Source organism: Streptomyces sp. NPDC055506 (genome assembly GCF_053643595.1).
On the sequence record NZ_JBSHKH010000073.1, the window covers coordinates 1 to 40687 of the forward strand.

34 protein-coding genes and 2 pseudogenes are annotated in these 40687 nt (G+C 72.7%); 16 read left to right on the forward strand and 20 right to left on the reverse strand.

All coding sequences use genetic code 11. The annotated features are described in order from the left end of the window. Positions 1–76: 76 nt before the first annotated feature. The 3 genes from ACWIF2_RS25320 to ACWIF2_RS25330 form a co-directional block, all read right to left on the reverse strand. A complete protein-coding gene (locus ACWIF2_RS25320; protein ID WP_454362927.1) occupies positions 77–724 on the reverse strand; it encodes a GntR family transcriptional regulator in 648 nt (215 codons plus the stop codon). Between the two features lie 88 nt (positions 725–812). Further along, on the reverse strand, positions 813–1256 hold the full coding sequence (locus ACWIF2_RS25325) for a PIN domain-containing protein (protein ID WP_454362928.1): 444 nt from the start codon (positions 1254–1256) through the stop codon (positions 813–815). Next, the gene (locus tag ACWIF2_RS25330) at positions 1253–1471 is read right to left on the reverse strand and encodes a hypothetical protein (RefSeq protein WP_454362958.1); all 219 of its coding nucleotides are present in this window, start codon (positions 1469–1471) and stop codon (positions 1253–1255) included. Before ACWIF2_RS25330 ends, ACWIF2_RS25325 begins: the two co-directional genes overlap by 4 nt. Positions 1472–1682: 211 nt before the next feature. On the opposite strand from ACWIF2_RS25330, the gene ACWIF2_RS25335 reads away from it, so the two are divergent. Both ACWIF2_RS25335 and ACWIF2_RS25340 read left to right on the forward strand, forming a co-directional pair. Then, positions 1683–4880 carry an FG-GAP-like repeat-containing protein gene (locus ACWIF2_RS25335; protein ID WP_454362929.1) on the forward strand — a complete coding sequence of 1066 codons (3198 nt, stop codon included), beginning with the start codon at positions 1683–1685 and terminating at the stop codon, positions 4878–4880. A gap of 156 nt (positions 4881–5036) precedes the next feature. After that, complete coding sequence (locus ACWIF2_RS25340; RefSeq protein WP_454362930.1) at positions 5037–5213, forward strand: hypothetical protein; 177 nt, start codon at positions 5037–5039, stop codon at positions 5211–5213. 95 nt (positions 5214–5308) lie between these two features. Here the strand turns inward: ACWIF2_RS25340 and ACWIF2_RS25345 are convergent, their stop codons facing one another. The 4 genes from ACWIF2_RS25345 to ACWIF2_RS25360 form a co-directional block, all read right to left on the reverse strand. Beyond that, positions 5309–5494 (reverse strand): hypothetical protein, encoded by a 186-nt coding sequence (locus ACWIF2_RS25345; RefSeq protein ID WP_382491569.1) that lies wholly within the window; start codon positions 5492–5494, stop codon positions 5309–5311. A gap of 89 nt (positions 5495–5583) precedes the next feature. Further along, positions 5584–6657, reverse strand: coding sequence for a glycosyltransferase (locus ACWIF2_RS25350; protein ID WP_454362931.1), 1074 nt, complete (start codon positions 6655–6657; stop codon positions 5584–5586). A gap of 464 nt (positions 6658–7121) precedes the next feature. Beyond that, positions 7122–7805 carry a DUF4232 domain-containing protein gene (locus ACWIF2_RS25355; protein WP_454362932.1) on the reverse strand — a complete coding sequence of 228 codons (684 nt, stop codon included), beginning with the start codon at positions 7803–7805 and terminating at the stop codon, positions 7122–7124. Between the two features lie 144 nt (positions 7806–7949). After that, on the reverse strand, positions 7950–8864 hold the full coding sequence (locus ACWIF2_RS25360) for a YihY/virulence factor BrkB family protein (RefSeq protein ID WP_454362933.1): 915 nt from the start codon (positions 8862–8864) through the stop codon (positions 7950–7952). Positions 8865–9222: 358 nt separating this feature from the next. Between ACWIF2_RS25360 and ACWIF2_RS25365 the strand changes: the two genes are divergently transcribed. The 5 genes from ACWIF2_RS25365 to ACWIF2_RS25385 are packed head-to-tail and all read left to right on the forward strand — an operon-like array spanning position 9223 to position 14119. Further along, on the forward strand, positions 9223–10512 hold the full coding sequence (locus tag ACWIF2_RS25365; RefSeq protein ID WP_454362934.1) for an NAD(P)/FAD-dependent oxidoreductase: 1290 nt from the start codon (positions 9223–9225) through the stop codon (positions 10510–10512). Beyond that, complete coding sequence (locus ACWIF2_RS25370; protein WP_454362935.1) at positions 10506–11264, forward strand: DUF1365 domain-containing protein; 759 nt, start codon at positions 10506–10508, stop codon at positions 11262–11264. The genes ACWIF2_RS25365 and ACWIF2_RS25370 overlap by 7 nt, the downstream gene beginning before the upstream one ends. Continuing rightward, positions 11261–12559 (forward strand): class I SAM-dependent methyltransferase, encoded by a 1299-nt coding sequence (locus tag ACWIF2_RS25375; protein WP_454362936.1) that lies wholly within the window; start codon positions 11261–11263, stop codon positions 12557–12559. Before ACWIF2_RS25370 ends, ACWIF2_RS25375 begins: the two co-directional genes overlap by 4 nt. Before the next feature lie 25 nt (positions 12560–12584). Next, positions 12585–13382 (forward strand): DUF1295 domain-containing protein, encoded by a 798-nt coding sequence (locus ACWIF2_RS25380; RefSeq protein WP_454362937.1) that lies wholly within the window; start codon positions 12585–12587, stop codon positions 13380–13382. A 35-nt stretch (positions 13383–13417) separates the two neighbouring features. After that, entirely contained in the window at positions 13418–14119 is a 702-nt protein-coding gene (locus ACWIF2_RS25385; protein ID WP_454362938.1) for an alpha/beta fold hydrolase, read from the forward strand. Between the two features lie 22 nt (positions 14120–14141). On the opposite strand, the gene ACWIF2_RS25390 is transcribed toward ACWIF2_RS25385, so the two are convergent. Next, positions 14142–15422: an MFS transporter gene (locus tag ACWIF2_RS25390; protein ID WP_454362939.1), complete on the reverse strand. Its 1281-nt coding sequence runs from the start codon at positions 15420–15422 to the stop codon at positions 14142–14144. 245 nt (positions 15423–15667) lie between these two features. Here ACWIF2_RS25390 and ACWIF2_RS25395 point away from each other — a divergent pair, with 245 nt between their 5' ends. Continuing rightward, entirely contained in the window at positions 15668–17635 is a 1968-nt protein-coding gene (locus ACWIF2_RS25395) for a protein-arginine deiminase domain-containing protein (RefSeq protein ID WP_454362940.1), read from the forward strand. A 66-nt stretch (positions 17636–17701) separates the two neighbouring features. On the opposite strand, the pseudogene ACWIF2_RS25400 reads toward ACWIF2_RS25395, so the two are convergent. Further along, positions 17702–18066, reverse strand: a pseudogene (locus tag ACWIF2_RS25400) (aldo/keto reductase); the annotation flags it as partial. Between the two features lie 27 nt (positions 18067–18093). Beyond that, positions 18094–19515 (reverse strand): MFS transporter, encoded by a 1422-nt coding sequence (locus tag ACWIF2_RS25405; RefSeq protein WP_454362941.1) that lies wholly within the window; start codon positions 19513–19515, stop codon positions 18094–18096. Between the two features lie 657 nt (positions 19516–20172). Here ACWIF2_RS25405 and ACWIF2_RS25410 point away from each other — a divergent pair. Beyond that, entirely contained in the window at positions 20173–21081 is a 909-nt protein-coding gene (locus tag ACWIF2_RS25410; RefSeq protein WP_454362942.1) for a helix-turn-helix transcriptional regulator, read from the forward strand. A gap of 25 nt (positions 21082–21106) precedes the next feature. Here the strand turns inward: ACWIF2_RS25410 and ACWIF2_RS25415 are convergent, their stop codons facing one another. Beyond that, positions 21107–21730 (reverse strand): SRPBCC family protein, encoded by a 624-nt coding sequence (locus tag ACWIF2_RS25415; RefSeq protein ID WP_454362943.1) that lies wholly within the window; start codon positions 21728–21730, stop codon positions 21107–21109. Between the two features lie 115 nt (positions 21731–21845). Here ACWIF2_RS25415 and ACWIF2_RS25420 point away from each other — a divergent pair, with 115 nt between their 5' ends. Further along, the gene (locus tag ACWIF2_RS25420) at positions 21846–22514 is read left to right on the forward strand and encodes a TetR/AcrR family transcriptional regulator (RefSeq protein WP_454362944.1); all 669 of its coding nucleotides are present in this window, start codon (positions 21846–21848) and stop codon (positions 22512–22514) included. Between the two features lie 58 nt (positions 22515–22572). Here ACWIF2_RS25420 and ACWIF2_RS25425 read toward each other — a convergent pair whose 3' ends face one another. Next, positions 22573–23268 carry a type 1 glutamine amidotransferase domain-containing protein gene (locus ACWIF2_RS25425; RefSeq protein WP_454362945.1) on the reverse strand — a complete coding sequence of 232 codons (696 nt, stop codon included), beginning with the start codon at positions 23266–23268 and terminating at the stop codon, positions 22573–22575. Between the two features lie 202 nt (positions 23269–23470). On the opposite strand from ACWIF2_RS25425, the pseudogene ACWIF2_RS25430 reads away from it, so the two are divergent. Beyond that, positions 23471–23677: pseudogene (locus ACWIF2_RS25430) on the forward strand (hypothetical protein); the annotation flags it as partial. 49 nt (positions 23678–23726) lie between these two features. Here ACWIF2_RS25430 and ACWIF2_RS25435 read toward each other — a convergent pair. Continuing rightward, the gene (locus ACWIF2_RS25435; protein ID WP_454362946.1) at positions 23727–24155 is read right to left on the reverse strand and encodes a hypothetical protein; all 429 of its coding nucleotides are present in this window, start codon (positions 24153–24155) and stop codon (positions 23727–23729) included. Positions 24156–24257: 102 nt separating this feature from the next. Then, positions 24258–24848, reverse strand: coding sequence for a TetR/AcrR family transcriptional regulator (locus ACWIF2_RS25440; protein WP_454362947.1), 591 nt, complete (start codon positions 24846–24848; stop codon positions 24258–24260). Between the two features lie 110 nt (positions 24849–24958). Between ACWIF2_RS25440 and ACWIF2_RS25445 the strand changes: the two genes are divergently transcribed. After that, positions 24959–25978, forward strand: coding sequence for an aldo/keto reductase (locus ACWIF2_RS25445; protein ID WP_454362948.1), 1020 nt, complete (start codon positions 24959–24961; stop codon positions 25976–25978). A 15-nt stretch (positions 25979–25993) separates the two neighbouring features. On the opposite strand, the gene ACWIF2_RS25450 is transcribed toward ACWIF2_RS25445, so the two are convergent. The 4 genes from ACWIF2_RS25450 to ACWIF2_RS25465 all read right to left on the reverse strand — a co-directional run bounded on the left by ACWIF2_RS25450 (position 25994) and on the right by ACWIF2_RS25465 (position 31062). Then, positions 25994–26503, reverse strand: a complete 510-nt coding sequence (locus tag ACWIF2_RS25450) for an inclusion body family protein (protein WP_382491643.1) — start codon at positions 26501–26503, stop codon at positions 25994–25996. Positions 26504–26525: 22 nt separating this feature from the next. Continuing rightward, positions 26526–28358, reverse strand: a complete 1833-nt coding sequence (locus ACWIF2_RS25455; RefSeq protein WP_454362949.1) for an alpha-keto acid decarboxylase family protein — start codon at positions 28356–28358, stop codon at positions 26526–26528. After that, positions 28355–30409: a flavin monoamine oxidase family protein gene (locus tag ACWIF2_RS25460; protein WP_454362950.1), complete on the reverse strand. Its 2055-nt coding sequence runs from the start codon at positions 30407–30409 to the stop codon at positions 28355–28357. The genes ACWIF2_RS25455 and ACWIF2_RS25460 overlap by 4 nt, the downstream gene beginning before the upstream one ends. A gap of 287 nt (positions 30410–30696) precedes the next feature. Next, the gene (locus ACWIF2_RS25465) at positions 30697–31062 is read right to left on the reverse strand and encodes a hypothetical protein (protein WP_454362951.1); all 366 of its coding nucleotides are present in this window, start codon (positions 31060–31062) and stop codon (positions 30697–30699) included. 246 nt (positions 31063–31308) lie between these two features. Here ACWIF2_RS25465 and ACWIF2_RS25470 point away from each other — a divergent pair, with 246 nt between their 5' ends. Continuing rightward, complete coding sequence (locus tag ACWIF2_RS25470) at positions 31309–32187, forward strand: hypothetical protein (protein ID WP_454362952.1); 879 nt, start codon at positions 31309–31311, stop codon at positions 32185–32187. A gap of 12 nt (positions 32188–32199) precedes the next feature. Here ACWIF2_RS25470 and ACWIF2_RS25475 read toward each other — a convergent pair whose 3' ends face one another. Continuing rightward, complete coding sequence (locus ACWIF2_RS25475; protein ID WP_454362953.1) at positions 32200–36000, reverse strand: nSTAND1 domain-containing NTPase; 3801 nt, start codon at positions 35998–36000, stop codon at positions 32200–32202. Between the two features lie 247 nt (positions 36001–36247). Between ACWIF2_RS25475 and ACWIF2_RS25480 the strand changes: the two genes are divergently transcribed. Genes ACWIF2_RS25480 through ACWIF2_RS25490 form a run of 3 tightly spaced genes read left to right on the forward strand, consistent with a single transcriptional unit; the run spans position 36248 to position 38936 of the window. Continuing rightward, positions 36248–37072, forward strand: coding sequence for a glycoside hydrolase family 16 protein (locus tag ACWIF2_RS25480; RefSeq protein WP_454362954.1), 825 nt, complete (start codon positions 36248–36250; stop codon positions 37070–37072). Between the two features lie 29 nt (positions 37073–37101). Continuing rightward, positions 37102–37530: a hypothetical protein gene (locus ACWIF2_RS25485; RefSeq protein ID WP_454362955.1), complete on the forward strand. Its 429-nt coding sequence runs from the start codon at positions 37102–37104 to the stop codon at positions 37528–37530. Further along, a complete protein-coding gene (locus tag ACWIF2_RS25490) occupies positions 37527–38936 on the forward strand; it encodes a hypothetical protein (RefSeq protein ID WP_454362956.1) in 1410 nt (469 codons plus the stop codon). The genes ACWIF2_RS25485 and ACWIF2_RS25490 overlap by 4 nt, the downstream gene beginning before the upstream one ends. Before the next feature lie 23 nt (positions 38937–38959). Here ACWIF2_RS25490 and ACWIF2_RS25495 read toward each other — a convergent pair. Continuing rightward, the coding region (locus tag ACWIF2_RS25495; protein WP_454362957.1) for an FtsX-like permease family protein at positions 38960–40687 on the reverse strand (1728 nt) is incomplete at its 5' end.

The window sequence follows — 40687 nt, forward strand, 5'->3', positions numbered from 1 at the left end:
CTGCACGCGCCAAGCCCCGCTCACCGGCGCCGAACAGCACCGTCTCTTTCCTGCGGCCTGATCCAAACGACAGGCCCTAGCCCGCGAGCAGCACCTTGAGCGTCGACTCCAGATGGTGGTCGATGGCGGCCCACGCGGCCTGCGCGTCACCGGCTTCCAGGGCCTCCAGGATGGCCTCGTGCTCCTCCAGCACCGCCTCCTGACGGCCCTGCTGGTTGAAGAGTGCGACCACTCCGGCCCGGACCTGGCGGCTGCGCAGGCCCTCGTAGTGCCGGTCGAGGAGGGCGTTGCCGACGGCGGACACCAGGGCCGCGTGGAAGCGGTGGTCCACGGCGATGAACTCCCGGGCCTGGTCGGCACCGGTGAGTTCGCGCTGCCGTTCCAGCAGGGACCGCAGCTCGGCGACCGGTGCTCCCCCACCGGAGACGAGCTGCTGGGCGGCGTACCGCTCGACGATGCCCCGCAGCTCCATGAGCTCGCGGATCTCCCGCCCCGTCAGCGGCGACACCCGGGCGCCCCGCTTGGGCACCAGCTCGACCAGGTCCTCGGCGGCGAGTTGCAGCAGCGCTTCCCTGATGGGCGTGCGGGAGACGCCGATACGGTCCGCGAGCTCCTGCTCCGACAGAAAGGCGCCCTGCATCCCGGGATCCGTCAGGACCGTGTCCTTGAGATATGCGTACGCCTTCTCCCGACCGGACGTCACGGCAGCCCCCAGCTCTCGCATACACCTTGTATACGGACGCTACCACGGGGCTTCTCCGGCGGTGGGGCGTTCGTGGAGCGGGCGACGCTCGGCCGTGACGGATCCCGTATCAGAGCGGGAGGTCGCCGGGGAGGACGCGGAACGTCTTGTGCCGGCCCAAGGGCCGTACGGCCCGGAAGTCAGGGCGGTCGAGGGTGAGGATCGCGTCGGTGTCGTAGTCGGCGGCGAGAGCCACGTTCACCGCGTCGGCGAGATCCAGGTCGAGCGCTCCGTAGCGGACTCGAACCCATTGGGCGGCGCCCAGGTGATCCTCCGTGATCTCGGGGAGGACGACGCGGCCCCGGCTCATCCAGCGTCGGAGATCGTCGACAGCGCTGACGGCGGCCTGCCTGCCGAGCTCGCGCGTGGCCACGTGGTCGAGTTCCGCCAGCAGGAGGGGGGACATGACCAGAAGACCGGCCGACATGATCGCCTCGTTCGCCGCCCCGTGCTCGGGGTGCGTCGAGTCGAGTGCGGCCAGGAGCCCGGAGGTGCCCGCGATGACGATGATCACGTGGCGGTTCCGGAGTCCGTCTCACGGCGGACCGCGTCGGCGACCGCGTCACGGACCTCGGTCCTGGACGGTGTACGCCCCGAGCCCTCGAAGGTGCGCGAGAACAGCGGCTCGTCCCAGACACGGTTCGCCATGGCCGCGAGATGGATGCCCTCACGGATGATCTCGGCCTCGCTTATGCCCCGCCGCTTGGCCGCCTCCTTGGTGATCGCCAGGTCATGGACATGCTGTTAGGCTCCCGCCACGCGCGTGGGGGGAGCGGCCGGGGGGCCGGGGGAATGCCAGAGCGTTGCCGTAGGTCCCGCCATGCCTTCTTCTTGCCTTCCAGGAGGAACGGTGGCCCGACCCGGCCGGCACAGTCACAGACCGGTTCTTGGTTCACGCTCAGCACGCCACGGCCGGCCGGCGGCACGTACCGCGGCCGCCTTGGCGACGGCCCTGACTCTCAGCATCCCGCTGGCCGCCGCGCCGTATTCGGCGGCAGCCGCACCGCAGCCGGCCGACGCCGGCGAGTTCGTGCTGCCCGCCGCTCCACGTGCCGTCCCGAGGGCCACGCAGATCCTCAACGCCGGGACCAGCGGCTTCCTCTGGGCCCAGGAGGGCGACGACCGGCTCCTGTGGACGGAGTACGCCACCGGCACCACGACCGCGCTTGAGCAGCGGCTGGACGTCCCGGTGCAGTACGACATCGACAGCGGCTTCTTCCGTGAGGCCGCGTCCTTCGAACCCGGCCACTACGGGGACGGTTCCGACACGGTCGCCCTCTACTCGGAGGAGGACCGGCAGGTCACCCTCCTCCAGGGCGCGGGCACCTCGGGCGGCACCGCCGTGGTGCCGGTGCCGGAGGGCCACACCTACCGGGGCACCTTCGGCGGCACCGTCCTCACCAGCACCAGCGGCGTCAGCGGAAACCCGAACGCCTACCAGCTGTGGCGCGTCCAGGACGGGGGCAAGGCCGTACCGACTCCTGTGACCGGGCTGCCGGACGACGCGTCCGACGTGGTGGTCGAGGACGGCGACGCGCGGTCCGTCATCCTGCGCTACAGAACCGGTGACAGCGAGGGGAGCTGGGGCCGCTGGGGCATCGTCGACCTCGCCACCGGCACGCTCGGCGCGCTGCCCGACCGGGTCGGTCCGGAGAACGACTGGGAGGTGACCGGCTTCCGGCTGGGCGCCGACTCGGTGCTGCGGCTGCGCAGCGGGCGCGCCAAAGCCGACCTGTACGACCGGGACGACCTGTCCGCCGAGCCCCGTGCCTTCGACACGGGCGCCCTGAGCTACGACGCCGCGTACGGGGTCGTCGGCGACAAGCTGCTCGGCCTCCAACGGGTGTCGCCGGGCGACAACAAGTACCGGGGCCAGCCGCTGTGGGCCCTCGCCGCGGACGGCACGGACACGTCCCTGACCGAGGTCATGAGCCCGGCCGCCCACGGACTCGTCCAGGCACCGGACGGCTCGGTCCTCGTGGCGGGTGCCGCGCGGTACGTCGAGCAGGGCGACCTCGACTGGGGCGTGTACCGGATCGCCCGGGCCGGCGACGGAACCCTCACGCGCGAACGCGTGACCGCCGTGCGGCCGATGCCGGCACAGGTCAACGGCCTCTCGCTCGGCAGCGGCATCCTCACCACGGCCTCCAACAGCACGCTGTACGAGCCCGGCACGATCATCGGCGCCTATCGCAGCACCTGGCTCACGACGAGCGGCACCCCGGGCGTCGCCAAGGAGACCGTGGCCGGGCTGGTCGGCGGGCGGGAAGGCGACTGCGACGCCGGCAACACCCGCTGTCTGCCGATGCTCGCCGACGGCACAGGCCACCACGGCCGCCGCAACGCCACCGAGTCCGGACTGACCATGCTGCGCGCCAACGGCGCCACGAACTGGGGCCCGACCCTCGACACGGGCGACTCCACCCCGCAGCTCAAGGACCTCTCCGGGCGGTACGCGGTCATCGACGGCGCCTCCTCCGGCACCCAGTACATCGGCGAGTTCGCCGAGGGTTCGGCCGGCAAGGTGCTGCTGAAGCGGGACCGGGTCGCCGCGGCCGTCCGGGGCAACACGCTGTGGAGCGGCGCCGCGACGGGAGGAAAGGTCACGGCCACCCGGCTTCCGTCCGGCACCGCCGTGGAGTCCTTCACCACCCGCAACGGCTGCACTCCCTCCGACCTCCAGGCCGTGGGCCGCTGGGTGTACTGGACCTGTGTGGACCCGTGGGGCGACGTACAGGGCTCGGGCGTCTACGACCGTACGGCCAAGCGCACCGCCACCGCCCCGGCGGGCCGGGTCCTCCTCGGCGACGGCTACCTCGTCGAGCGGGTCGGCGGCACCCAGTCGGGCAGCGGGCTGAAGCTCTTCGATCTGCACAACGGGCTGCCGGCCGACGGCGATCACACGAAGCTGCCGAGCCGCAAGCTGGCCGACTGGACCGACATCGGCCAGGACAGCCTCAGGGCAGGCCTGAACTGGACGGTGGACCGCTTCGGCGGCGGGGTCGCGTACACCGACCGCGAGGAGCGCGTCCACCTCGTACCGTCCGGCGTTCCGGCGTCAGCCCTGTCGGCCATCGACTCCACGGTCACGGCCGGGGCCGCGAACTGGTCCGGCACCTGGTGGCTGTCGAAGCCCGCCGCCTCCTGGAAGGTGACCGTCCGCGACGAGGCGTCCGGCGCCACCGTGCGCACCCTGTCCGGCGCCGCAGCCCGCGGCCGGCTCTCGGCCGCCTGGGACGGCAAGGACTCCGCGGGCCGCCTGGTCGCCAACGGCACCTACACCTGGACGCTCACCGCCCAGCCCGCCGACGGTCAGGGCGCCGCCCTCAGCCTCTCCGGCAGCCTCGCGGTGACGGCCGGAGCGGCGGCACCGCGCGACCACGCGGGCAAGGACGGCGTCGGCGACGTCCTCACCCTCAACACCTCGGGCTCCCTCACCATCCAGCGCGGCACCGGCGCGGGCACGCTGAGCGGCAAGGTCTCCGGCGCCGGCTGGCCGAGCACCGCGAGGTTCGTGCCGTTCGGCGACCTCAGCGGCGACCGCTGCAACGACGTGCTGGTCCGGCAGAGCAACGGCGCCCTGCGCGCCTACCGCCCGGCGTGCGGTACGGCGGTGACGCCCTCGACGCCGTACACCACGCTCGCCGCCTCCGGCTGGAACCAGTACGACGTGCTGACCGCGCCCGGTGACGTGAGCGGTGACGGCCGCCCGGACCTGGTCACGCGCAACGCCTCGACCGGCACGGTCTATCTGCACAAGGGCACCGGCACGGGCAAGCTGTCGGCGCGAGTGAAGCTGTACGACAACTGGAAGTCGTACAAGAAGGTCGTCGGGGCCGGTGACCTCAACGGCGACGGCGTCGGCGACCTGCTCGCCCAGGACAAGTCGAACAACCTTTACCGGTACGACGGCACGGGCAAGGGCACGTTCAAGGCCCGCGCCAAGGTGTTCTCGAACTGGGGCGCTTCCTACAACGCGGTCGTCGCGGTCGGCGACATCACCGGCGACGGCAGGACGGACCTCGTCTCGCGCGACACCGGCGGCAACCTGTACCGCAACAGCGGTGACGGCAAGGGGTCGTTCGGCGGCCGCACGAAGATCGCGACGGGCTGGCAGGGGTACAAGGCCGTCATGTGAGGCGCCCGGGGCGAGGGACTGCACCCGTCCGAGGGACCGTGAAACCTTGTCCGGGGTGCTCAACGGCTGTATGGGCAGCGGAGACGCCACTATGAGTCCAAGCAGCAACGAGGACCAGGAGGTACCGCAATGACTGTGGCTCCAACTCGCTCTGTAGTGTCCATCGCTCGCCCAAGGAACTGGGCGGCCCTGCTCATCGTCATCGTGATCGTCTATGCGCCGGCGGCGCAGATCCAGGACATCCTGACCGGTCTGACCGCTCTGTCAGCGGTGCTCGTCTCGGGCACGGCGGTGCGGGCCGTGTCGACGCCCCAGCGGCAGATGACCGTCTGAGGACGGACCGGGCGGGAATCTCCGCCCAGAGAAAAGGGCCGGACCACACAGTGGTCCGGCCCTCCGGCTGTGACGAACGGCGAGCGGCTCCGGGCTCAGTGGCCGGCCGCGCTGGCGTCGCGGCGTCGGCGGCGAAGGGCCGCGGCGTAGGTCGTCAGACCGCCCAGGACCAGGGCCAGGCTGGCGGCGATGATCAGGTGAGCGGTGGAGGAGGTGCCGGTGGCCGCGAGGGACGCCGCCCCGGTGACGAGTCCGGTTCCGGTACCGCTGAGGTAGTTCACGATCGTTTTCCTCTCGGCAGCCTTGCGGCCGCGTCGGATCAGGCAGATGAGTCAGGAGGGTCAGGCGCTGAAGACGCCCGGCGCTTCGGTCACTTCCAGGCCGAGACGCGGGTGGCGTACGACTTCACGACCGAGGAGGCGAACCAGTAGGCGCGCACGGTGGAGAACACCAGCCCGGGCAGCATCAGTACGTCGACCAGGACGCCCTTCCAGCCGAGATGGCGGGTGCGGAAGGCGGCGTACACGATCCAGAAGGCGACCAGGCACAACCAGACCGGGTCCAGGACGAAGCCCGAGTCGGCGATCACGCCGGTCCAGACGGCCAGCCACCCCAGCGTGTAGAGGAAGCCGACGAAGCCGAACACCATGCTGGTGATGGAGAACCATGTGTGCTTGGTCCAGCCACGGCGCCGCAGGGTGTCGACCGTGCCGCGCCCCCAGCGTTCCCGCTGGCCGATCAGCTCCCGCAGGGTGGGCATGAGGTCGGTGTAGGCGATGCAGTGCTGGTTGGCCGTGACCTTCCAGCCCACTTCCTTCAGCGCGAGCGTCGTCTCGTAGTCCTCCACCAGATTGGCGTGGTCCTCCCAGAACACCTCGCCGCGCCAGCGCAGGAGGCTCAGCAACGCCTCGGTGCGGTAGAAGGAGCCCGCGCCCGACATGCTGTGGATGCCGAAGCGGTAGCGGCCGCGGGCGTAGCGTCCGTACTCCATGATCTGCATTCCCAGCAGATAGCGCTGCCAGAGGTTCTTCCACAGTCCGGTGCGGCCGAGGCAGGTGGCGCTGAGGCCGCCCAGCCGCCGGTCGGAGGCCATGACGTTGCGCGCTCGCTCCAGGAACTTCGGGTGCAGGCTGGTGTCCGCGTCCATGACCAGCAGGTACTTCGCGGTGCCCGCGAGTCCGCCGGATGCGCTGTGCAGCCAGTCGATGCCGTGGTTGAGGGCGCCGGCCTTCTTGTGCGGGTTGTCCGGAAGGTTGAAGACGACCGTGCGCGGCACGCCGGGACGGTCGGCGAACCGGCGGGCGAACTCCTCGGTCCGGTCGGAGGAGTTGTTGACCACGATGACGATCAGGTCGGGTGGTGTGCTCTGCGCGGCGAGTGATTCCAGCGCGAGCAGAACGCCGTCCTCCTCGTTGCGGGCGGGGAGGATCACGGCGGTCTCCATCAGCGGGGCCGCCCCCTGGGTGACCAGACGTCGCCGGTGAGCGCCTTGCGTACGTCGGCCTCTGCTGTGAACGGGGCTGCCGCCCTGGCGGCTTCCCTCCGTGCGTAAAGAGCCTGAACGGCTCCTCCCCGCTGCGACCGGGCGCCCGGCAGGCGTGGTCAGGTAATCGGACATGAATGTGTTGCCCCCCGGCGGCATCGCTGCCGCCATATCCTCGACAGCCGTCTGGCCGCCCCTGTTGCCTGGTGACGTCCCGATGCCATTCCCCCCGGCTCGGGACAGACGTAGCCGCCACTACGAGCAATGGCGGCACGAGGGGCCATTGTCGTGGCGGCGGTTACGGTCCCGGAAGGGTGATGAAGGGGCGCAGAGGAGCTTGCAAGAGGGGCGTGGGGTGAGGATGGGATTGGGTGGTGAGAGAGGGGAGCGCATTTCTTCTTCGCGCCCCCGAGTTGTCCCCGGTGTCAGCCCGAGAAGGGGACCGCGTCGGCGGCGGAGGTGTGCCAGCTGGTGACGACCGGCTTGTCGACGACGTAGGAATCGACCTTCAGGGACTCCGGGTTCGGGTCGTCATTGGCGACGGAGACGATGAGGCTGTCCAGTTCCTTGCCGCCGTCGCCGTCGGTGGTCTTCGGGTTGACGCCGGCGTAGGCGGTGACCCCGGCGCGCAGGGTGATCGGCTGGCCCGCCGACTGCTCCGCCGGCTCGGCCTCCGTGCCGTCCGAGCCGAAGGCGACGACCGGCAGCTCGGCGGGCAGGACGCAGGTGATGCCGGACTTGGCCTGGGCCTTGATCAGGAAGTAGCCGCCGGCCTGGGACTCGGAGCTGACGCTCCAGGAGATGTCGTTGGTGCCGCAGCTCTGCCCGTAGCCGCTCTTGTCGCCGGCCGAGTCGCTGTCGGCCGAGTCGCCGCCGCCCGTACCGGACTTGCCCGACGAGCCGCTGCCCGCGGCACCGCCGCCGGAGGACTTCGACGTGCCCGAACCGCTGCTGTCGCCGCCGCCGGACGCCGTCGGGCTCGCCTGGCTGGAGGATGCCGCCGGGGAATCCGAGGCCGACGAACCGTCACCGCCGCCGCACGCGGTCATCAGCAGGCCCGAGCCGATCACGGCGGTCACGGCGAGGGCGGTGCGCAGACGACGGTTCATTCGGGTTTCCTCCAAGGAACGACAAATGCGAGGCATCAAGTGATCGGTACCGCGCGTTTACGATCATCAAGACGGCCCCTTGCGGGATCCGGTTCACGTCGTCTCACGTCCCGGACCTCGCTGTCACGGGGCTGTGACACAGCATCAGATGTGGCGAGGTGAGGACTCCGGCTCGCTCAGTTCGGCGGTGAACTGGGCGCCGGCCAGCAGGGCCAGGTTGGACAGCCACAGCCAGACGAGGAAGACCACGACGCCGGCGAGGGAGCCGTAGAGCCTGCTGTAGGTGCTCAGCGCGGAGGCGTAGAGGGCGAAGCCCGCGGAGACGGTGAGCCACAGGGCGGCTGCGAGGGCTCCGCCGGGGAGGCTGTGGCCACGAGTGCGGGCCTCCCGGGGGCCGGTGTGGAAGACGATGACGACCAGCAGGGCCACCACGCACAGCAGGAGGGGCCAGCGCAGCAGGCTCCAGGTCCACGCGGCCATCGCGCCGAGGCCGAGGTAGCGGCCGATGTTCTCGGCGGCGGGGCCGCTCAACAGCAGAACGAGGGAACCCACGACGAGCAGACCGAGCAGGGCCAGCGCGGTGAGCAGGATGCGGTGCGCCTTGCGCCAGGGCGAGCGGCTGTCGGCCACCCGGTGCATACGGTGCAGGGCCCGGCGGAAGACGGCGAGGTAGCTGGAGGCGGACCACACCGCGCTCACGATGCCACCGAGCAGCAGGGTCCAGACGGCCGAACCGTCGTGCAGCGTGCGGGACAGCACGTCGTGCAGCGGGGCACCCGACTGGCCGGGCGCGTAGGCGGTGACGTGCGCGATGAAGGCCTCGGCCGTGCCCGGGCTGATCAGGCCGAACGCGATGGCCGTGACGAGCAGGGCGGGCAGCACGGCCAGGATGGCGTAGTAGGTGAGGGCGGCGGCGAAGTCCGACACGTCGTCGTGCCACATCGACACCGGGGTGCGGCGCAGGGCGGCGGCCCAGGGCCGGACGTGCCGGTCGCCCCGCCGGGGTGCGGTGCCGGCGGGCGGGCGAGGGGCTGCCGTGGAGCGTGGTTCAGCTGACATGGGACCTGCGGTGCGAGGGCGTGCCGAGACGGACGTGAGTACGGACACTGTAGGGGGGCAGGGCCGTCTCCGTGGGGGGCGCATGCGGTGAGGGTGGGCAGGACGTCGGTGGGGCGGCGTCCGGCTGGACCCCTACCCCCGGACGTGCGTGCGGAAGCCTCCGCCGTACCGACGCCCTGCCGTTCCGAGCCGCAGCGCACGTTCCCGACCCCTCCGCAGCCGGTTCCTGCGCGGATTCCACGGCCGCTGCGGCATCCGTACGGCGCCCCCGCCCGGAAGTACCTGGTAGCGGCCCCATGGACCCCACGTCCGTGACCGTGTCCGTGTCCGTGTCCAGGTGCGACCAGGAGGAGGGGCGATGTCACAGGTGCCGGGGAGCGCCGCGCGGGAGCGGCGGCGCACGGCCGTGATCGGCAGCGGGGTGGCGGGCCTGACCGCCGCGTACGTGCTCGCCCGCGCGCACCACGTCACGCTGTTCGAGGCCGACGACCGGCTCGGCGGGCACGCCCACACCCACGAGCTGACCTCGCCCGGGGGCACGACGTACCGCGTCGACTCCGGCTTCATCGTGCACAACCGCCGCACCTATCCGAACCTCCTGCGCCTCTTCGGCGAACTCGGCGTCTCCACCCAGGAGTCGGAGATGAGCATGTCGGTACGGTGCGAGGGCTGCGGCCTGGAGTACGCCGGCGCCCGTGGCCCCGCCGGGCTGTTCGCCCGGCCCCGCGACGTTCTGCGGGGCGCCTATCTGCGGATGCTCACCGAAGTGCCCGCCTTTCACCGGGCCGCGCGGCGGCAGCTCGCCCGAGGGGAGGAGCAGGCCCTCACCCTCGGGGAGTTCCTGGACCGCGAGGGCTTCTCACCCTACTTCCGCACCCACTTCATGATTCCGCTCGTGTCGGCGGTGTGGTCCTGCGACGCAGGCATCGCCCAGCGCTACCCGGCCGTCTATCTGTTCCGTTTCCTGGAGCACCACGGGCTGCTCTCGGTGAGCGGCTCACCGACGTGGCGCACGGTCACCGGCGGCTCCCGCTCGTACGTGGAGCGGGTGGCGGCCCGGCTGGACGAGGTGCGCCTCGCGGCTCCGGTCCGGGCCCTGCGGCGGCATCCCGACGGCGTCGGCCTCACCACGGCCGACGGCACCACACGGTCGTACGACTCGGTGGTCCTCGCGACGCACCCCGACCAGGCCCTGCGGCTGCTGTCCGATGCCACGCCGGAGGAGAAGGAGGTGCTCGGCGCGTTCCGGTACTCCCGCAACACCACGCTCCTGCACACCGACACCCGGCTGCTGCCGCGTGCGCGCGGGGCGCGGGCCTCGTGGAACTACCTGATGCCGTCGTGCGGGGCGGGCGCCGACCGGGTGCGGGTCAGCTACGACATGAACCGGCTCCAGCGGCTCGACGCCACCGAGACGTTCGTGGTCACCCTCGGCGGCGAGAACCGTGTCGACCCGTCCCGGGTCCGCGCCCGCATGGTCTACGAACACCCCGTCTACACCCCGGAGTCGGTGGCCGCCCAGCAGCGGCTGCCCGACCTGGGCGGCCCCGTCACGGCGTTCGCGGGCGCCTATCACGGCTGGGGCTTTCATGAGGACGGCTGCCGGTCCGGGGTGGCGGCCGCCGCGGCGCTGGGGGTGCGATGGTGACGACGCCCATATCCACGCCCGCGCCCGCCCTCTACTGCTGCGCGATCGCCCACGTGCGCACCGCGCCCCTGCGGTACGCGCTGCGCCACCGCACCTACATGTGGCTCATCGACCCCGACCGGCTCCCCGAACTCCCCCGCTCCCTGAGCCCGTTGGCTCGCTTCGACCCGCGCGACCACTTCTCCGGCCACCACCCCTCCATCCGTGCGGGACTGGACGCCTTCCTGACCGGCCACGGGGTGCGGCTGGACGGCGGACGGGTCGTGATGCTCACCCACGCACGGGTCTTCGGACACGTCTTCAACCCACTCACCGTCTACTGGTGCCACGGCCCCGACGACACCGTGCGCTGTGTGGTCGCCGAGGTCCACAACACCTACGGCGAACGCCACTGCTATCTGCTGCGCCCCGATGCCTCTGGGACCGCGGTGGTCGGCAAGGAGTTCTACGTCTCTCCCTTCTTCCCCGTCGACGGCCGCTACCGCATGCGCCTGCCCGCTCCCGGGGACCGGCTCGACCTCACCGTGCACCTGGAACGAGAGGGCGGCAGGCCGTTCACGGCGACCGTGCGCGGGGCGCGTCACGAAGCCCGTAGGGGAACGCTGCTGCGGCTGGCCCTGCGCCGGCCCTGGTCCACGCTCGCCGTGTCCGCGGCCATCCGGCTGCACGGCATCCGTCTGTATCTGCGCGGGCTGCCCGTCCGGCCCCGACCCGAACACCGGACCCCGAACAGCAGGGAGAACTCCGCATGACGACAGCCGAGCTCCGACCCGGCGACACGGGGCGGACCACGGCCGTGCCTCCCGAGGCCGATGCCGTGGCCGTGGACGCGGCCCGCTGGCCCGATGTCGCCCGGCCGCCGAAGGCCTCCCGGGCCCGGACCGCGATCACGGCAGCCGTCGTACGACATGCCCTGCGGGACCTGCCGCTGCACGTCCGCTTCCCCGACGGCACCTCGCTCGGGAGGGGCGGCCCCGTACTGGACCTCCACGACCCGGAGGCGTTCCACGCCCGCGTGGGCAGCCAGGGCCTGGTCGGCTTCGGCGAGTCGTACATGGCCGGCGAGTGGGACGCGCCCGACCTGGTCGCCGCCCTCACCGTGCTCGCGGCGCGCATGGGCGAGCTGATTCCCGCACCGCTGCAGCGGCTGCGCGGACTGTGGGCGCCGCGCCGGCCGGACGTCCAGCGCAACACCCCGGGCGGCTCCCGCACCAACATCAGCAGCCACTACGACCTGTCCAACGACCTGTTCGCGCTGTTCCTCGACGACACCCTCAGCTACTCCTCGGCCCTCTTCCGCGGCTTCCCGGCCGACTGGGACCTGCTCGCCGCCGCCCAGCACCGCAAGATCGACCGGCTGCTGGATCTGGCCGGCGTGCGGGAGGGCACCCGGGTGCTGGAGATCGGCACCGGGTGGGGCGAGCTGGCGGTCCGCGCCGCCGCGCGCGGAGCGCACGTCACCTCGCTCACCCTCTCCCGCGAACAGGCCGTCCTCGCCCGTGAGCGCGTGGCGGCGGCCGGTCTCGCCGAGCGGGTCTCGGTGGAGCTGTGCGACTACCGCGAGGCACACGGCACCTACGACGCCGTCCTGAGCGTGGAGATGGTCGAGGCGGTGGGCGCGGAGTTCTGGCCCGTCTACTTCCGCGTCCTCGACGAACGGCTGGCCCCGGGCGGACGCGCCGCCCTCCAGGCCATCACCATGCCCCACGAGCGGATGCTGGCCGCCCGGGACACCTTCACCTGGATCTCCAAGTACGTCTTTCCCGGCGGTCTGATCCCCTCCGTCGAGGCCGTCGCCGCGACCGTCCGCGACCACACCCGGCTGAGCGTCACCCGCCGGGACGCCTACGGCGCCCACTACGCCGAGACCCTGCGCCTGTGGCGCGAACGCTTCGCCGGGCGCGCGGACGAGGTCGCCGCGCTCGGCTTCGACGAGACGTTCCGCCGGCTGTGGACGTTCTACCTCGCCTACTCCGAGGCCGGATTCCGCTCCGGCTACCTGGACGTGCAGCAGTACCTGCTCACCAAGGAGGCCACGCACCGATGACTCCCACAGCTGGGCCGGCCCGGCCGTGAACGGGTTCGCCTGGGCCGCGTTCGCGGTCGGCCTCGCGTGGTCCGCCGGGGCCGCTCTCGCGGTGATGCTGGTGACCTTCGCGGTCGCGGTGCGCAAGGGTGTGCACCGGATCGTCGACGTGGCCTGGGGTCTCGGGTTCACCGCCGTGGCCGTGACGGCCTTCGTGGCGTCGGCGGGCAACGGTGACCCGGGGCGGCGGATCCTGGTCACGGTGCTGACGGTGGTCTGGGGGCTGCGCCTGGCCCTGCACATCGCCCGGCGCGGGCGCGGACACGGCGAGGACCCGCGCTACGAGGAGATGCTGGCCAAGGCGCCCGGCAGCCGGAACCTCTACGCGCTGCGGATCGTGTATCTGCTGCAGGGCGCGCTGGTGTGGCTGGTGTCGCTGCCGGTCCAGGCCGCGCAGTACATCACCGGGCCGATGACGGGGTGGGCCGTGGCGGGCGCCTGTCTGTGGGCGGTCGGCGTGTTCTTCGAGGCGGTCGGGGACGCCCAGCTGGCCCGGTTCAAGGCGGATCCGGGGAACAAGGGCCGGATCATGGACCGGGGGCTGTGGCGCTACACCCGTCATCCCAACTACTTCGGGGACTTCTGTGTCTGGTGGGGCCTGTTCCTGACCGTCTGCGACGCGCCCGCCGCGGCGGCGGCCGTCGTGGTGTCGCCGGTGGTGATGAGCCTGCTGCTGACCAAGGGCAGCGGAAAGCGGCTGCTGGAGCGGCATATGGCCGAGCGCCCGGGGTATGCCGCGTACGCTGCCCGGACCAGCGGCTTCTTCCCGCTGCCACCCAAGTGAACGGCACCCCGCGAGGGGACACATGAGGAGCGCGGATGACGGTCAACGAGCGGGAGGGCACCCCCGGGGCCGGGGTGCCCGGTGTGCCGGCCGCGCTGGTGCCGCGCCGCGTCCCCGGTGCGCCGCGTGCGGCCGTGCTGTTCCTGCACGGCGGCCGGTCCGAGGGCCGGGCCCCGTCGCGGCCCTGGCATCTGGCGGCCCTGCGGATGAGGCCCTTCGTGCGGGCCGTCGCCGCGGCGCTGCCGGACGACGGGGTCTTCCTGGGCGAGGTGCGCTACCGCGTGCGCGGCTGGAACGGCACCGACGGTTCCGAGGGTTCCGAGGGTTCCGAGGGCTCCGAGGGTGACGCCCTGCGGGACGTCCGGCGGGCGCTCGACGAGCTCGCCCGCCTCGCCGGTGACATCCCGGTGGTTCTCGTGGGTCACTCCATGGGAGGTCGCGCCGCCCTGCGCGCCGCGGGCGCGCCGCAGGTCCGGGCGGTGCTGGCGCTGGCGCCCTGGTGCCCGGACGGCGAGCCGGTGAGCCAGTTGCGGGACAAGGACGTCGTCGTGATCCACGGGGACCGGGACCGCGTGACCGACCCGAGCGCGTCGGTGGCGTTCGTGGACCGGGCCCGCGCGGCCGGGGCCCGGGCGGATGTGCGCCTCGTGCCGGGCGGTGACCACGCGATGCTGCGGGGCGACACGAACTGGCACCGCCTCGCGGCCTCCACCGCCGTGGGGATGCTCCCGCCCTGAGGCTGAATCACGAGCGGACTTCTCAGGGCCGTCCCCCGGTCTCCCCCCGCTGCTCGTGCCGTCCGAGGCCGTGGATCAGGGCCACCGCCAGCGCGCTGATCAGCAGCAGCACGCTCATGTACAGGACCACCGGCCAGGGTTCTCCCCCGGCCGCCTCCAGCAGGGCCGCCGCGATGAGGGGTGCGGTGCCGCCCGCCAGCGCCGCCGCGACCTCACGGCTGAGGGCGACTCCGCTGAACCGGGTCCTGGTCGTGAACAGGTCCGCCAGGAAGCCCGCCTGGGCGCCGAGCTGGGCCCCCAGCAGCAGCCCGCTCAAGCCGAACGCGAACCACACGTATCCGGCCGCCCCGGTGTCCAGCAGCCAGAAGAAGGGGAACGCGAACGCCGCCGCGCCGACCATGGCCCAGCCGAGCACCGTCCGGCGGCCGACCAGGTCGCCCAGCGCCCCGGCTACCGGCGTCGCCACCGTGCTGCACGCGAAGTAGATCAGCGCGCCGACGAGGGTGACCGTACGGGAGACGCCGAGCTGCTCGGTGAGGTAGGCGAGCGCGAACACCACCGGGATGTACGCGGCGACGTTCGGCCCGATACTGCTGATCACCCCGAGGACGAGGGTGCGCGGAGCCCCTCGGGCCAGCTCCACGGCGGGTGCCCGGGCGACTCCCCGCTCCCGCTTGGCCTCCTCGAACATCGGGCTCTCGGCCACGCTCACCCGGATGTAGAAGCCGGTCGCCGTGACGAGGAGGGTGACCAGGAAGGGGATGCGCCAGCCCCAGTCGAGGAAGTCGTCCTGGGGCAGGGCCGCCACGGCGGCGACCGCCCCGGCCGAGAGCAGCGCGCCGGCCGCCGCACCCGCCGGGGGGATGGCGGCGTACCGCCCGCGACGCTCCGGCGTGGCGAACTCGGCCAGGGTCAGGGAGGCGCCCGCGTACTCGGCGCCCGCGCCGAACCCCTGGATCATCCGCAGCACGACCAGCAGCGCGGGAGCCCACGCCCCGGCGGTCGCGTACGTCGGCAGCGCGCCCATCAGGGCGCTGGCCAGGCCGACGGTGACCAGCGTGATCACCAGCATCCGGCGGCGGCCCAGCCGGTCCCCGTAGTGCCCGATGACCAGCGCGCCGAGCGGCCGGACGGCGAAGCCGACCGCGAACGTGGCGAAGGACGCCAGTGTCGCCGCGACCGGATCGCCGGGCGGGAAGAACAGCCGGTTCAGGACGAGCGCGCTCATCGTGCTGAACAGGATGAAGCCGTACCACTCCAGCGCCGTGCCGATGGTCGTCGCCAGCACCACGCGCGTCAGCATGGACGGTCCCACACCGGCCATACGCCGCATATACCGCATACGGCCACTCTGCGCCAGCGTCCCGGCCGCCCCGCCGCACCCCGCCGATACCGGGAGCGCACAACCGTCGGACGGACGCAGCGCCCACTCCGGCCGTCAGGACACCGTCCGCCCCGGCAGCGGGCGGTAACCGCCTCTCCACAGGCAACGCACAGGCCCTCTTCCGCCTCTTGCAGAGCGTCACCCCCAACTGAGAGGTCCGCGCTGTGCGTTCACGTACTCACATACGTCCACGTCTGCTTCCGGCCGGGTCACTGGTCCTGGCCCTCGCCGCGGCCGGGTCCGTGCTGGCCGGGCCGGCCGGCTCCGCCTCCGCCGCCGAGACGGCCGGCCGTGCCGATCTGCGCGTCGACGTGAACCGCGACGGGCGGGTCGATGTCACCGGCGGCAGCGACAAGAGCGGCGAGGACGGCTGGTCCGTCGGGCGCGGAGCGGTCTACCTGCCCAACATCGACGACGACACCAAGCGGTGTCCCGTCACCGGACCGGGCGGCAGCCCCCTGTCCGACGCCAAGCTGGCCGCGTGCAACGACGGCACCGACACGAAGGTCAACGGCACCACGGACGCCGCCGACCTCGCCCGGGTCCGTTCCGTGCCCCTGCCCGGTCTGCCCGCGAACGCCAAGGGCAGCCTGAAGGTCACCACGGGCGGCAAGCACGCGCACCTCTTCCTCAAGCGCGCCGGGCAGTGGGTCCTGGTGACGCCGGCGACCCGGCTGACCGCCGCCGAGCTGCGGGCCGGCGTGGAGTTCGGCATCGAGGCCACCGACGTCGTCCGGGACACGGCGAAGTGGGACGGCCGTGCGGTGGTCCGGCTGACGGTGACGTCCGGGCAGCAGACCACCTCCGACGCCGTCACCCTGCGGGTGGCACCGCTGCTGACCCAGCACCACCTGCAGAACACCCAGCAGGTCATGGTGACCGAGGTCCAGGGTGAGGGCGAGTACAGCCGCCTCCAGCAGAAGTTCGTCGCGGAACTCGGCAAGGAGGTCAAGAAGGCCGGGGTCACCACGCCGCTGGTCAAGTTCACGAAGTACGCCGACCCCTGGGCCCAGGACTTCGTCGAACCGGCCTACGTCAACATGACCGGGCCGAACGGGCAGCCGCAGGTGATGCGCGTGATGCTGCGCTCCGCCCAGCCGGACCGGGACGCGGGCCGGGAGCTGTTCGAGAAGATCCGCGGCCGGGACATCGGCGTCGTGCAGGTGAAGGACCCGGCGGAGCCCGACGACTGGTCGCTCAACTCCTTCGGGAACCTGGAGACCATCCCGCCCTACGCGCAGGGCGGGCGCTCCTTCCCGGCCGGGCGCATCATCATGGGCGAGCGCAAGGACAGCGGGGCACGCCCGTCGAAGGTGATGCGGACGATGCTGAAGTCGCAGGGCATGCAGGACCCGCTGCTGCTCGACACCTCCTGGCTGGGCGTCGGGCACGTCGACGAGTTCGTGCAGTTCCTGCCCGCCGACACCCCGCGCGGCTGGCGCATCGGCGTCGCCGACCCGCAGGCGGGGCTGAAACTGCTGCGCGACGCCAAGCGCGACGGGCACGGCGCCACGAAGATGTTCTCCGTCCCGGGCCGCAGCGACAGCCCCGCGCCCAAGGAGACCATCGACCAGGCGCTCGCCTCCCGGCACCTGGTGGCCGACAACGAGATGGCGGCCCGGCGCATCGCGGCCAACCTGGAGATCCTCAAGCGCGAGACGGGCGTCACCGACGGGGAGATCGTGCGGGTGCCCGCGCTGTACACCCGTGAGTCGGAGGCCTTCAGCGCCGAGGGCCAGGACGTTCCCGTGCCGCGGCTGACGCGCATGGGCGCCGCGCCCGACCTCGTGGACAGCCTCAGGGACCGCGGCCAGCAGAAGTGGCTCGCCGAGAACCCGGCGGCCCCGCGTGCGGCGGCTCCGGCGGTGCAGACCAGCGCGTACGTGCCCGGCGCGGTCAACGGCGTGCTCCTGGGCCGCGACCGCTACCTCGCCCCGCGCCAGTGGGGGCCCGTCATCGGCGGCAAGGACATCTTCACGGAGGCCGTCAACGCCGTCTACACGCGGGTCGGCATGAAGGTGTCGTACATCGACGACTGGTACACGTACCACCTCGGCATGGGCGAGGTGCACTGCGGCACCAACACCCTGCGCGACGCCTCCGCCGCGTGGTGGCGGCAGCCGGCACGGTAGCGGGTCAGTCCTCGACGCGGACCCGTCCGAGCCTGCTGACCATCGCGGGGTCGCGGTGGTCAGCAGGAGGTCCTGCATGGCGCGCCACTCGCTGTAGACGTCGCCGTAGGGCTGGTGGATCAGATAGAGGTCGAGGTGGTCCAGACCGAGCCTGCGCAGCGAGGCGTCGAACGCGCGCTTGGTGTTGTCCTCGCCCGGGTCCTGGACCCACAGCTTGGTGGTGACGAAGAGTTCCTCGCGCGGGACGCCACTGGCCTTGATGGCCGGCCGACGGCCTCCTCGTTGCGGTAGGCGGCGGCGGTGTCGAGGGAGCGGTAGCCGGCGGCCAGGGCGTCGGTGACGGCCTGTTCGGTCTGCTCCGGCGGGATCTGGTACACGCCGAATCCGAGGATCGGCATCTCGATGCCGTTGTTGAGGGTGACGTGGTGCATGGGGTTCCTTTCGTTCCTCTGTGCGGGTCAGCGGGCCCGCCGGACAGGTTCCAGCAGCCAGGTGGCCACCGTGCTCAGGGCCACGACGGTCGCGGCGATCACGAGGCTGGTGTGCAGCCCGGAGACGAACCGGGCCCGGTCCGCGACCAGGGCGCCGAAGGCGGCGACGGCCAGGGCGCCGCCCAGTTGGCGGGAGGCGTTCAGCACGCCGCTCGCGACTCCGGCCCGTTCGGCGGGTACCCGCTCCAGCAGCAGGGCCGTCATCGACGTCACGGCCAGCGCGCCACCGGCGCCGACGGGCACCATCGGCACCACCGTCAGCCACACCGGCGCAGAGACGGGCAGGGCCGCCATCGCCAGCAGGCCCCCGGACATCAGGGCCTGGCCGGTGATCATCGGCATCCGGGCGCCGAACCGTGTCGCGAGCCGGGCGGCGACGGGCCCCATGAACGCGGTGATCACGCTCATCGGCAGGAACGCCACACCGGTGGCGAGCGCGCTCAGGCCGTGCACCTGCTGGAGGTACAGACCGAGCAGGAAGACCATCCCGTAGAAGCCGACGTTCAGGGCGAAGCCGATGGCGGCCGTGAGGGACATCGTGCGGGAGCGCAGCAGCGGCAGCGGCGTCATCGGGTACTGGCCGCGGGCCTGCGCGACGACGTAGACGGCGGCGGCCAGGACCGCCACGGCGAGCGCGGCCGGCACCCGTACGGCACCGAAGCCGACCGCTCCGGCTTCGATGGCCGCGTACGTCAGGCCGCCGAGCGCCGCCACGGCGGCCACCTGGCCGACCCCGTCGAAGGGCACCGCCCTGCGCGGGGACGGCTGGGCGTACTTGAGGAGCAGCAAGGCCCCCGCGCCGACGGGCAGGTTGACGAAGAAGACCATCCGCCAGTCGACCACCGTGAGCAGGCCGCCCGCCACGGGCCCGGCGGCCGCGCCGACCGCGCCTGCCGCGCCCCACAGGGCGATGGCCCGCGCGCGCTCCGCCGGGTCGGGGAAGGTCTCCCGCAGCAGGGCGAGCGAGGACGGCAGGACCATCGCGGCCCCTACGCCCTGCACCAGCCGCGCCGCCACGAGCACGCCCAGGTTCGGCGCCGGCCCGCACACCAGGGACGCCGCGACGAACAGCGCGAGTCCGCCGGCGAAGGCCTGACGTGCGCCGACGCGGTCGCTGATCGCACCGGCGGAGAGCAGGAACGCGGCGAACGTGAGGGTGTAGCCGTCGACCACCCACTGCAGGCCGGTCATGCCGCTGCCGAAGTCCTGCCCGATCGAGGGCAGGGCGACGTTCACGATCATCGCGTCGACCATGATCGTGAAGAACCCGAGCAGCACGGCGGCCATCGCCGCCCGCCCATCGGTCCGCCGCCGGGGCGGCCCGACGGGGTCGGCCTGCTGGGCGTGCCCGTTGTGGGGGACGAGGGGTGGGCGGGCGGACGTGGTCACGGGGGAATCTCCTGCACTGGGTGGGCGGGGGGCGTGCCGGCTGGCGCGCTGGGCGGGGCGGGGTGCGGGCCCGACACCGCTGCGGCACCGGGCGGGGCGGGCACACGCCCGTACCTCCGCTGGGCGGGTAGCCACCCGCCCACGGCACAGGACGGGCCGGGCGCGCACCTCCACCCCGCGCGGGCGGGGGGCGGGTACGCACCCGCACCGGACGGGCCAGGCCCACACCCACACCCCGCGCCGGGGGGTACACACCCGCACCCCCACCGAACGGGCAAGGCCCACACCCACACCCGCACAGGACGGGCCGGGCGCACACCCACACCCCGCGGGGGGGCGGGTACACACCCGCACCCTCACCGGACGGGCAAGGCCCACACCCACACCCGCACAGGACGGGCCGGGCGCACACCTTCACCCTGCGGGGGGGGGCGGGTACGCACCCGCACCGGACGGGCCAGGCGCACACCTCCACCCCGCGCGGGGGCGGGTACGCACCCGCACCGGACGGGCAAGCGCACGCCCGGCGCTTCCGGTTGGCTGCGGGATCGAGCCTCGCGTGATTCCGGTCGCGGTGGCAGGCCGGGGCGTTCGGGGGGAGTGACAGGGCCCCCCACTTCTCCGCTGGGCCGGTCGGGGCGGTGTGACACTGGCCGTATGGCAACCGAGCAGAGCGGTGGCGGGACGGAGCTGGGGCAGTTCCTGCGTGCCCGCCGCACCCAGACCCTCCCCGATCAGGTCGGCCTCACCGTGGGGCCCGGTCTGCGCCGTACCCCCGGCCTGCGCCGGGAGGAGCTGGCGACGCTCGCCGGGATGAGCATCGACTACTACGTCCGGATGGAACGCGGCAAGGAGACCCGCCCCAGCCCCGCCGTGCTCGACGCCCTCGCCCGCGCCCTGCGCCTCGACGACGCCGAGCACCAGCACCTGCGCGAACTCGCCGCCCGGGCCGCCCGGTACGCCCCCGAACTCCCGCCGGCGCCCAGCCGGACCGTGCGCCCGCACCTGAGGCTGATCCTGGAGACGCTCCGCCCGAGCCCGGCATACGTCATCAGCCGGAGCATGGACCTGCTCGCCTGGAACCCCGGCGGCCTCGCCCTGTACGCGGGGATCGCCGACTGGCCCGCCGGGCAGCGCAACCTCGCCCGCTATCTCTTCCTGCACCCCGCCGCCCGCGGTCTCTTCCCCGACTGGGACGAGCAGGTCCGCGGCTGTGTGGCCCGGCTCCGCGGCCTGGCCGGCACCGCCCCGGACGCGCCCGACCTCACCCGGCTGGTGGGCGAACTCGTCCTCAAGAGCCCGGACTTCGCCAGGCTGTGGGAGCGCTACGACGTCATCGGGCGCAAGAAGCTCCAGAAGACCTTCCACCACCCCGAGGTCGGCGTCCTCACCCTGACCGGCCAGAGCATGCAGCTGGAGGGCACCCCCGGCCAGCGCCTCGGCGTCTACACCGCCGAACCCGGCACCCCCGACCACGACGCCATGCTTCTCCTCGACCTCACGGCCCCCGGGCCGGCCGGGGCCCCGGAGACGGAGGCCGGGCGGGGACGGCGCTCGCGGTCCTGAGGGGCCCTCACCGCCTGATCGCCCCTCAGCCGTGCTGTTCGGCGGTCTTCTTCAGGTCGTCGAGCCACAGGTCGAGACCCCTGCCGAGCACCTCCCGGGCGGTGGGGACGTCCGTCTCGACCTGGTCGCCCGTCCAGGTCTCCTCGGTGTGGACGCGCACGCCGCCCTTGACCTTGCGGTACGTCCACAGATGGACGCCCTCGTCGATGCGCAGCCCCTCGCCGATCGCGGGTCCGCTCCACAGGACGCAGTCGCGGTCGCGGAGTTCCCGGACGGTGGAGGTGATCTCGAGCGTGGTGGCGGGGGTGGTGGGGGTGGCGGGCGCCGGAGTCGTCCAGCGGAACTGCGAACCCTGGCGCAGGGGGCCGTGGTCGAGGCGTTCCATGGAGGTGACCGGGCGCTGCCAGGACGGCCAGGCCTCGACGTCGGTCTGCAGCTTCCAGATGGTGCTCAGCGGGGCCTTGATCACCGTGTCGGCCTCGTAGCGGATGAGGGCGTCGCCGTCGACGCCCTGCCCGCGGCACTGGGACGTGCCGCGGTGCGGGGCGGCGGCCTGGGCTGCGGGGACGGTGCTCGCGAGAACGCCGGCCACGGCGAACGCGACCAGGCCCGTGACGGTGCCGCCTCGTAAGTTGCTGCTGCTGATCATGGTGTCCCTCTCGATGTCCCGTGACTTGCCTTCGAGTTACGCCTCTTCTCTTTCGTTAGAAGTTGTAACCCTACAACTAAGGGAGTGTCAATAACTTCAGTGATAGCCTCTAACAGTGACTGAAGCAGGCGCGACGAAGACCCCCCGCGAGCGCTACCGCGCCCAGGTGCGTACGGAGGTCAAGGAACACGCGTGGGAGCAGATCGCCACGGCGGGGGCGTCCGCGCTCTCCCTCAACGCGATCGCCAAGCGGATGGGGATGAGCGGGCCCGCGCTGTACCGGTACTTCGCCGGCCGCGACGAGCTGATCACCGAGCTCGTCACCGACGCCTACCGCAGCCTCGCCGACACCTTCCGCGCGGCTTCCGGGGCCGGGGCCGACGTCGTCGCGCTGGGGCACGCCCTGCGCGGCTGGGCCCTGGAGGACCCCCAGCGGTACCTCCTCATCTACGGCACCCCCGTCCCCGGCTACCACGCGCCCGACGACGTCACCGCGATCTCGTCCGAGATCATGGCGACCCTGCTCGACGCGTGTGCCGCGCCGCACCGGGACGGCGAGGGCAGCGCGGCGACACCGCTGGACGCGTATCTCGAGGAACACCGGGACTGGGCGGGCGCCCACCCCGCCCCGCCCGCGGCCCTCCGCCGGGCCCTGGCCTTCTGGACCCGGCTGCACGGGGTGCTGTCCCTGGAACTCGCCGGCCACTTCGCCGGTATGGGGATCGACCCCGCGCGGCTCTTCGCCGCCGAGCTGGACGAACTGTCCCGCCCGGCGGCGGACTGACGGGCCTCGGGACCCGCGCGGTCACCTGCTCCTGGACGACATGGGCGTCAGCGCGCTGTCAGGGGAGCTTCTTGAGCAGCTCGGCGGCGAGCGGGGCGGAGGAGGCCGGGTTCTGGCCGGTGACGACATTGCGGTCGACCCGAACGTGCGGTGCCCACGGCTCCCCGGTCTCGACCGTCAGACCGGCCTCGGTCAGCCGGTCCTCCAGCAGCCACTTCGCCTTGTCCGCGCTGCCGGCCAGCCGCTCCTCGGCGTTGGTGAAGGCGGTGATCCGGTAGCCGGCGTAGGCGTTGGTGCCGTCCTCCCGCACCGCGGGCAGCAGCGCGGCCGGGCCGTGGCAGACCACGCCCACCGGCAGCCCGGAGTCCACCGCGCGGGCGAGGAGGCTGCCGGAGTCGGTGTCGACGGCCAGGTCCTCCATCGGGCCGTGGCCGCCGGGGACGTACACCGCGTCGAAGTCGTCGAGACGTACGTCGGCCAAGGTCAGCGGGGTGCGGAACTCCGGGGCGCCCTCCAGCACGGCCTTGATCTTCGCGGCGTTCTCCTCGCCGCCCGCCGCCTGCGGGGCCAGGCTGCCCGGGTCGACCGGCGGGACGACGCCGTTCGGGGTGGCCACGGTGATCTCGTGGCCCGCAGCCTTGAACGCCTCGTAGGGGGCGACCGCCTCTTCGGCCCAGAAGCCGGTGCGGTGCTTGCTGCCGTCGGCCAGCGTCCAGTGGTCGGCGCCGGTCATCAGGAAAAGGATCTTCGCCATGGGGTGCTCCTACGGTTCTGAGGGGTGGTGGGTCCGCATGGTCCGGCCGCGTCGTCACCTACGACGCTAGAGCCGGTGCCCATCGGAGTACCAACAGGAGGCCGATTTCACTCTGCTCGTGGCCTCCCCCGGCTGGGCCCGGCGCATCGCCGCGGATCCGCGGGCCGACGGCGACCTGTGTGCCGCGCTGCGCGAAGTCCCGATGGTCACCTACGCCGAGGATCTGCCCATCGTGCGGCGCTACTGGCGGACCGTCTTCGGCAGACAGCTCACCACCCGCGCGGCGGTCACCGTGCCCAATCCGTACGCCGTCCTGTCCGCGGTCGACGCCGGAGCGGGCGTGAGCGTGCTGTCTCGTCCAGCGGCCCGGCGCCGAGGCCGACCCCGACGTGCTCCGGATCCGCGACCTCCTCCGGGCGGCGGCCCGAGGCTGATAGCCGCCACCCGGACGGCAGTCGTCAGGAGTCGTACGGTCCGTCGCCGGGGCCTTGCCCGGGGGCGAGGCGGCGGTAGGCGGCGCGGGCGTGGAGCAGACGGGCCAGGGCCGTGCCCAGCAGGGCGGCCGCGAGCAGACAGGCGAGCCATGTGGTGTCGCGGTGTCCGGCCCAGGTGAGGGTGCCGGCGGGCGGGATGACGAAGCCGTTGAGGAACAGCCAGCAGAGCAGGGCCGTACCGGGGGCGGCCGTGAAGCGTGCGCCGAGACCCAGCACGGCGGCCAGCAGGGACAGCGCGGGCAGGGCCAGTTCCGGACGGTCGGGCCCCACCACGGTGTTGAGACACACCACCAGCGCCGGAGCGCCCGCGAAGGCCCCGGCCCAGACCAGCGGGGTCGCCACCGGCCGGGGGACGGGTCTGGCTCCGGTGCCCAGGGGCATCCACTTGATCATGCTGCCGCTTCCACTCTGCCGGCCGGTTCCGAAGTGCTCGCCAGGGTGCCATCAACGCCGCGCCGGAGGAACAGCGAATCCGGACACTCGGCCAGGGGGAGTTCAGTACGGACGGCGCAGTCCCGCGACGAGGAGGCCGACCAACCGGCGTGCGTCGTAACGGGGATCGCTGTCCGCGCCGATGCAGAGGTTGCCCACGCCGCGCATGAGTTCGTACGCCTCGATGTCCGAGCCGATCTCGCCCGCCTCGGCCGCGGCGGCCAGCAGCCCGGCGCAGACGGGCACGAGCCGGTCGATGAAGTAGGCGTGCAGCGCCTCGAATCCGGCGTCGTCGGAGTGCAGGGCGGCGGCGAGGCCGTGCTTGGTCACCAGGAAGTCGACGAAGAGGTCGATCCACTGCCGCAGCGCGTCGTGCGGGGTCGCACCGCTCGCCAGCAGGGCCGGGCCGGCCTCGGCGCAGGCGTCGACCTGGTGCCGGTAGACGGCGATGACGAGGTCCGCCCGGTTGGGGAAGTGGCGGTAGATCGTGCCCACCCCGACCCCGGCCCTGGCCGCGATGTCACGCACCGGTGCTTCCACGCCCGACGTGACGAAGACCGCGGCGGCCGCGTCGAGCAGGGCCGCCTTGTTGCGCCGGGCGTCCTTCCGCCGGGACGGGGCCGCGCGCCCTTCGTCCTTGCCGATGCCGTTCACCGCGTCACTCCTCTTCGGAACTCACCCTTGCAAAAACGGAACAGCGTTCCGTATCGTCGTAAGCGGAACGACGTTCCGCTTCACGTAATGATGCCAGAGGAGACACGGTCATGCAGTACCGCACCCTGGGCCGCACCGGCGTACAGGTCAGCTCCCTCGCGCTCGGCGCGATGAACTTCGGACGGATCGGGCGCACCACCCAGGACGAGGCCACCGCCCTCGTCGACGCCGCCCTGGAGGCGGGGATCAACCTCATCGACACCGCCGACATGTACGGCCGCGGCGAGTCCGAGGAAATGGTCGGCAAGGCCATCGCGGGGCGCCGCGAGGACATCGTGCTGGCCACCAAGGCGAGCATGCCGATGAGCGACGAGCCCAACCACCGGGGCGCCTCGCGCCGCTGGCTGGTCACCGCGCTGGACGACAGCCTGCGCCGGCTCGGGGTCGACCACGTCGACCTGTTCCAGATCCACCGGTGGGATCCGCGCACCGGCGACGAGGAGACCCTGTCGGCGCTGACCGACCTGCAACGCGCGGGGAAGATCAGGTACTTCGGTTCCTCGACCTTCCCCGCGTACCGCATCGTGCAGGCGCAGTGGGCCGCCCGCGAGCAGCGTCTGGGCCGCTACGTCACCGAACAGCCCGGCTACTCGGTCCTGCAGCGCGGGATCGAGACCCATGTCCTGCCCGTCACGCAGGAGTACGGGCTCGGTGTGCTGGTGTGGAGCCCGCTCGCCTCGGGCTGGCTGACGGGCGCCGTCCGCGAGGGCCGGGACATCACCACGAACCGCTCGGCGTTCATGCCGGAGCGCTTCGACACCTCCCTTCCCGCCAACCGGGCCAGGCTCGACGCCGTCGAGCGGCTCGCCGAGGTCGCCGACGAGGCCGGCCTGACCATGATCCAGCTGGCGCTCGGCTTCGTGACCGCGCATCCCGGCGTGACCAGCGCGCTCATCGGCCCCCGCACGCCGGACCATCTCGCCGCGCAGCTCGCCGCCGCCGACACCGTGCTCACCGCCGACGTGCTCGACGCCATCGACGCGATCGTCCCGCCCGGCACCGACCTGGCCCCGCACGAGAAGCACGACACCCCGCCCGCGCTGCTCGACCCGTCACTGCGGCGCCGCTGACCGGGCGGGGACGCGTCAGGCGTCCTCGATGGTGATGAAGGGGTCCCACTGGAAGTAGCCCTTCAACTGGCGGTGGCGGTCCAGGATCTGGAAGTAGAAGTGGTAGGTGACCTTGCCTGCCCTCCTGACGGTCGTCCGCCAGTAGTGGTCCTGGTACCGCTGGGTGTCGAACTCCGGCCGGCCCTCGCTGCCCTCCTTCGGCAGGGGGTAGATGCCGTCGATCACCTCGATCTCCGGTGTGCGGATGAGCTGGTGCTGGCTGTCGCTGCTGACGTAGCGGTACAGCAGGGCCTTGTAGTCGCTGCCCAGGGAGACGGTCGTCTCGCGCCACTTGACGGTGTCGCCGGGTTCGGCCCGCAGGTTCAGCTCGGCGCCCGACGTGCCGACTATGTGGTCGTGGCGGGTCGTCATGTAGATCAGGCTCTCGTCGACCTGGGTCGGTGCGTCGGGGTTGCGCGACGCGTTGGGGTTGCGTTCGACGATCGTGGCCGCGTCGAACGCGATCAGTACGTTGAGATCAGCCATTTCTTCTCTCCCTCTTGGGTCTCTACGAGTGCGGAACCTTGTAGGACATCGCCCGCGGGTAGTCGTGCCGGTGCAGTCGGACGCGGACGAGGAGCGGGCCGGCGTTGAGCGGGTCGGCCGGGTCGGTGAGGCGGGCCAGGAGGTCGTCCAGCTCCGCGGTGTGCGTGACGCTGACGCCGTTCGCCGGGGTCTCGCCGTGGGCGAAGACGGCCGGGAGGCGGTCGTAGTGCCAGGGGTGCAGGACGTTGTAGAAGTCCGGCTCGGCGGCGTCCCGGTCCGCGTAGAACTCCGGGTGCACCAGCATCTGTTCGATGCCGTAGAAGTGGCCGTTGTCCATGACGAACACCACCGAGCGCAGGCCGAGCCTGGTGTGGGTGGAGAGCTCCTGGCAGGTCTCCTGGAAGGCGCCGTCGCCGACGAAGACCATCGGTCGGGCGTTCTCCCGCTCGGGGGCGAGCGCGGCGCCGGTGGCCGCGCCGACCGACCAGCCGATGGACAGCCAGCTGACCTGGGACAGGAACCCGCCCGCGGGCAGTGACAGGTTCATCGAGCCGATGAGGGAGAACGCGGCGTCCGAGACGACCGTCCAGTCCTCGCCGGTGTCGTGGTTCAGGAAGTGGTTGATCCGGTCGAAGACGCCGTCGTAGGTGAGGTGCTTTCCGTTCGGGTAACGGGATCGCGCGGCGCCGGCGCGGAGGGAGGCGCGGTGCTGTTCGAGGGCCGCGGGGCGGTCGCCCTGCGAGCCGTGGTGGCCGTAGGACTCGGCGTAGTAGTCGGCGGCCAGGCCCCCGGTTCCGTAGGCCTTCACCAGGGCGTCCTGGAGGGCGGGCAGCAGGTGGCGGAGCTGGACGTCGGGGAAGTAGGAGGTGCCGACGCTGACGCCGCCGAGCGCGGCCATCACCCAGTCGCCGCCGACGGACTGCTCGCCGCCGAGGTTCTTCGACGTGGACCAGGCGCCGAGCCCGATCCGGCAGGTCGCCCAGTCCTTGAAGACGGCGTGCACATCGGGGTGGCTGGCCGGGCCGTTGTAGACGCCGTGGAACTGCGGCAGGTCCTCGTCGACGACGGCCTTGGCGCCGACGGTGGTGCAGAACGGCACGCCGGTGGCCTCCACCAGGCCGGTGAGCTGCTCGCCGAGGCGGAACCGCTCGAGCTCCTCGCCGGCCCACACGATCGGGCGGGGCCTGCCGTCCGGGCCGGGGTGCTCATCGACCAGGGTGAGGACGGCCTGCACGGCGTGGTCCAGCATGGTCTGGTTGCGTTCGCTGAACGGCCGCTCCCGGGGCACGAGCGGCATCTCGGGCTCGGGGCAGGGCTCGTCCCAGAGGTCCTCCATGATCTCCAGGTAGACCGGGCGGCGCTCGGAGAGGCAGGCGGTGAGCGCGGCGTCGATCTGGCCGGGGGCCAGGCCCGGGTTGGAGACGACCTGCGCGTCCACGGTGACCTGCCGGTAGACGTCCAGGTTGCTCTCCGCGCGGGGGCTCATGTGCGAGGTGAGCAGGCCGACGGCCCGGTAGTTCTGCCACTGCTCGTAGGGCGGGGAGGCGTTGACGGCGACCAGCGGGACCTGTTCGACGTAGGCGCCGCCGCAGGCGTTGAGCAGGTTGAACGCGCCCACGCTGTAGGTGACGGCGACCGCTCCCACACCGTGGATACGGGCGTAGGCGTCGGCGGCCTGGCCCGCGCCGCCCTCGGTGGGGGTGCCGACCCACTCGATGTCGTCCTCCTCCCGCAGGGTGGTCAGGAACGGGCCGAGGTGGTTGCCGGGGACGCCGAACAGATGGGTGATGCCCAACTCGGCGAGCCGCAGGGCGAGGTAGCGGGCGACCGTGCACCCGCGGTCGCCCGCGGTCACGAGCTCTCCCCCTGCCCGTCCGGGCCCGGGACGGTGACCGGCGGGGCCTGGTGGACGGCGAGCGCGGCCCGTACGGCGCTCTCCAGGGCGCCCTCGATCCAGGCGTGCTTGAGGGAGGTGTGCTCCCCGGCGAAGTGCACCGGGCCCTCGGGCCGGGAGACGTCCAGGTGGAAGCTGGTCATCTGGTGCGCGGTGTAGATGGCGGCCTCGCCGAAGGCGTACGGGTCACGGGCCCAGCTCTTGGTGGCGCCCTGCCCGGTGAAGAACACCTCGATGCGGCGGCCGTGCAGGGCCTGGAGGTTGCGCAGGGCGTAGACGTAGCGCTCGGCGCCGCTCATGGAGTCCCAGCGGGCGGCGTCGTCGGACCAGCAGTACGAGGCGAGGACGACGCCGCCGGTGCTGCCCTCGACCCGGTGCGACGGGTAGTACATGAACCGGTTGGGGTTGTCGGCCGCGGAGCCTCCGCCGAAGCAGTGGGTGGCGGGCCGGACGGCGGGGCCGCGCAGCGGCAGGGTGCTGTCGAGCTGCCGCATCTCCTCGGTGACGGCGCTGTCCTTGACGGCCGCCCCGAGCAGCCCGGCGAAGGCCAGACTGGGTCCGGAGTCCGTGCTGACGACCGTGAGAGCGGTGTCCGCGTCGGCGCCCTGCCGGTAGTGCTCGTACAGCCCCGGCGAGATGCGGTCCAGCTCCTCGCGCCAGTCGTCCTCGGTGAACTCCCACCACCGGTGGCTGAACTCCAGCAGCACCTTGGTGGCCTGGTCGTAGTGGGTCTCGATGATGGCGCGGCGCTTCTTGTACGACATCGAGGGGACGATCTCCACGAAACGCAGGGCGGAGAACGGGACGGTGACGATCGCCAGGTCCGCCGTCCACAGCCGGGGCGGGGCCTGTGGATCGCCCTCGGCGACGGTCTGCACGGCCACGCCCCAGCCGTCGGGTCCGACGGCGCCGGTGCCCTCGGGGTCGGTGTCGCGGCTGGGGTCGTGGTACTCGAGGCGGATCATGCGGTGACCGAGCCGCACCTCCTCGCGCAGTCCCTGGTGAAGGGCGTGCGGCAGGCGCCAGTTGCCGCCGGGGATCTCCCAGTAGCGGACGCCCGGGTTGATGTCGCTGCGGCTCAGGAAGCTGTGGAAGAAGGACAGATGCAGCCGCGAGGACATGTTCTCCAGCGTTCCGACGGCCTCGATGGCCTCGTCGCTGAGCCCGGCGTGGTCGCGCAGGAAGCCGCCCATCGAGTAGCCGTCGAAGTCGCGGATCACCCGGGCCCAGCCCTCGACCCACTCCTCGAACGGCTTGTTGACGCGCCGGCCGTCGACCACGTCGGAGTAGTAGTCGCGCACGCATTCCAGCGCGTCGTCGACCATCTTCACGACGGGGGAACGGACTTCGTCGCCGGTGAGGTGGAAACCCTCGTTGACGCGCTCCGGGCCCGCCGCGTAGTCGGAGCGCCGCACCTGGACTCGATTGGTGCGGATCCAGGAGTTGCCGCGCTTGTCGGGCTCGCGGAAGTCGGGGCTTTCGTCGCCGTAGGACCAGGTGCGGCCGGTGAACGACGAGTACGACACCGGGGGCACGGGGACGTCGGGGCCGCTGCCCGTGCCGGGGACCACGTCCACGTTGTAGAACTGGCGGCGGCCGAGCCCGAGTTTGTCGACCAGGGCGAGGACGAGCGGGTGGAAGTCGGGCAGCCGCATGGCACCGGCCTCGGCGTATTGCGCCGGGTCGTCGAAGGGCTGGTGGTGCTTGGTGGCCCGGAACGTCTTGATGCGCCCGCCGACCCGGCTGGCGTTGGCCTCCAGGACGGTGACGTCGTGGCCGGCGTCCTTGAGTAATCGAGCGGCGACCAGGCCGGTGATTCCGGCGCCGATGACGAGGATCTTCTTGCGCGGGTGGTGGGTGGGGCCGAGGCGGCCCGTGTCTATCAGGGTGTGCAGATAGTCGAGTTTGAGGTCCTTGCCGTCCGGCCCGACGAGCAGAAGTTCACGGGCGAGCCGAAGACAGGTCTGCCAGCGCGCACGGGTGGCGGAGCTGTCCCGAGAAGTGTCGGTCATAGCCAGCGATCGTAGATATGGCGAAACGATTTCGCGGCTTTACCGGCGGATAAAGTCTTGAAAGCGCCGGTCGCCTTCATTGACGGGATTCCCTCTTGCTCGAATTCCCTTTCGGGGACGGGAGATTCTCCAGAGACAGAAGGGGAAGAGGGCTCGAAATTCTATCGATAATTCACTTACGGAATGCGCGGGTCCCGGCTCGTGATCCCCGGCAGTGGCCGGACAGGACGGCAGAAAAGGGGCCCGCTCCGGACATGGAGCGGGCCCTTTCCGTTCTGCGGAGTTCCTCAGACGACGAGCTCGATGCACGTGGTCGGGACCCATCCCTTGGTGCCGCTATAGGAAATGTAGTCCCACTGGTCGCTGCCCTGACCGCACTTGGGGGAGTACCACTTCGCCTTTTCGTTCTTGTAGCTGCACGCGGTCTTCCCCTTCGGGAAGAGCCCCAGAGCAGTGCTCGAGAAGCTCTTTGCCTTGCGGATCTTGACGCTCTCCCGCGCCTTGACCTTCTCGCCACCGGCCGAGCAGGCGGCACGCACGGAAACGTCGCCCGAGGAAGCGGCTGCCGGGGAAACGGCAATCGCGGGAGTCGACGTGAACGCGACGCCCGCCAGCGCCACAGCACCCAGTGCGCCCCATACCTTCTTACGCATAACACCCCGTTCGCTGAGCTGAACTCATGGTCAACTGGACGGTATCACCGGCCCTTTGAGGTGCCGTCAGGGCAATGACGAAGAGGCGGAGAGACTTTGTGCATGTCCCGTGAAATTTGATGCAGATCGGGGCGAACACTGCGGCCGGGCTGTTGTTCGGGCCGCGGATCGGGTCGCCGAACAATCTCTGTCTCGTTGAACTGGGACATCTGGCAGGCGGAACAGGGCACGGAGAGGGGTCGTCGGATGGGCAGGAGCAGGGGCGTTGCGGTGTTGGTCGCCGGGCTGGTGCTGGCCGTCGGGGGGTGCGGGGGCGAGGCGGACGAGAAGGACGGCAGCACCGGCGAGACCTCGGCCTCGCCGACGCCGGCCCGGCCGCCGTCCCGGGAACTCGTGAAGTGGACCGGCGGGATGTGCGCGACGGCGAGCGAGTTCAAGCGTCTCCGGGCGGAGAGTACGGCCGATCTGAAGCAGATCCGGGACACGGACAACGACCTGTTCCCCGAAGCCCCTGCCCTCGCCTACTTCGCCAGCACCATGATCGTGGTGCAGGGCGAGGAAAGCGATCTGGACGACCTGGGCCCCTCGGGCGTTCCCGCGGCCGACCGAATGCGCGAGACGCTGCGGAAAAAGGTGCAGGGCGTCCTGACCGAACTCCGGGCGAGATACCCGGACGTGGGCGTCGACGACGCCGAGGCCGTCGACAAGCTGGTCCAGTCCCTCGCCCCGCGGCCGGATCTGCCCGCGCTGACGAAGAAGGATCCGCGGCTCGCGGCCGCGTACGAGCGGGCCGAGCAGTGCGCCCCGGGCTGGAAGCCCCCCCTCGGGGAGACCTCCTCGCCCTCGCCCGAGCCCACCGGCCCGCTGCCCGAGGCGAAGGATGGCAGGAACTACGGAGCATGCTCGGACGGAGCGTGCGAGGTCCTGGTGAGCTCCACGGCGGACGTCACGGCGAACGGGGTGAACGTCCACATCACCGTGGGGAACTCCGTCACCTTCCGGACGCCGGGGACCATCATGAACCTCGGCGGTCAGGGCGGCGTGGCACAGTTCGGCCGCGATCTGAAGGTGACGGTGGTCGCGCGGAACGACAAGGGCGCCGTGCTGAAGTTCGCCGTCCCGTAAGGGGTCCCGGCCTCAGCGGCAGACCTCCCGGTACCCGAGCTGTGGCAGATGCTCCGCCCAGTTGGCGCGGGTGAGCACCCCGGCCGTGTGGTCACAGGCGTAGTCGGCCGCGCGGGCCGGGTCCAGGGTCCAGACGCGGGCCGTCAGGTCGTAGCCCGCGGAGGCGAGGGCGTCGCCCCGGGGGCTGAAGGCGACGGTGGTGACGGTGTCGAGATGGCCGGTGAGTTCCTGGCCGGCGGGCTCGGCACGGGCCGGGTCGGTCACGTCCCACAGCCGGACCGCGTGGTCGCCGCCGCCGGTCGCCAGGGTCTTCCCGTCCGGGGCGAACGCCAGGGCCCGGACCTCCCCGCGGTGTCCGGTCAGCGGTTCTCCCGACGGGCGTACCCGGCCGGCCTTCCCGACGTCCCACAGCCGCACCGTACGGTCGTCGCTGCCCGTCGCCAGCGTCTTCCCGTCCGGGGCGAACGCCACCGCGTTGACCGCCTCGTCGTGTCCGTGCGGGGCGGCGCCCGCGGGGCGGGCCGGTGTTCCGCCGCCCACGTGCCACAGCCGGGTCGTCGAGTCCTCGGACGCGGTGGCCAGGAGACGGCCGCCGGGTGCGAAGGCCACGGAGGTGACGGTGTCCTGGTGGCCGCGCAGCGGCTCGCCGAGCGGCCGGACGCGGCCCGGTCGCCGGACGTCCCACAGCCGCACCGTGTCGTCCTCGCCGCCGGTGGCCACCGTGCGGCCGTCCGGCGCGAAGGCCACGGCGGAGGTGCCGCCGTCGTGTGCGGGCAGGGGCGCTCCCAGGGGCGCGGGGCGGTCGGGCGTGGAGACGTCCCACAGGCGTACGGTGCCGTCCGCGCAGCCGCTGACCACCGTACGGCCGTCCGGGGCGAACGCCAGGGCGAGCACCTGGTCTTCGTGGGCGAGCGGCCGGGGCAGCCGGCGCGGGCGGTCCGGGCGGCGTACGTCCCACAGGCGGATCAGCCCGTCGTCGGTGCTCGCGGCGGCGAGCAGGCGGCGGTCGGGGCTGAAGGCGACGGCGGTCACCGGGTTGGTGAAGTCGGTGAGGACGCTCGGCGGCCGGTGCCAGAGCAGGACGCTCCCGTCGGCGCCGGTGCTGGCGAGGGTACGGCCGTCGCGGCTGAAGGCCACCTCCCACACGGCCTCGGTGTGGCCGGTCAGCGGCTCCCCGAGCTGCTGCGGATAGGCGGGGTTGGCCACGTTCCACAGCACGGGCGCGTCGTCCTCGCCCGCGCTGGCCAGGGTCTCGCCGTCGGGGCTGAACGCGACCGACATGACGGGCGCGGTGTGCGCGGTGAGCGGTTCGCCCAGCGGTTCGAGACGGCCCGGGCGGGAGGTGTCCCACAGCCGTACGGTCTCGTCGAAGCCGGCGGTGGCCAGCGTCCGGCCGTCGGGGGAGAAGGCCAGTGTCCAGACGGGCGCGGAGTGGGCGCGCAGGGGCTTGCCCAGGGGTGCGGGGCCGTCGTCCTCGCCGTAGCGCCACATCCGTACGGTGCCGTCGTAGCCGGCCGTGGCCAGCGTGCGGCCCTCCGGCGCGAACGCGACCGCGCGGACACTGCCGTCGTCCGACGCGTCGGCCTCGGCGGGCTTGCCGAGCGGTGCGGGGCGGGCCGGGTCGGTCAGGTTCCACAGCCGTACGGTTCCGTCGTCGCCGGCGGTGGCCAGGGTCCGGCCGTCGGGGGCGAACGCGGTGGAGACGACGTTCTCCTCGTCGTGGCTCAGGAGTTGGCGGCCGAGGACCCGGGGCCGCTCCCGGTCCCGTACGTCCCACAGCCGGATGGCGCCGCCTTCCCCGGTGGCCGCCAGCAGGTTCCCGCCGGCCGGTGCGAAGGCGACCGCGCTGACCCGGGCCGTGCCGAGGCGCAGGGGTGCGCCCAGCGCCTTCCCGGTGGTGGCGTCCCACAGCCGGACCGTGCCGTCGTGGCCGCCGCTCGCGAGGGTGCGGCCGTCGGGCGCGTACGCCACGGAGCTGCCGACCCCGTCGTGCCCGCCGGGCAGCCGGGTGGGCAGCACCCGGCCCGCGTCCGAGGCCAGCCGGGTCCTGAGGTCCGGGGTGGAGCGCATGCGGTACGCGGCGACATCCAGCCGGGCCGCCAGCCCGGCGTCGGTCTCGCGGACCCGGTCGGCCTCGGCGGTGAGCCGGCCGAAGACGGCTTCGTCCCGTTCGGCCTGCGCGGTGACGCGGGCCTGGAGGGCGACGACGGCGGTGCCGGTGGCGAGCAGGGCGAGCGCGGCGAGTACGGCCACGACGGTGCGGCGCAGCAGCGCGGCACGGTGCCGCCGTCCGAGCGAGGTGGTGAGGAACCGCCGCTCCAGGGACGTGAGTTCGTCGGTGTCCCGGGCCGCCTCGCCGTCCGCCGGGAAGGCGTCGCGGGCGGCGCTCAGCCGGGAGCCGGCGTAGAGCGCGGCGTTCTCCTGCCCGAGTCTCTGCCAGGTGCGGGCGGCCTCGGAGAGCGCGCGGTGGACGCGCAGCCGGTCGCGCTCGGCGTCGATCCAGCCGCGCAGCCGGGGCCAGGCGGTGATCAGAGCCTCGTGGGCGAGGTCGACGGTCCCGTCGTCGAAGGTGACGAGCCGAGCCCGGGCCAGACGCTCCAGGACGACCCGGGTGTCGGCGGGGCTGCCGAAGTCGAGCTCCGCGCGGTCGGTGGGACGACGCGTGTCGGGTGTCCCGTCGCCGGGGGCGACCAGCCGGAGCAGAACACGGCGAGCCAGCTCGGCCTGCGCCGCGGTGAGTTCGCCGTACACCTCCTCGGCCGTCCGTACGACGGCGCCGTGCAGTCCCCCGGCCGCCTCGTAAGCGGTCTCGGTCAGAGCACGGCCGCTGCGGTGGCGCCAGGTCTCCAGCAGGGCGTGCGACATCAGCGGCAGCCCGCCCGGGGCGTCCTCGACCTCGTCCAGGAGGCGGTCCGTCAGGGCGCGTTCCACGATCAGCCCGGCCGTGGCGGCCGGGCGGACGATGGCGTCCCGCAGTTCCGCCCGGCTCATCGGCCCGGCGAGCAGCGTGGCGTCCTGCAACGCGGCGGTGAGCCCGGGGTGTTCGGCGCAGCGGCCGAGGAAGTCGGCCCGGACCGCGATGACGACGCGCAGCCGGCTGTCCGCGTCGGTGGCGGCGACGAGGCGGTCGATGAAGGCGTCCCGGGCGGCCGGGTCGGCGCCGAGGGTGTACAGCTCCTCGAACTGGTCGACGATCAGCCAGGTGTCGGCGTCCGTGCCGGGGACGGGCTCCAGCCGGTCGGCGTGCGTGCGCAGCGGGTCCGCGCCCGGGGTGAGGATCCGTACGGCAGCGGGCGGCACGCCGTCCTCCGAGGCCGTCCGCAGCCGGGGGATGAGACCGGCGCGCAGCAGGGAGGACTTGCCGCTGCCGGAAGGGCCGAAGACGGCGGTGAAGCGGTGCTTGCGGTTCAGCTCGGCGAGCCGCTCCACCAGCTGGTCACGGCCGAAGAACAGCTCGGCGTCGCCCGGTTCGAACCGGGTCAGGCCCCGGTAGGGCGGCCGGGCGGTCTCGTCGGCGGCGGCCTCGGCGGCCAGTTCCTCCGACGCCTCACGCCAGCGCCGCTCCCACTCGGCCAGGTCGCCGCCGCAGGCCTTCACATAGGCGAGCGTCACCGCCCGGGTGGGCAGCTGCCTGCCCGCCGCCGCCTGCGACAGGGTGGTCACTCCGTACCGCGCCCGCCGGGCCATCTCCCGGTAGGTGGGCCTGCCCGCGGACTCCCGCAGCGCACGCAGCCCGGCGGCGAACCGCGGCACCGGCCCGGCCCCCGGATCCAGCTCGCCCTCGGCTCTGCCCGGTCCCGCTTGTCCCGGCACGCGCCCGCCCCCTCGTACGCCCTCCCCCGACCTTCGGCCGAATCGGCCGACGCGACACCGGCGTTCACCCTTTCCTCACGCTTCCTCCAGGCCACTCGGCTCCGCGTGCGCCCCCGGGTTGTTCGGTGCAGGAGAGGGCCTGCCGAACAACCCCGTACGGCGGTCGACTTCTGGTGGGCCACGGCGCGGTCCGAGCCCGGCGAGGGGAGGGCTCGGGTCGCGCCGCGCATCCACGAGAAGGAGAGTCATGTACGGACGACATCGGCATCTCGCCGTGGGGCTCGGGGCGGCGGTCCTCGCGCTGACACTCACGGCACCCGCCCCCGCGAGAACCGCGGCGGAGCGGTACGGCTGGGGAGACCCGCTCCCCGCGTGGTCGGACGAGTTCGGCTACGGCTCCGCGGCCACCCCGGCCGTGCCCGACCGCGCCAAGTGGCGCCTGGCGGGCGGCGGCCCCGGCGCCTGCTGGCCCGGCCACGCCGGCAACGGCCGCCGCTGCGACGCCAACACCCGGGTCGTCGGCGGCATCCTGCGCATGACCGGCGAGACCGGCGGCGACACCGGCTGGCTCGCCTCGCGGTACGGGCAGCGGTACGGCCGGTGGGAGGCCCGCGTCCGCTCCCGGGCCACCGCCCCCGACAACGGCCGGACGTACCACCCGCTGCTGATCCTGTGGCCGGACTCCAACCAGCATCCCGAGGACGGCGAGTACGACTTCCTGGAGAACGGCGCCCCCGGCGAGGACTGCGCGGAGGCGTTCCTGCACTACCCGCACCCCGAGGACGTGCCCGTCCAGCAGGAGCACGCGCGACAGTGCGGTGTGGACCTGTCGCGGTGGCACAACGTCGCCGTCGAGTGGACCCCGGACCACCTGCGCGGCTTCCTCGACGGCGAGGAGTGGTTCCGCTTCTCCGGCGGCGCGAACGAGGACCGGGGCTGCATCCAGTGCGCCCCGTCGATGCACCAGACCATCCAGCTCGACAACTTCCACGGCGACGGCCTGCAGAGCGCCGTCTACGAGGTGGACTGGGCGCGGGTCTACGCCCTGCCCGACGACGAAGGCGTGAGGTGAGGGCGATGCGGGACTCCACGACGACACGTATGCCGAAATCCCTGATCTGGATCCTCGTCCTGGTCTGCGCGCACGCGATCGGAATCTTCTTCGGCGGCTGGGCGGTCATCGACGAGAACCAGAGCAAGCTGGACCACGGGCAGGACCCCCTGATGCCGATGGCGATGGCCTGGTTGCTGGCGCTGTTCTGCTGCGGACTGGCGGCGCTCCACATCACCTGTGTCGCGCTGGCGCACGGGCGGCGCTACTGGGTGCGTGTCGCGCTCATCGTGTGCCTGTCTTTCGCGGCGCTGGGGATGGTCTTCGCCTTCCTCGGTTCGCTGACCGCCGGAGCGCAGAGCCACCCGGCGTTCCTGGTGGCGTGCGCGGACCTGTGGGCCCTGTGGACGGTGAGCGGCGAGACGGGCCGCCGGTACTTCTCCGTACGCGCCGCGGCTCCGGGGGTGACCACACCATGACCCACCCGGAGTACGAACCTCCGCGGGCGCAGTCCCCCGCCGACCCCCTCGCGGTGGCCCTCGGCAACGCCACACTGCTCGGCGTCGGCTATCTGCTGCTGCGCCGACGGCGGTTGACGGCGGTCGCCGTGATCGGCACGGCCGTGCTCCTCGATCTCACCGCGAAGACCGCCGACACCTGGTGCGAGATCCTGCTGCTCCTGTGGTGGACGGCCGGCATCGCCCACGGCTGGTTCCTGGCCCGCCGCCGCCCGGAGCGTGCCGTACGGCGCGGGCAGCGCGCGGGCACACTCGCCCTCGCGCTCGCGGTCGTCCTGACCGCCGCCCTGCTGCGTATCGACGCGTACGGCATCGAGAACCGCGTGACCGAGGCCCGCGAGGGCGGCGACTGCGCGGCGGCCGTGGCCGCGCAGGGCGAGGTGGGGTGGGGCCACCGTCTGGCGGGCGGGCCGGTGGTGGAACCCGGCGACGCGGTCGTTCAGGCGTGCCGCCGGCTCGACGGGGCGGCGGCCACCCTGGCCCGCGCCGCACGCCGGGGCAGCACGGAGGACCTGGGGCGGGGCTTCGGCACGCTCGCCGGAGTCCTGCTCGAACCCGGCAACGAACAGACGGTCGGGACGGTCCTGGACACCTTCCTCGACGCCCTGCCCACCGACGACTCCTGCGACACCGCCGCCCTCACCGCCTGGCTCCGCGACCGGGGCCCCAGCCACGACGTCCTGGACCGCTCCGCCGGCCGGGCGGCACACACGGAACCGGCGGCCCTGGTGGGCTGCGGCGACCACCTGATGACCGAGGACGCCTGGCCGCAGGCACGGACGCACTACCAGCAACTCCTCGACACCTACCCGGACGACGCCCGCACGGGCGAGGCCCGCGACGGTGTGCGCGAGGCCACCCTCGCCATCGAGCTGAACCATGTGCGCGGCCTGGTCGAGGACGCGTACGACGCCTCCTCCGGCTACTGCGCCGAGCCGGCGAAATACGGCGGAGCCCCGCCGTACCGCAAGGGCTCCGGCCGCGCGCTGTTCCTCGGCGACACCGAGTACACCGACGACCTCCCCGGCTCCTGGCGCACCGCCGACCCCGCCAAGGCCGCCCTCGTGGTCTGCGCGGACGAGGCGAAGAACGGGGCAGCGGTCCAGACCTGCCCGTACGAGAACAAGAAGTCCGCGTACCTCCCCCACCAAGTGACCTTCTACAAGGTCAAGGTCCCCCTGAAGATCTACGAACTCCGCACCGGCAAGCGCCTCGACCCCCACTCGGTCCAGATCGGCGGCGGAAGCTGCCCGAGCGTCCTGCGCTACACGTCCTACGGCACGTACGACCTGGGGCCGGGCGACCAGTTCGTCTCCACGTCCAAGTCCGGCGTACGCAAGGCCTTCGGCCCGGCCCTCGGCCGCTGACCGCACCTCCGTCCTCGCGGCCGTCACGCCCGCCGCATCCGCCGCAGCGCGGCCCGGGCCGGGAGGACGGTGGCCGCGGTGGCGAGCAGCAGGCAGCCGCTGATCACACCCGCCACCCAGGGCCAGGCCACGGACAACTCGACGGGCAGGCCCAGTTCCTCGCGCAGGCCGTGGGCCGCGCCGAACAGGGCGGGGGCGGCCACCACCAGTCCCAGAGCGGCGCCCAGGGCGACGACACAGCACGTCTCGGCCGCGAGCGTCAGCAGCACCTGGCGCGGTGTCGCACCGGACAGGCGCAGCACCCGGAAGTCCCGTGTCCGGCCGGCGGTGGCCGCCAGCAGGGTGGAGGCGACGGCGATCATGGTGTAGCCCGCCGTGATGGTGACGAGGATCAGGGTGAAGCGCCACACCAGCCGGTCCTCCTCGGCGTCGTCCGAGGCCGCGTACGCCGCCACCGACACCTCCTCGGCGCCGAGTCCGGCGGGGAGCCCGGCCGGGGCGGGACCGGTGCGGTAGGCGACGTCCGCCAGCGCCGACGGATCGTGGGCGCGTACCAGTTCGCGCGGCAGGAGGACCTGGTACGGCATCGAGTCGTCCACCACGGCGGTCACCCGCAGGCGTCCGACACGTCCGTCCTCGAAGGTGACCACAGCGGTACGGCCCTCCCGCCAGCCGTGCGCGGCGGCCACGGCGGCGGTGACGACGACGGTGTTCCCGCGCGGCGCCCGCACCGCGTACGCCTGCTCGACATCAGGCGCCACCCCGGCCGCCGGCAGGGCCGCCCCGCCCTCGCCACCGTAGACCGTCGTCGACAGCAGCGCCGGGCCCTCGACCCGGGCGACCGCGGCGTCCGTCAGGCCCGGCGTCCCCCGGGGCACGACCGCCGCTTCGGCCCGTACGGCCGCGGCCTGCCGCGTGGTGTCGGCGCTCTGCGTCGTCTGCACGGCGCTGGTGATCAGCACGGCGAAGGCGACGGTCGCCAGCACCGGGGCGATCGTGGCGGACGTGCGGCGCACGGCGGTGATCATGTTCTCGCGTACGAGCACGGCCGTCGCACCGGGACGCCGGGCGAGCGGCCGGGTCAGCACCCCGGTGAGGGGCCCGGCCAACGCCGGCAGGAGCAGGGTCAGTCCGGCCGTCAGGCCCATGGCCGCGCCCAAGACCAGCAGCACCATGGCATCGGCCCCCGCGAAGGCCGTACCCACCGAGCAGACCGCGCCCAGGCCCGTCGCCGCCAGGCCCGTGGTCCACCTGCGGCGGGTCATGGGCCGGCTGTCCACCGCGGCCTCCCGCATCGCCTCCAGCGGCTTCACCCGGGACGCCCGCCGCGAGGCGGCCCCCGCCCCGGCGACCGCCACCGCCACGCCCAGGGCCCAGGCGGCGGCCGGCACCCACCAGCGGATGCTCACCTCGAACCCCGCCGGCTGGAACCCCGCGTCGATCAGCAGCCCGGTCATCGCGGGCGCGAGCCCCGCTCCCGCGACCGCCCCCGCCCCGGCGCCGACGACGCCCACCGCAAGGGCCTCCCCGTACACCAGCCGCCGCACCTGCCGCGGTGTGGCGCCGATCGTGCGCAGCAGGCCGAACTCGCGGCGCCGCTGGGCGACGGCGAACGCGAACGTCGAAGCCACGTTGAAGACGGTGACGAAGGCGGAGAGCAGCGCCATGGCGGTGAGCACCTGGCCGCCGATCCAGCGGGTCATCTCCTCCTGCCGCGGCGCGAGCGCGTCCCGGGCGGCACCGGTCAGGAC

What these genes read in the sequence shown, in the direction of transcription:
- ACWIF2_RS25320 (WP_454362927.1), bottom strand. Translation starts at nt 724, where the DNA reads ATGCGAGAGCTGGGGGCTGCCGTGACGTCCGGTCGGGAGAAGGCGTAC.
- ACWIF2_RS25350 (WP_454362931.1), bottom strand. Translation starts at nt 6,657, where the DNA reads ATGGAGACCGCCGTGATCCTCCCCGCCCGCAACGAGGAGGACGGCGTT.
- ACWIF2_RS25355 (WP_454362932.1), bottom strand. Translation starts at nt 7,805, where the DNA reads ATGAACCGTCGTCTGCGCACCGCCCTCGCCGTGACCGCCGTGATCGGC.
- ACWIF2_RS25360 (WP_454362933.1), bottom strand. Translation starts at nt 8,864, where the DNA reads ATGTCAGCTGAACCACGCTCCACGGCAGCCCCTCGCCCGCCCGCCGGC.
- ACWIF2_RS25365 (WP_454362934.1), top strand. Translation starts at nt 9,223, where the DNA reads ATGTCACAGGTGCCGGGGAGCGCCGCGCGGGAGCGGCGGCGCACGGCC.
- ACWIF2_RS25370 (WP_454362935.1), top strand. Translation starts at nt 10,506, where the DNA reads ATGGTGACGACGCCCATATCCACGCCCGCGCCCGCCCTCTACTGCTGC.
- ACWIF2_RS25375 (WP_454362936.1), top strand. Translation starts at nt 11,261, where the DNA reads ATGACGACAGCCGAGCTCCGACCCGGCGACACGGGGCGGACCACGGCC.
- ACWIF2_RS25385 (WP_454362938.1), top strand. Translation starts at nt 13,418, where the DNA reads ATGACGGTCAACGAGCGGGAGGGCACCCCCGGGGCCGGGGTGCCCGGT.
- ACWIF2_RS25390 (WP_454362939.1), bottom strand. Translation starts at nt 15,422, where the DNA reads ATGCTGACGCGCGTGGTGCTGGCGACGACCATCGGCACGGCGCTGGAG.
- ACWIF2_RS25410 (WP_454362942.1), top strand. Translation starts at nt 20,173, where the DNA reads ATGGCAACCGAGCAGAGCGGTGGCGGGACGGAGCTGGGGCAGTTCCTG.
- ACWIF2_RS25415 (WP_454362943.1), bottom strand. Translation starts at nt 21,730, where the DNA reads ATGATCAGCAGCAGCAACTTACGAGGCGGCACCGTCACGGGCCTGGTC.
- ACWIF2_RS25425 (WP_454362945.1), bottom strand. Translation starts at nt 23,268, where the DNA reads ATGGCGAAGATCCTTTTCCTGATGACCGGCGCCGACCACTGGACGCTG.
- ACWIF2_RS25435 (WP_454362946.1), bottom strand. Translation starts at nt 24,155, where the DNA reads ATGATCAAGTGGATGCCCCTGGGCACCGGAGCCAGACCCGTCCCCCGG.
- ACWIF2_RS25445 (WP_454362948.1), top strand. Translation starts at nt 24,959, where the DNA reads ATGCAGTACCGCACCCTGGGCCGCACCGGCGTACAGGTCAGCTCCCTC.
- ACWIF2_RS25450 (WP_382491643.1), bottom strand. Translation starts at nt 26,503, where the DNA reads ATGGCTGATCTCAACGTACTGATCGCGTTCGACGCGGCCACGATCGTC.
- ACWIF2_RS25460 (WP_454362950.1), bottom strand. Translation starts at nt 30,409, where the DNA reads ATGACCGACACTTCTCGGGACAGCTCCGCCACCCGTGCGCGCTGGCAG.
- ACWIF2_RS25465 (WP_454362951.1), bottom strand. Translation starts at nt 31,062, where the DNA reads ATGCGTAAGAAGGTATGGGGCGCACTGGGTGCTGTGGCGCTGGCGGGC.
- ACWIF2_RS25470 (WP_454362952.1), top strand. Translation starts at nt 31,309, where the DNA reads ATGGGCAGGAGCAGGGGCGTTGCGGTGTTGGTCGCCGGGCTGGTGCTG.
- ACWIF2_RS25480 (WP_454362954.1), top strand. Translation starts at nt 36,248, where the DNA reads ATGTACGGACGACATCGGCATCTCGCCGTGGGGCTCGGGGCGGCGGTC.
- ACWIF2_RS25485 (WP_454362955.1), top strand. Translation starts at nt 37,102, where the DNA reads ATGCCGAAATCCCTGATCTGGATCCTCGTCCTGGTCTGCGCGCACGCG.
- ACWIF2_RS25490 (WP_454362956.1), top strand. Translation starts at nt 37,527, where the DNA reads ATGACCCACCCGGAGTACGAACCTCCGCGGGCGCAGTCCCCCGCCGAC.